General features: G+C 72.3%; 52 protein-coding genes and 1 pseudogene (2 of these 53 only partly in view). 31 read left to right on the top strand and 22 right to left on the bottom strand.

Annotated elements, in window-relative coordinates:
* The 9 genes from rapZ to C1701_RS20575 form a co-directional block, all read left to right on the top strand.
* Positions 1-148 carry the 3' portion of an RNase adapter RapZ gene (gene rapZ / locus C1701_RS20535; RefSeq protein ID WP_245588914.1) on the top strand. Its footprint begins 755 nt before the window's first position, so only the last 148 of its 903 coding nucleotides appear in the window; its start codon lies beyond the left edge, outside the window; it ends in the stop codon at positions 146-148.
* A 98-nt stretch (positions 149-246) separates the two neighbouring features.
* Complete coding sequence (locus tag C1701_RS20540) at positions 247-1389, top strand: gluconeogenesis factor YvcK family protein (RefSeq protein WP_081715632.1); 1143 nt, start codon at positions 247-249, stop codon at positions 1387-1389.
* Positions 1380-2366: a DNA-binding protein WhiA gene (gene whiA, locus C1701_RS20545; protein ID WP_026420093.1), complete on the top strand. Its 987-nt coding sequence runs from the start codon at positions 1380-1382 to the stop codon at positions 2364-2366. Before C1701_RS20540 ends, whiA begins: the two co-directional genes overlap by 10 nt.
* A 382-nt stretch (positions 2367-2748) precedes the next feature.
* Positions 2749-3756 (top strand): type I glyceraldehyde-3-phosphate dehydrogenase, encoded by a 1008-nt coding sequence (gene gap / locus C1701_RS20550; RefSeq protein WP_026420094.1) that lies wholly within the window; start codon positions 2749-2751, stop codon positions 3754-3756.
* Between the two features lie 37 nt (positions 3757-3793).
* Positions 3794-5071 (top strand): phosphoglycerate kinase, encoded by a 1278-nt coding sequence (locus C1701_RS20555; RefSeq protein WP_103056457.1) that lies wholly within the window; start codon positions 3794-3796, stop codon positions 5069-5071.
* Between the two features lie 6 nt (positions 5072-5077).
* Positions 5078-5866, top strand: coding sequence for a triose-phosphate isomerase (gene tpiA, locus C1701_RS20560; RefSeq protein ID WP_026420096.1), 789 nt, complete (start codon positions 5078-5080; stop codon positions 5864-5866).
* A gap of 91 nt (positions 5867-5957) precedes the next feature.
* The gene (secG, locus tag C1701_RS20565; RefSeq protein ID WP_016701243.1) at positions 5958-6191 is read left to right on the top strand and encodes a preprotein translocase subunit SecG; all 234 of its coding nucleotides are present in this window, start codon (positions 5958-5960) and stop codon (positions 6189-6191) included.
* Positions 6192-6314: 123 nt separating this feature from the next.
* The gene (locus C1701_RS20570; RefSeq protein ID WP_026420097.1) at positions 6315-6656 is read left to right on the top strand and encodes an RNA polymerase-binding protein RbpA; all 342 of its coding nucleotides are present in this window, start codon (positions 6315-6317) and stop codon (positions 6654-6656) included.
* A 664-nt stretch (positions 6657-7320) separates the two neighbouring features.
* The gene (locus C1701_RS20575; protein WP_051712752.1) at positions 7321-8205 is read left to right on the top strand and encodes an alpha/beta fold hydrolase; all 885 of its coding nucleotides are present in this window, start codon (positions 7321-7323) and stop codon (positions 8203-8205) included.
* Positions 8206-8472: 267 nt separating this feature from the next.
* Here C1701_RS20575 and C1701_RS20580 read toward each other — a convergent pair whose 3' ends face one another.
* The 7 genes from C1701_RS20580 to tkt all read right to left on the bottom strand — a co-directional run bounded on the left by C1701_RS20580 (position 8473) and on the right by tkt (position 19292).
* Positions 8473-10056, bottom strand: a complete 1584-nt coding sequence (locus C1701_RS20580; protein ID WP_030105942.1) for a Na+/H+ antiporter — start codon at positions 10054-10056, stop codon at positions 8473-8475.
* Between the two features lie 754 nt (positions 10057-10810).
* Positions 10811-11599, bottom strand: coding sequence for a 6-phosphogluconolactonase (pgl, locus tag C1701_RS20585; protein WP_030105943.1), 789 nt, complete (start codon positions 11597-11599; stop codon positions 10811-10813).
* Positions 11596-12897: a glucose-6-phosphate dehydrogenase assembly protein OpcA gene (opcA, locus tag C1701_RS20590; protein ID WP_026420100.1), complete on the bottom strand. Its 1302-nt coding sequence runs from the start codon at positions 12895-12897 to the stop codon at positions 11596-11598. The genes pgl and opcA overlap by 4 nt, the downstream gene beginning before the upstream one ends.
* Positions 12894-14426 carry a glucose-6-phosphate dehydrogenase gene (gene zwf / locus C1701_RS20595; RefSeq protein WP_026420101.1) on the bottom strand — a complete coding sequence of 511 codons (1533 nt, stop codon included), beginning with the start codon at positions 14424-14426 and terminating at the stop codon, positions 12894-12896. The genes opcA and zwf overlap by 4 nt, the downstream gene beginning before the upstream one ends.
* Positions 14423-16069 carry a glucose-6-phosphate isomerase gene (locus C1701_RS20600; protein ID WP_103056458.1) on the bottom strand — a complete coding sequence of 549 codons (1647 nt, stop codon included), beginning with the start codon at positions 16067-16069 and terminating at the stop codon, positions 14423-14425. Before C1701_RS20600 ends, zwf begins: the two co-directional genes overlap by 4 nt.
* A complete protein-coding gene (gene tal / locus C1701_RS20605; RefSeq protein ID WP_030105946.1) occupies positions 16066-17196 on the bottom strand; it encodes a transaldolase in 1131 nt (376 codons plus the stop codon). The genes C1701_RS20600 and tal overlap by 4 nt, the downstream gene beginning before the upstream one ends.
* Positions 17193-19292, bottom strand: a complete 2100-nt coding sequence (tkt, locus tag C1701_RS20610; RefSeq protein ID WP_081715634.1) for a transketolase — start codon at positions 19290-19292, stop codon at positions 17193-17195. Before tkt ends, tal begins: the two co-directional genes overlap by 4 nt.
* A gap of 358 nt (positions 19293-19650) precedes the next feature.
* Here tkt and C1701_RS20615 point away from each other — a divergent pair, with 358 nt between their 5' ends.
* Entirely contained in the window at positions 19651-20583 is a 933-nt protein-coding gene (locus C1701_RS20615; protein ID WP_051314236.1) for a heme o synthase, read from the top strand.
* A gap of 225 nt (positions 20584-20808) precedes the next feature.
* Here C1701_RS20615 and C1701_RS28210 read toward each other — a convergent pair.
* Positions 20809-20922: pseudogene (locus C1701_RS28210) on the bottom strand (hypothetical protein); the annotation flags it as partial.
* A 313-nt stretch (positions 20923-21235) separates the two neighbouring features.
* Here C1701_RS28210 and C1701_RS20625 point away from each other — a divergent pair.
* The 4 genes from C1701_RS20625 to dhbC all read left to right on the top strand — a co-directional run bounded on the left by C1701_RS20625 (position 21236) and on the right by dhbC (position 25183).
* Positions 21236-21739, top strand: a complete 504-nt coding sequence (locus C1701_RS20625) for a hypothetical protein (RefSeq protein WP_030105950.1) — start codon at positions 21236-21238, stop codon at positions 21737-21739.
* A 228-nt stretch (positions 21740-21967) separates the two neighbouring features.
* Positions 21968-22531, top strand: coding sequence for a GNAT family N-acetyltransferase (locus C1701_RS20630; RefSeq protein WP_051314237.1), 564 nt, complete (start codon positions 21968-21970; stop codon positions 22529-22531).
* A 66-nt stretch (positions 22532-22597) separates the two neighbouring features.
* Positions 22598-23356 carry a 4'-phosphopantetheinyl transferase family protein gene (locus C1701_RS20635; RefSeq protein ID WP_051314238.1) on the top strand — a complete coding sequence of 253 codons (759 nt, stop codon included), beginning with the start codon at positions 22598-22600 and terminating at the stop codon, positions 23354-23356.
* Between the two features lie 612 nt (positions 23357-23968).
* The gene (dhbC, locus tag C1701_RS20640) at positions 23969-25183 is read left to right on the top strand and encodes an isochorismate synthase DhbC (RefSeq protein ID WP_035292761.1); all 1215 of its coding nucleotides are present in this window, start codon (positions 23969-23971) and stop codon (positions 25181-25183) included.
* 34 nt (positions 25184-25217) lie between these two features.
* On the opposite strand, the gene C1701_RS20645 is transcribed toward dhbC, so the two are convergent.
* From C1701_RS20645 to rpmB, 6 genes are all read right to left on the bottom strand, one after another.
* A complete protein-coding gene (locus C1701_RS20645) occupies positions 25218-26462 on the bottom strand; it encodes a styrene monooxygenase/indole monooxygenase family protein (protein WP_337661849.1) in 1245 nt (414 codons plus the stop codon).
* A gap of 177 nt (positions 26463-26639) precedes the next feature.
* The gene (locus tag C1701_RS20650) at positions 26640-27119 is read right to left on the bottom strand and encodes a roadblock/LC7 domain-containing protein (protein ID WP_372493002.1); all 480 of its coding nucleotides are present in this window, start codon (positions 27117-27119) and stop codon (positions 26640-26642) included.
* Positions 27120-27691: 572 nt separating this feature from the next.
* Positions 27692-27880, bottom strand: coding sequence for a 30S ribosomal protein S18 (gene rpsR / locus C1701_RS20655; protein ID WP_103057125.1), 189 nt, complete (start codon positions 27878-27880; stop codon positions 27692-27694).
* Between the two features lie 63 nt (positions 27881-27943).
* Positions 27944-28249 (bottom strand): 30S ribosomal protein S14, encoded by a 306-nt coding sequence (gene rpsN, locus C1701_RS20660; protein ID WP_026420111.1) that lies wholly within the window; start codon positions 28247-28249, stop codon positions 27944-27946.
* Positions 28249-28413 carry a 50S ribosomal protein L33 gene (rpmG, locus tag C1701_RS20665; RefSeq protein ID WP_026420112.1) on the bottom strand — a complete coding sequence of 55 codons (165 nt, stop codon included), beginning with the start codon at positions 28411-28413 and terminating at the stop codon, positions 28249-28251. Before rpmG ends, rpsN begins: the two co-directional genes overlap by 1 nt.
* Positions 28413-28649, bottom strand: a complete 237-nt coding sequence (gene rpmB / locus C1701_RS20670; protein ID WP_026420113.1) for a 50S ribosomal protein L28 — start codon at positions 28647-28649, stop codon at positions 28413-28415. Before rpmB ends, rpmG begins: the two co-directional genes overlap by 1 nt.
* Before the next feature lie 188 nt (positions 28650-28837).
* On the opposite strand from rpmB, the gene mrf reads away from it, so the two are divergent.
* The 3 genes from mrf to rpmF are packed head-to-tail and all read left to right on the top strand — an operon-like array spanning position 28838 to position 30509.
* Positions 28838-30076 (top strand): ribosome hibernation factor-recruiting GTPase MRF, encoded by a 1239-nt coding sequence (mrf, locus tag C1701_RS20675; RefSeq protein WP_103056459.1) that lies wholly within the window; start codon positions 28838-28840, stop codon positions 30074-30076.
* The gene (locus C1701_RS20680) at positions 30073-30354 is read left to right on the top strand and encodes a type B 50S ribosomal protein L31 (protein ID WP_026420115.1); all 282 of its coding nucleotides are present in this window, start codon (positions 30073-30075) and stop codon (positions 30352-30354) included. Before mrf ends, C1701_RS20680 begins: the two co-directional genes overlap by 4 nt.
* Positions 30354-30509, top strand: coding sequence for a 50S ribosomal protein L32 (gene rpmF, locus C1701_RS20685; protein ID WP_026420116.1), 156 nt, complete (start codon positions 30354-30356; stop codon positions 30507-30509). The genes C1701_RS20680 and rpmF overlap by 1 nt, the downstream gene beginning before the upstream one ends.
* 91 nt (positions 30510-30600) lie before the next feature.
* Here rpmF and C1701_RS20690 read toward each other — a convergent pair whose 3' ends face one another.
* On the bottom strand, positions 30601-30897 hold the full coding sequence (locus C1701_RS20690) for a hypothetical protein (RefSeq protein ID WP_026420117.1): 297 nt from the start codon (positions 30895-30897) through the stop codon (positions 30601-30603).
* A gap of 377 nt (positions 30898-31274) precedes the next feature.
* Here C1701_RS20690 and C1701_RS20695 point away from each other — a divergent pair, with 377 nt between their 5' ends.
* Positions 31275-31997: a DedA family protein gene (locus tag C1701_RS20695; protein ID WP_051314239.1), complete on the top strand. Its 723-nt coding sequence runs from the start codon at positions 31275-31277 to the stop codon at positions 31995-31997.
* A gap of 76 nt (positions 31998-32073) precedes the next feature.
* Here the strand turns inward: C1701_RS20695 and C1701_RS20700 are convergent, their stop codons facing one another.
* On the bottom strand, positions 32074-32739 hold the full coding sequence (locus C1701_RS20700) for a MerR family transcriptional regulator (RefSeq protein WP_051314240.1): 666 nt from the start codon (positions 32737-32739) through the stop codon (positions 32074-32076).
* 472 nt (positions 32740-33211) lie between these two features.
* Between C1701_RS20700 and C1701_RS20705 the strand changes: the two genes are divergently transcribed.
* From C1701_RS20705 to C1701_RS20715, 3 genes are all read left to right on the top strand, one after another.
* Positions 33212-33418 (top strand): heavy-metal-associated domain-containing protein, encoded by a 207-nt coding sequence (locus C1701_RS20705; protein WP_103056460.1) that lies wholly within the window; start codon positions 33212-33214, stop codon positions 33416-33418.
* An 80-nt stretch (positions 33419-33498) separates the two neighbouring features.
* Positions 33499-35028, top strand: a complete 1530-nt coding sequence (locus C1701_RS20710) for an SDR family oxidoreductase (protein ID WP_035292767.1) — start codon at positions 33499-33501, stop codon at positions 35026-35028.
* A 9-nt stretch (positions 35029-35037) separates the two neighbouring features.
* Positions 35038-35502 (top strand): PPOX class F420-dependent oxidoreductase, encoded by a 465-nt coding sequence (locus C1701_RS20715; RefSeq protein WP_026420119.1) that lies wholly within the window; start codon positions 35038-35040, stop codon positions 35500-35502.
* A gap of 72 nt (positions 35503-35574) precedes the next feature.
* Here C1701_RS20715 and C1701_RS20720 read toward each other — a convergent pair whose 3' ends face one another.
* Positions 35575-36855 carry an ABC transporter substrate-binding protein gene (locus C1701_RS20720; protein ID WP_162147329.1) on the bottom strand — a complete coding sequence of 427 codons (1281 nt, stop codon included), beginning with the start codon at positions 36853-36855 and terminating at the stop codon, positions 35575-35577.
* 988 nt (positions 36856-37843) lie between these two features.
* Complete coding sequence (locus C1701_RS20725; RefSeq protein ID WP_030105961.1) at positions 37844-40417, bottom strand: M14 family zinc carboxypeptidase; 2574 nt, start codon at positions 40415-40417, stop codon at positions 37844-37846.
* Between the two features lie 561 nt (positions 40418-40978).
* Between C1701_RS20725 and C1701_RS20730 the strand changes: the two genes are divergently transcribed.
* From C1701_RS20730 to C1701_RS20760, 7 genes are all read left to right on the top strand, one after another.
* Positions 40979-42310 (top strand): extracellular solute-binding protein, encoded by a 1332-nt coding sequence (locus C1701_RS20730; protein ID WP_030105963.1) that lies wholly within the window; start codon positions 40979-40981, stop codon positions 42308-42310.
* 14 nt (positions 42311-42324) lie between these two features.
* Positions 42325-43263: a carbohydrate ABC transporter permease gene (locus tag C1701_RS20735; RefSeq protein WP_026420122.1), complete on the top strand. Its 939-nt coding sequence runs from the start codon at positions 42325-42327 to the stop codon at positions 43261-43263.
* Positions 43260-44177, top strand: coding sequence for a carbohydrate ABC transporter permease (locus tag C1701_RS20740; protein WP_026420123.1), 918 nt, complete (start codon positions 43260-43262; stop codon positions 44175-44177). Before C1701_RS20735 ends, C1701_RS20740 begins: the two co-directional genes overlap by 4 nt.
* Before the next feature lie 49 nt (positions 44178-44226).
* Positions 44227-45249 carry an arabinan endo-1,5-alpha-L-arabinosidase gene (locus tag C1701_RS20745; protein WP_026420124.1) on the top strand — a complete coding sequence of 341 codons (1023 nt, stop codon included), beginning with the start codon at positions 44227-44229 and terminating at the stop codon, positions 45247-45249.
* A 247-nt stretch (positions 45250-45496) separates the two neighbouring features.
* Positions 45497-46477 carry an arabinan endo-1,5-alpha-L-arabinosidase gene (locus tag C1701_RS20750; RefSeq protein ID WP_026420125.1) on the top strand — a complete coding sequence of 327 codons (981 nt, stop codon included), beginning with the start codon at positions 45497-45499 and terminating at the stop codon, positions 46475-46477.
* A gap of 100 nt (positions 46478-46577) precedes the next feature.
* On the top strand, positions 46578-48098 hold the full coding sequence (gene arfA / locus C1701_RS20755; protein ID WP_026420126.1) for an arabinosylfuranosidase ArfA: 1521 nt from the start codon (positions 46578-46580) through the stop codon (positions 48096-48098).
* Between the two features lie 249 nt (positions 48099-48347).
* Positions 48348-48977 (top strand): LysE family translocator, encoded by a 630-nt coding sequence (locus C1701_RS20760; protein ID WP_026420127.1) that lies wholly within the window; start codon positions 48348-48350, stop codon positions 48975-48977.
* Positions 48978-49097: 120 nt separating this feature from the next.
* Here the strand turns inward: C1701_RS20760 and C1701_RS20765 are convergent, their stop codons facing one another.
* Positions 49098-49931: an SDR family NAD(P)-dependent oxidoreductase gene (locus C1701_RS20765; RefSeq protein WP_026420128.1), complete on the bottom strand. Its 834-nt coding sequence runs from the start codon at positions 49929-49931 to the stop codon at positions 49098-49100.
* 207 nt (positions 49932-50138) lie between these two features.
* Here C1701_RS20765 and selD point away from each other — a divergent pair, with 207 nt between their 5' ends.
* Complete coding sequence (gene selD, locus C1701_RS20770) at positions 50139-51179, top strand: selenide, water dikinase SelD (RefSeq protein ID WP_081895296.1); 1041 nt, start codon at positions 50139-50141, stop codon at positions 51177-51179.
* A gap of 226 nt (positions 51180-51405) precedes the next feature.
* On the top strand, positions 51406-51891 hold the full coding sequence (locus C1701_RS20775) for a hypothetical protein (RefSeq protein WP_051314241.1): 486 nt from the start codon (positions 51406-51408) through the stop codon (positions 51889-51891).
* A 233-nt stretch (positions 51892-52124) separates the two neighbouring features.
* Here C1701_RS20775 and C1701_RS20780 read toward each other — a convergent pair whose 3' ends face one another.
* On the bottom strand, positions 52125-52361 hold the full coding sequence (locus tag C1701_RS20780) for a DUF6480 family protein (RefSeq protein WP_026420130.1): 237 nt from the start codon (positions 52359-52361) through the stop codon (positions 52125-52127).
* Positions 52362-52509: 148 nt separating this feature from the next.
* On the opposite strand from C1701_RS20780, the gene C1701_RS20785 reads away from it, so the two are divergent.
* Positions 52510-54657 carry a catalase gene (locus tag C1701_RS20785; protein WP_051712757.1) on the top strand — a complete coding sequence of 716 codons (2148 nt, stop codon included), beginning with the start codon at positions 52510-52512 and terminating at the stop codon, positions 54655-54657.
* Between the two features lie 60 nt (positions 54658-54717).
* On the opposite strand, the gene mihF is transcribed toward C1701_RS20785, so the two are convergent.
* Positions 54718-55032, bottom strand: a complete 315-nt coding sequence (gene mihF / locus C1701_RS20790; protein ID WP_016698609.1) for an integration host factor, actinobacterial type — start codon at positions 55030-55032, stop codon at positions 54718-54720.
* Between the two features lie 373 nt (positions 55033-55405).
* A protein-coding gene (locus C1701_RS20795; protein WP_026420132.1) for an ATP-dependent Clp protease ATP-binding subunit crosses the window boundary here: on the bottom strand, positions 55406-57671 show its 3' portion. Its footprint extends 305 nt past the window's final position; the window shows 2266 of its 2571 coding nt (coding positions 306-2571); its start codon lies beyond the right edge, outside the window; its stop codon occupies positions 55406-55408.

Consider the following 57671-nt stretch of genomic DNA (forward strand, 5'->3'; position numbering starts at 1 on the left):
GGAGGGCAAGCGGTATCTCACACTGGCGGTCGGGTGCACGGGGGGGAAGCACCGCAGCGTGGCCCTGTCCGAGGAACTGGCCGGCCGGTTGGCCACCGAGGACGGGATGGCGGTGACCGTGGTACACCGGGACCTCGGCCGCGAGTAGGCCCCACGACGACGGGGGGTGCTCGCGGCATCGCCACCCGGTAGGGCCGGGCCCGGTCGCGGCCGGCTCGGCCCATGTCAGCGAGGACCTTCGAGAGTATGACGACAGTGCCCGAGGCACGGACGAACGACGCCGGAGCCGGTTGGTCCCGGCCACCGCGAGTGGTCGCGCTCGGCGGGGGCCACGGCCTCCAGGCCACGCTGGCCGCGCTGCGCGGGGTGACCCCGCGGGTGACGGCGGTGGTCACCGTCGCCGACGACGGTGGCTCGTCCGGTCGGCTCCGCAGGGAACTGGGCCTGCTGCCCCCGGGGGACCTGCGGAAGGCTCTGGAGGCGCTGGCACCCGACGGACCGGACGGGCAGCTGTGGTCCCGCGTCTTCGGCCACCGGTTCGGCGGGAGTGGCGCCCTGGCTGGGCATGCCGTGGGCAACCTGCTCATCGCCGGACTGCTGGAGGTCCTCGGCGACCCGGTGGCCGTGCTGGACCACGTTCGACGGCTGCTCGGCGTGCGGGCCCGGGTCCTGCCGATGTCCACCGAACCGCTCGACATCGAGGCCGAGGTGTCCGGACTGTCGGACAACCCGCACCGGCTCCGGCGGATCCGGGGTCAGGTCGCCGTGGCGACTACCCCCGGTCGGGTGAAAAGGGTGTGGTTGCGCAACGTGGCCGATCCTGACGGACGGCTCACGGCCTGCCCGGAAGCGGTACACGCGGTGCACTCCGCGGATGTCGTCATCCTCGGCCCGGGATCGTGGTTTACCAGCGTACTGCCGCATCTGCTGCTCCCCGAGCTGCACGACGCCCTGCTGACGACCACCGCCCGTAAGGTCCTCGTCCTGAACCTTGTCCCCCAACCGGGTGAGACGGCCGGTTTCTCGCCCGAGCAGCACCTGCACGTACTCTCCGAACATGCTCCGCGTCTGCGGGTGGACGACGTCATCGCCGACATCGACTCGGTGCCGACGCCCGACCGACTGCGTCGCGCCACCGGCGAACTGGGCGGCACCACGCACCTGAGACGGGTCGCCGACGACGACGCTCCGGACCGGCACGACCCGGCCGCGCTGGGTGCCGCGCTCGCCGCGGCGATCGGCGTGGCGGACCGGACCGTGGAGCACTCCGGTGGCGCCGAGGGCGTCGCCGACCTGGACCGGTTTGGGCTTGCCGGGCCGGCTGACCTGTGCGGTCAGCCCAGCGGACCGGCGGCGCGCGCAGACGAGGAGGACGAGCGGTGGCGATGACCGCGGCGGTCAAGGACGAACTCAGTCGCCTGGTGGTGACGAAGACCTGCTGTCGTCGTGCCGAGGTGTCCGCGCTGCTGAGATTCTCCGGCGGCCTGCACATCGTGGCCGGCCGGGTGGTCGTCGAGGCGGAGGTCGACACCGGCTCGGTGGCCCGCAGGCTCCGGAAGGAGATCCACGAGCTCTACGGCTACACGGCCGAACTCCAGGTGATGACGTCCGGAGGGCTGCGCAAGGGCACCCGGTACGTCGCGCGGGTGGTCAAGGACGGTGAGGGGCTGGCACGGCAGACCGGCCTGCTGGACTCCCGGGGCCGGCCGGTGCGGGGCCTCCCCGTGCACGTCGTCTCCGGCGGTGCCTGCGACGCCGAGGCCGCGTTGCGCGGGGCCTTCCTCGCCCACGGGTCCCTCACCGAGCCCGGTCGGTCCTCCGCGATGGAGGTCACCTGCCCGGGGCCGGAGGCGGCACTGGCCCTGGTGGGCGCCGCCCGGCGGCTGAACGTGCAGGCCCGCTCGCGCGAGGTCAGGGGGGCGGACCGGGTCGTGGTCCGGGACGGCGACGCGATCGGCGCCCTGCTCACCAGGCTGGGAGCCCACGCCAGCGTGCTCGCGTGGGAGGAACGGCGGATGCGCCGCGAGGTGCGGGCCACCGCCAACCGGCTGGCGAACTTCGACGACGCCAACCTCCGGCGGTCCGCCCGGGCCGCGGTGGCGGCGGCCGCCAAGGTGGAGCGGGCGATCGAGCTGCTGGGCGACGACGCCCCCGACCACCTGGTGGTGGCCGGGCAGCTCCGGCTGAGCCACCGGCAGGCCTCGCTGGAGGAGCTCGGCCAGCTGGCCGAACCCCCGATGACCAAGGACGCCGTCGCCGGCCGCATCCGCCGCCTGTTGGCGATGGCCGACAAGCGCGCCAGGGATCTGGGCGTGCCCGGAACGGACTCCGCCGTCACCCAGGAGATGTTGGAGGTCGACGCCTGAGGCGCCGGGCCCCCTCGGCGCGGCCGCGAACCGCCGGTGGGACCGCCAGTGGGCGTAGCCTCGATGGCGGCGCCGGGGCGTCGAGTACGCGGTGCCCCTCGGGGGCGAGCCCACCGGGCCCTCCCGCCCGACTCCGGCGGTCGACCCCGCCCACGAGCGGTCGCCTTCCCGGGACGCACCGGACGCCGCTGGGACCGGGTCGGCCGGCGGCGAACTCCGCCGGTTACGGTGGACTGGTTCGATCAAGTCGAACGCCGGTCCGTGTGACCTTGGTCGGCTGTTGGGCGCTAGGGTGGCGCTCGGCAACGTGGCCAACCTTCATCATGCCCACCGGCCAGTGCGGCGAAGGGCTGCGCCGGTCCGAGTAGCGAGGAGACGTACCGTGACGGTTCGCGTAGGTGTCAACGGTTTCGGGCGCATCGGGCGCAACTTCTGGCGCGCCGCCCAGGCCAGCGGCCAGGACATCGAGATCGTCGCCTTCAACGACCTCGGCGACGTGGCGACGATGGCCCACCTCCTCAAGTACGACAGCGTCCTCGGCAGGCTGAGCGAGGAGGTCAGCGTCACCGACGAGGGCATCAAGGTGGGTGACACCACCATCAAGGCGCTCGCCGAGCGCGACCCGGGCAAGCTGCCCTGGAAGGACCTGGGCGTCGACGTGGTCGTCGAGTCGACCGGCTTCTTCACCAAGGCCGACGACGCCAGGAAGCACATCGACGAGGGTGGCGCGAAGAAGGTCATCATCTCGGCCCCGGCCAAGGGCGAGGACCTGACCGTCGTCCTCGGCGCGAACGACGACAAGTACGACGGGTCGCAGAGCGTCATCTCCAACGCCTCCTGCACCACCAACTGCCTCGCGCCGCTGGCGAAGGTCCTGCACGACACCTTCACCGTGGAGCAGGGTCTGATGACCACCATCCACGCCTACACCCAGGACCAGAACCTCCAGGACGCGCCGCACAAGGACCTGCGTCGCGCCCGCGCGGCCGCCGTCAACCTGGTGCCGACCAGCACCGGCGCCGCCAAGGCCATCGGCCTGGTGCTGCCGGAGCTCAACGGCAAGCTCGACGGCTACGCCGTGCGCGTCCCGGTGCCGACCGGCTCCGCCACCGACCTGACGGTGACGGTGGGCCGGGAGACCTCGGTCGACGAGGTCAACGCCGCGTTCAAGGCCGCGGCCGACGGCCCGCTGGCCGGCATCCTCCGCTACAGCGAGGACCCGATCGTCTCCACCGACATCGTCACCGACCCGGCCTCCTGCATCTACGACGCGCCGCTGACCAAGGTCATCGGCAACCAGGTCAAGGTCGTCGGCTGGTACGACAACGAGTGGGGCTACTCCAACCGCCTGGTGGACCTGACCGCCCTGGTCGGCTCGAAGCTGGCCTGACCGGCGCGCGCGAGCGAGGGGTGGGAAGGACAACCTCATGGTGACGAACACTGGGTCGGCGACCGGTGAGGACGGCCGGCCGGCCGTCGCGACGCTGGACGACCTGCTCGCGACCGGGGTCGCCGGACGGCGGGTCCTGGTGCGGGCCGACCTCAACGTGCCGCTGGACGGAACTCCCACCCCGGACCTCCCGGGCGGGAGGATCACCGACGACGGTCGGGTGCGGGCCTCCCTGCCCACGATTCGGGCGCTGGCCGAGGCCGGCGCCCGGGTGGTGGTGGCCGCGCACCTCGGCCGGCCCAAGGGGGCGCCGGAGGACAGGTTCTCGCTGGCCCCGGTGGCCAGCCGCCTCGGTGAGCTGCTGGGCACGCCCGTCGCGCTCGCCGACGACGTCACCGGGCCCTCGGCCCGGGAGACGGTCGGGGGCCTGGCCGACGGCCAGGTCGCCCTGCTGCAGAACGTGCGGTTCGACAGCCGGGAGACCAGCAAGGACGAGTCGGAGCGCGGCGCGCTGGCCGAGGAACTCGCCGGGCTCGTCGGCGAGGACGGCGCCTTCGTCTCGGACGGCTTCGGGGTGGTGCACCGCAAGCAGGCCTCGGTCTACGACGTGGCCAGGCGGCTCCCGCACTACGCCGGCGGCCTGGTGCTCTCCGAGCTGTCGGTGCTCCGCCGCCTGACGACCGACACCGCCAGGCCCTACGTGGTGGTGCTCGGTGGCGCCAAGGTCTCCGACAAGCTCGGGGTCATCGCCAACCTGCTCACCAAGGTCGACCGGCTGCTCATCGGCGGCGGCATGGCCTACACCTTCCTCCGCGCCAAGGGCTACGAGGTCGGGCAGTCGCTGCTCCAGGAGGACCAGCTCGACCGCGTCCGCGGTTTCCTCGCCGAGGCGGAGGAGCGTGGCGTGGAGCTGGTGCTGCCGGTCGACGTGCTGGCGGCCAAGGAGTTCGGGGCGGACGCCGAGTACCAGGTGGTGGACGCGGACGCGATCCCCGCCGACCGGCAGGGACTGGACATCGGCCCGAGGACGCGGGAGCTGTTCGCCGGCAAGCTCGCCGACGCGGCGACGGTCTTCTGGAACGGTCCGACCGGTGTCTTCGAGTTCGAGGCGTTCTCGGGCGGCACCAGGGCGGTCGCGGAGGCGTTGGTCGGCAGCTCGGCCTTCACCGTGGTGGGCGGGGGCGACTCCGCCGCGGCGGTGCGCGCGCTCGGCCTGCCCGAGGACGGGTTCTCCCACATCTCCACGGGTGGCGGCGCCTCCCTGGAGTTCCTGGAGGGCAAGGCCCTTCCCGGCGTCGAGGTTCTGGAGGACTGACACCAGATGGCAGCCAGGCAACCGCTGATCGCGGGCAACTGGAAGATGAACCGCAACCACCTGGAGGCCATCGGTCTCACCCAGAAGGTGGCCTTCGCCCTGCCGGAGAAGTACTTCGAGAAGGTCGAGGTGGCGGTGCTGCCACCGTTCACCGACCTCCGCAGCGTGCAGACCCTGGTGGACGGGGACAAGCTGCGGCTGAAGTACGGTGCCCAGGACCTGTCGCCGCACGACTCGGGCGCCTACACCGGCGATGTCTCCGGGGCGATGCTGGCGAAGTTGGGTTGCACCTACGTCGTGGTCGGGCACTCCGAGCGCCGCGAGTACCACGCCGAGGACGACGACCTGGTCAACCGGAAGGTGCGGGCGGCGCTCAAGCACGGTCTGCGGCCGATCCTCTGCGTCGGGGAGCCGCTGGAGGTGCGGGAGGCCAGCGGTCACGTCGAGCACACCACCGCCCAACTGCTGGCGGGGCTCAAGGGGCTCCGCGCGGAGCAGGTCGCCGACGTCGTGGTGGCCTACGAGCCGGTGTGGGCGATCGGCACCGGCCGCGTCGCCACCCCGGCCGACGCGCAGGAGGTGTGTGCCGCCATCAGGTCCGCGCTGGCCACGAAGTACGGTGACGAGGTCGCCGGACAGGTGCGCGTGCTCTACGGCGGCTCGGTGAAGTCGGGCAACATCGGCGAACTGATCGAACAGCGGGACGTGGACGGCGCCCTCGTCGGCGGTGCCAGCCTCGACGGGGACGAGTTCGCCAAGCTGTCCGCCCTCGCCGCGGGGGGCCCGCTGCCCTGATCACGCCAACGGTGTGGCCTTCCGGTCGACTCCGTTGCGTGATTGACTGCCGGGTACCCTGTGATGCCTACCGCCGTACTGCGAGGATGAGATGAAGTTCTTCCTGCAAATCACACTGGTGATCTCCAGCCTGGCGCTGGTGATGTTGGTTCTGCTGCACAAGGGTCGCGGCGGAGGGCTGTCCTCGCTCTTCGGAGGCGGGATGCAGTCCAGCCTGTCCGGTTCGAGCGTCGCGGAGAAGAACCTGACCAGGATCACCCTGTTCGTTACGGCTATCTGGGTGATTTGCATCGTCGCGGTGGGATTGCTGCTCAAGGTGGAGTAATTGGTATGACGTGGCGTTCGCGCGCCACGTCGTGACGGCGGGACGTCGCGACCGGCGGGGCCAGCGGGTCCCGCCGGGGTCGTGAGTGGCGACGATCGAGGATCGCAGGGGTGTTGAGGGCCGATGGCAGGTGGTAACGCGATCCGCGGCACGCGGGTCGGTGCTGGGCCGATGGGGGAGTCCGAGCGTGGCGAGTCCGCCCCGCGACGGCGCATCTCCTACTGGTGCGCGAACGGGCACGAGTCGCGTCCCTCCTTCGCGGTGGAGGCGGAGATTCCGGAGATGTGGGACTGCCCACGCTGCGGTTTCCCGGCCGGCCGCAACGAGGAGAGGCCGCCGGACCCGCCGCGGACCGAGCCGTACAAGACCCACCTGGCCTACGTGAAGGAACGGCGTAGCGAGGCCGATGGCAGGGCCATTCTCGACGAGGCCCTGTCCCGGCTGCGGCAACAGCGGGGACGCTGATCACGTCCGCTGTCGCTGGCGGCGACCACGGGTGGCCGGGCCCGGCGTGAGCCGGGGAACGGGATTTCGGGACCAGTCGACGGCCCGGCACGTGACGACGTGCCGGGCCGTCGGTGCGCGTGGGGGTGGTCGGGCCTGCCGGGGGCGCGCGTCTCGACCGCCGACCGGCGTGCGGGGTAGTGAACCCCTCGTGCCGTCGAGACGCCGTCGAGACCCCTGTGGGAGCTGGTCGTCCGCGCCGGCGCGGACGTGCGGTGCGTGCCGCGACGTCACGGCGAGGCCGGCGGCGGTCGCCGTGGCCCGCCCGCGTTCCGGGCCCGGTGGGGTGGCGTGGTGGGCCGCCCGCCTGGGTTCCTGCCGGGCTCTCACGGCGGTGGTAACCCGGGGGAGTGGGTGACCACTGCGGAAGGAATCCGAAATTCCCGGCATATCACGCGTCCTGTTGATCTTTGCGCTCACACGTTCGGGTCAAACGCTCCAGCGTGGATTCGGCGTGGCGCCGCGACGTCCGATGACTACCCTGCCGGTTTGTTCCCGGCGCTGTCCGTGGTCCGCGACGACGCGTCCCCGTGTCCCGCCAACCCGTGTGCCGAGGTGACGTCCGCTGGGACGGGCAGGGAACGGCCGGCGATCCCGAATCCGTGCGAGCCAGAGGATCACCGTCGTGCCAGAGCACAGCCAAGCCTTCGACTTCCGGGGTTTCACCTGCGAGATCCGCATCGTCGACGCGGAGGACCCGACTCTCGCCCCCCTCGTGCTGCTCGGTGGGGCGTTCCAGGACAAGCACTCGTGGGCTCGGCACGAGCGGGAGTTCCTGCGTCGCACCTCGGTGGTCACCGTCGACCTGCCCGGCTGGGGGTCGGCGGACCCGCTGCCCCGGCAGTACGGGGTGGACTTCCTGTGCGAGGCGCTCCACCACCTGCTGGTGAGCTCGGGCCTGTCCCGGGTCAACGTCGGCGCGGGCTCCTACGGCAGTGGGATCGCCTATCGACTCGCCCAACGGTTCCCCGGCCTCGTGGACAGGTTGGTGCTGGTGGGCACGATGACCGAGCTGCCGGAGCTGGCGCGGGCGGACGTGGAGAACACCGTCCGGCTGCTCAGGTCGGGCGACCGGGACACCTTCGCCGAGCGGGTGATCGAGCTCCTGCTGTGCCAGGACCCGGGAGTGGTGGTGCGCAAGCGCGACGTTCTGCGCCGCCTGCTCGGACGGCAGCTGCGCCAGCTCGGGGAGGACGCCGCCGAGAAGTACGTGCACAACACCGAGCGGTTGCTGGCCTACCGCTGGGACCGCTCCACCAGCCCGCCGACGCTGCCGATCCTGGTGATGACCGGGGAGCACGACCCCTTCACCACCCCCGAACTCTGCCGGGAGGTCGCCAAGGACTGCCCGGACGCCAGGTTCACCACCGTGCGGGACTCGGACCACCTCGTCTACCTCGAACGTCCCGTCGAGTTCGTCGAGGTGGTGCTGACCTTCCTGTCGGGGGAACCGGTGGACGTCCTGCCCTGCTGCACCCCCGTGGAGTACTTCGGCGCCGCCCGGCCCTGACCGGGGCCACGCCGCCGAGCAGGCGCTGACCCCGGGTGGCTCGGCGTGCGGCGCGGCCGTGTTCCCGGGGGCCGGGTGGACCGGTGCACCGTGGCGGCCGGTGCGGCGCGTTGGCCCCAGTGAGGTGGTGGAGCCGCCGAGCCCCGTCCTCCCGCCGGTCGGGAGGACCAGGGGCGGGACCACCCGTCCGACCGGCGGCTGAGGGCTCGCCCCGGTGGTCGTGGCGCGCCTCCCACCAACGCGGGTACCGGCGGGGTCGCGCGTCGCCTAGTCGAGCAGCAGGGTCTTCAGGTCCAACCGGCGCAGCACCCGGTCCGCCGCCGCCGGGTCGACTCCGGGTTCCTGCCGGGCAGCCAACACCTCCGCACGCGCCGCCGCCAGCACCGTCGACTCGATGTCGCGGAGCGCGTCCCGTTTCCGGCGCAACGCCTCCATGCGTTCCCGCTGCTCCTCGTCCTCCGGGTCACCGCACAGCTTCGCCTCCAGCCGGCTGGCCCGTTTCCGGAGCAACGCGCTGACCTGTTCGGACAGCTCGGCCCGCTCCTCCCACTCCGTGATCTGGCGCAACGCCGCCCGGTGCGCGCGGCGCGCCACCGCCCGCTCCTCGGCCTCCTCCACACCGGCGTCCGAGGACACCCCGAGCAGCCGCACCACCAACGGCAGCGTCAGACCCGCGAACAGCAGGGTGACCACCAGCACCGTGCAGGCGATCACCGTGAGCTCCGCGCCCGCGGGGAAGGGGGAACCGTCCTCGGTGGTGGAGGGCACGGACAGCGCCAACGCGAGCGTCGCCAACCCCCGCATACCGCACCAGGTCATCACCACCGCCTCCGCCCTCGTCCTCGGTGCGGACGAGGCGTCCCGCGACCGTCGTAGGGCCAGCCACGCGCCCAGGAACCACAGGAGGCGCACCGTGACGACCACCGCGCACACCACGGCCGCGTGCAGCAGCATCGTGCCCAGTTCGCTGCCGGCCTCGGTCACCACCTGGCGCATGTCCAGCCCGATCAGGCCGAAGGCCAGGCCGGTGACCAGCAGTTCCACCACGTTCCAGAACGAGCGCTGGGTGAGGCGCTCGTCCGCCTCGTCGACCTCGCTGTGACCGCGCAGCTGGAGGGCGAGGACGACCACCGCGATCACCCCGGAGGCTCCCAGCTCCTCCGCGCCGAGGTACACGGCGAAGGGCAGCACCAGGGTGAGCGCGGTACTGCCCGTGCTGTCGGTGATCCGGGTCAGGAAACTGCGGGCGACCCAGGCCACCCCGAGTCCGATCGCCACCGCGGCCACCGCGCCCAGGAGGAACCGCAGCGCCAGCTCACCCACGTTGACGTCCTGCTCCCGGACGGTCGCCGCGATCGCCGTCTGGAAGATCACCAGCGCTGCCGCGTCGTTGAACAAGCCTTCGCTCTGGAGCACCGCGAGCAACCTGCGGGGGATGCTCACCCGGCCGGCGACCGACTCCACCGCCACCGGGTCCGGGGGCGCGACCATCGCGCCGAGCGCGATCGCGCCCGCGATGGCGACCCCCGGCACCAACAGCGCCAGCGTGGTGGCGACGGCGACCGTCGTCGCCACCACGAGGCCGATGGCCAGCGTGACGATGCTGCGCCACCGGGTGCGGAACACCGCCCACGAGGTGCGCTGGGCGGCGGCGAACAGCAGCGGAGGCAGGAAGAGTGGCAGGATGAGGTCTGGATCGAGGTCGAACCGGTCCGGGAGGCCCGGGATCACCGCGACCGTGAGCCCGAGGAGCAGCATCAGCGCCGGCCAGGGCAGCCGGAGGCGGTCACCAACGCCGACGAGCAGCACCGCGCCGAGCATCAGGGCGATGACCAGCAGCAACACACCCATCGGCCCAGCATCGCAGCCTGGCGGCCCTCGCACCCGGCGAAGCGACCCAGCCTCGCCCGCCACCCGGCTCGCACCACGGTGGAGCCGGGCGGCGCGGGTGCCCCGAGGGCCGCGCTGGACCACCCCCGACGCGGGGGCGGCCAAGGCCCGCCCGGTGGGTTCGGTGACGCGGCGCGGCGCGCCGCCGGGCGGTGCCGGCGAGCGTGGCCCTGTTCGCCGGCGAGCTCGTGATCCCCTGCCGGGAGCCATCGCGAGCCGACGTCCGCCGGTGTGGCCACGGGCGGTGGTGAAGGGAACGACGACCCCGTGAACCGCGTCGGGCAGGACCAGACGCGGAGGAGTTGGGGGACGGCGCCGGCGCCGGAGTCATCCGACCGGGGCGCGGCGAGACCCTCCCCACGGCGGTCACGGTTCCGAGAACACCCTGTCGAGACGATCCCCGCCCGGGGGAGGGCGCCGAGCCGAGGTCCGTCCGAGCCGGTGCGAGTGTGGAGCCGGGCAACCCTCCACCGGACTGGCACGCCGAGGGCTCCTCGACCGGACTGGACGGCGTCCGGGGCCCGGCCAGCCGCGCCGGTGCGCCCCGAACGGCTCCACCCCACCGGCCTCCCACCAGTCCGCCGAAGGTACTCGGCGCGTCCCACCCACGAGATGGCCGCGACGGCCGGACCCGGGCGGTCAGCTCAGGGGGCCGACATGGTTCGGGGCCCGCCCCAGCCTGGGACGGGCCCCGAAGGGTGCGAACGGACCGCGCTCAGGGCGCGTCCGCCGGAACCCGGGCCGCCGCGCTCTCGTCCAGCAACCAGCGGGTGGCGACCCGGCCGGTCGCGCCCGCCGCCGGGACCAGCACCGGATCGACTCCACGCAGCGCGGCCCCGACCGGCTCCGCCTTCGCGGCCCCCGTCGTCAACAGCCACACCTCGGCCGACTCCCGGATGGCCGGCAGGGTCAGCGAGATCCTGGTCGGCGGCGGCTTCGGGCAGTCCCGGACCGCGACCACGGTTCGCTCCGGCTCCCGCACGGCGGGGGTCTCGGGGAACAGCGAGGCGGTGTGCCCCTCCTCCCCGACCCCCAACAGGCAGACGTCGAAGCGCGGCACCCCGGCCGTCCCGCCCTGCTCGACCGACCGTTGGGCGAGCAGCCGGGCGTACGCGGCGGCCGCCGCCTCCGGGTCGTCCCCGAACTCACCGTCGGAGGCAGCCATCACGTGCACCCGCGCGGGGTCCACCGGGACGTGGTCGAGGAACGCCGTCCTGGCCAGTGTCTCGTTCCGCTCCGGGTCACCCGAGGGCAGGAAGCGCTCGTCGCCCCAGTAGAAGTCGACGAGTGACCAGTCCACGGCGTCCCGGGCCGGGGCGTCGCGCAACCGTTCCAGGACGGCGCCCCCGGTGCGGCCCCCGGTGAGCACCACCGACGCCGAGCCCTTCGCGGCCTGGGCGTCCACCAACGCGGTGAGCAGCCGTGCCGCGACGGCGGGAGCGAGCAGGTCAGGAGTGCGGTGCACCACCACCCGGGGGGTGGTGTTCCCGTCGGTCGAACTCATCCGCTCTCCGTCCCTTCCGTGGTCGGCGGGGTGTCCTCACCTCGGGATAACGAGGACTCCCCCCGGGAGGACCTGCCCACGCTCCCCCGACGGGCGGGCTTGGGGGCAGCCGAACGCCGTGCCCCGGTCCGTTTCGCCGCGCCCGTGGCCGAACCGGTGGTCCTGCGGGTGCCGCGCTTGGCGGTGCCGCCGCGACCGCTCGTGCCCTCCGAGGCCGTCGGTTCCGACCCGGGGGACTTCGCCGCGCCACCCTTCCGGCCGCCGGCCCCGCCGGCCCCGTCGGAGTCGCCGGCCCGCGAGGTGGACCCCGCCGACGTGGCCGTCCGGCGCCCGGCCGACCGCGCCGCCGGGCTGGACTTCGCCGTGGTCACCGAGCCCCTGGCGGCCACGACCTTCGACAGGGCCTCCAGGGTGTCCTCGTACACCTCGTCGGGGTCCAGCCGGCGCAGCTCCTCGATGAGGCAGTCCCGCACCGACCTGCGCGGCAGCGCGATCGTCCGGTCGGGCTGCCCCGGCTGGGTCAAGGTCGCCAGCTGGCCATCCGGCCGGACGAGCTCGATCAGCCCTGACCGGCGCTCCAACACCACCGACACGATGCCCTGCCCGCTGGAGGTGCGGACCCGGCGCACCGGGATGTCCAGGCAGGACGCGAGCCAGCCGGCGAGCAGCTGGGTGGAGGGGGAGTCGGCGGTGCCCGTCACCGTCGCCCGGGTCACGGGCTCGTGCGGCGGCAGGTCGAGGGCGGCGGCCAGGTAGGCGCGCCAGGAGGTCAACCGGGTCCACGCCAGGTCGGTGTCCCCGCCCCGGTAGGAGGCCCGCCGCTGTTCCAGTGAGCGGACGGGGTTGCGCTCCGACTTGGCGTCGGTGATGCGCCGGTGGGCGAGCTTGCCGATCGGGTCCTCGGCCGGCACCTTCGGTGCCTCCAGGGGCCACCACGCCACCACGGGCGCGTCGGGCAGCAACAGGGGCACCAGGCAGCTGGCGCCCTCGTCGGCCAACGGCCCGTACATGCGGAGCACGACGACCTCACTGGCCCCGGCGTCGCCACCGACGCGGATCTGCGCGTCGAGGCGGGCGGCCGCCTTGCGGGCCCCCCTGGCGAGCACGATGACCCGGCAGGGGTGTTCCCGGCTGGCGTCGTTGGCGGCCTCGATGGCCTGTTCGGCCTGGCTGCCGTCGTCGGTGATGATCGCCAGCGTGAGGACCCGGCCGAGCGCGACCGCGCCACCGGTCTCCCGGATCTCCACCAGCTTCTTGTTGACCTGGGAGGTCGTGGTCGAGGGCAGGTCGATGATCACGGGCGCCTCCAGTGACGTCCGGTGCGGGCCATCATCCGGTCGGCCGACTCCGGTCCCCAGCTTCCGGCCCGGTAGGGCTCGGGACTGCCTTCCTTCTCCCAGTACCGCAGGACGGGGTCGAGGATCCGCCAGGACAGCTCGACCTCCTCGTTGACCGGGAACAGCGACGGTTCGCCGAGCAGCACGTCCAGCAGCAGCCGCTCGTAGGCCTCCGGCGAGTCCTCGGTGAAGGCGTGGCCGTAACCGAAGTCCATCGTGACGTCGCGGATCTGCATCGAGGTGCCCGGCACCTTCGACCCGAACCGCATCGTCACCCCCTCGTCCGGCTGCACCCGGATGACCAGCGCGTTCTCCCCGAGCTCGTCGGTGGACGTCGAGTCGAACGGCAGGTGCGGGGCGCGTTTGAACACGATCGCGATCTCGGTGACCCGCCGCCCCAGCCGCTTCCCGGTGCGCAGGTAGAACGGCACCCCGGCCCAGCGGCGGGTGTTGACCTGCATCGTCATCGCCGCGTAGGTCTCGGTGGTGGAGTCCTTGGCGAAACCGCCCTCCTCCAACAGCCCCGGAACGAGCTGGCCCCCCTGCCACCCGCCGGTGTACTGGCCGCGGGCGGTGGTCTCCGAGAACGGTTCCCACGGTTTGGTGGCGGCGAGCACCTTGATCTTCTCGGTGCGCAGCGCCCGGGGGTGGAAGGAGACCGGCTCCTCCATCGCGGTCAACGCGAGCAGCTGGAGCAGGTGGTTCTGGATGACGTCCCGCGCCGCGCCGATGCCGTCGTAGTAGCCGGCCCGACCGCCCAGGCCGATGTCCTCGGCCATGGTGATCTGCACGTGGTCCACGTAGTGCGCGTTCCACAGCGGTTCGAACAGCTGGTTGGCGAAGCGCAGCGCCAGGATGTTCTGCACCGTCTCCTTGCCGAGGTAGTGGTCGATGCGGAACACCGACTCCTCGGGGAAGACCTCGTTGACGATCTTGTTCAGTTCCTGGGCGCTCTCCAGGTCGTGCCCGAACGGCTTCTCGATCACGACCCGACGCCACTGCTCGGGGTTCTGCGCGGAGAGACCCGAGCGGGCCAGCTGCCGGCACACCGTCGGGAAGGCGCTGGGCGGCACCGACAGGTAGAAGGCGTGGTTGCCCCCGGTTCCCCGCACCCGGTCGAGGTCGGCGACCGTCGTGACGAGGTCGTCGAAGGCCTGGTCGTCGTCGAAGCTCCCCGAGACGAACCGCAGCCCCTCGGAGAGCTGCCGCCAGACGTCCTCCCGGAACGGGGTGCGGGAGTGCTCCCGCACCGCCTCGTACACCACCTTGCTGAAGTCCTGGTCCGCCCAGTCCCGTCGGGCGAACCCGGTGAGGGCGAAACCCGGGGGCAGCAGCTTGCGGTTGGCCAGGTCGTAGATGGCGGGCATCAGCTTCTTGCGGGAGAGGTCACCGGTGACCCCGAAGATGACCAGCCCGCTGGGGCCGGCGATCCTCGGCAGGCGCTTGTCCCGGTCGTCCCGCAGCGGATTGCGCCAGTGTCTGCTGGTCACGGGGTCGTCTCCTGGATCGCTGCGACGAGTTGGGCCAGGCCGGCCGCGCGGTCGGTCAGGTGCACCCGGAGCACGGGCCTGCCGTGGTCGGCCAGCACCTGGCCGTCCCCGAGCGCCTGCGCCAGCTGGAGGGTGCCGAGGGTGTACGGCCGGCCGGGAACGTCGAGGTCCTGCTCGTTGTCCCCGGTGAGCTGGAGGAACACCCCGTTCTGGTGGCCGCCCTTGTGGTACTGGCCGGTGGAGTGCAGGAACCGGGGTCCCCACCCGAACGTCGTCTGCGCGCCGGACCGGCGGGCCAGCTCCGGCCGCAGGACCGACGCCGAGGCGTCCTGCTCCCGGTCGAGGTAGGCCTGCACGGCCAGGTAACCCGACGGGGGCGTCTCGTCCAGCAGCGACCGCACCACCGCCGCCAGCGACCCCGTGTCGGTGGGCTGCCACCGCCCGGGGGCGTACACCTCGACCGCTCCGGCCCGGAGCAACGGCTCCGGGCCGGAGGCCGCCCGCTCCGGGGCGTCGAGCAGCGCCCGAGCCGCCTTCTTCGCCGCCTCCACGTCCGGCTGGTCGAAGGGGTTGATCCCCAGCAGCCGGCCGACGAAGGCGGTGGCGAACTCCCACAACAACAGGGAGCCGCCCAGCGTGCCGGACACCGTGAGCGCCGCGGTCTCCACCGGGTTACCCAGCACGACGGTGGTGGCGTCGTCACCGGCGTCGACGAAACCCGGCGCGGAGGTGTTCTCCACCGCCACCGGGAGCAGTCCCGTGCCCTCCTTGCCCGTCGACTCGGCGATGAGCTGCTCCGCCCAGTCGGCGAAGCCGGGGAACCCGGAGTCGTTGTCGGCGAAGACGACCTTCTCGGCGCCCTCCGAGTGCGCGACCCCCAACGCCGCGGCCAGCCGCAGCGCCGGGTTGTCGGGGGAGTCGGCTCCGAGCGCGGGCGCCGCCGCGGCGGCCTCGGCCAGCAGGGAGGCGATGTCCGCTCCGGCCAGGCCCGCCGGGACCAGCCCGAACGCGGTCAGCGCCGAGTAGCGTCCTCCCACGTTCGGGTCGGCGAGGAACACCCGCCGGTAGCCGTTCTCCCTGGCCGTCGACTCCAGCGGGGATCCGGGGTCGGTGACCACCACGATGCGGCTGGCCGGGTCGATGTCGTTCGCCCGGAACGCGGCCTCGAAGATCCGCCGGTGGCTGTCGGTCTCCACCGTCGACCCCGACTTGGAGGACACCACCAGGACCGTCCTGGACAGGTCACCGGACAGTGCCTCGGCGACCTGGGCCGGATCGGTGGTGTCCAACACCACCAGCGGCACCCCGGCGGCGGCGGTGATGACCTCGGGGGCGAGGGAGGAACCGCCCATCCCGGCCAGCACCACCCGGTCGACGCCCTCGGCGTGGAACTCGCCCCGGACCGCCTCGATCTCCCCGACCAGGGGACGGGAGCCGCGGTGCAGCCCCGTCCAGGCCAGCCTGATCGACGCCTCCGGTTCGGCCTCCGGACCCCACAGCGTCGCGTCCTGGTCGGCGAGACGGGACGCCACCCGCTCGCCGACCAGCCGTTCCGCGACCGCGGCGGCCTCGGCCGCCGCGGTCGCCTCGGTGAACTCGACCGTCACTCCCGGCCCGTCACCGGATGCCGTCGCTCCCGTCATGCGCTCCCCCCGGACTCGGTGGCTGCCCTCAGCTGTTCGGTGACACTGTCCAGCAGTTCGGTCCAGGATTTCTCGAACTTGTCGACACCCTCGGTCTCCAGCACGACGTAGACGTCGTCCACGTCCACCCCGACCTCGGAGAGCCGCTCGAAGACGCGCTTGGCCTCCTCACCGGTGCCCCGGACCCTGTCGCCCTCCACCCTGCCGTGGTCGGCGACGGCCAGCAGGGTCTTCTCCGGCATCGTGTTGACCACGTTGGCGGTGACGAGCTCGTCGACGTACAGGGTGTCCGAGTAGTCGGGGTTCTTGACCCCGGTCGACGCCCAGAGCGGGCGCTGCGGCCGCGCGCCGGCCTCGGCGAGCGCCTTCCACCGTGGTGAGGAGAACACCTCCTCGAAGGCGGCGTAGGCGAGCCGGGCGTTGGCCACGGCGGCCTTGCCACGCAGGGCGGAGGCCTCCCCGGTGCCCAGGGCCTCCAACCGCTTGTCCACCTCGCTGTCGACCCGGGACACGAAGAACGAGGCCACCGACTCGATGGTGGCCAGCTCGTGGCCGGCCCGCTTCGCCTGCTCAAGCCCGGTGAGGAAGGCCTCCATCACGTCCCGGTAGCGCTCCACGGAGAAGATCAGCGTCACGTTCACGCTGATCCCCTCGGACAGAGCCCTGGTGATGGCGGGCAGGCCCTCCAGGGTGGCCGGGATCTTGACGAACAGGTTCGGCCGGTCGACGGTCTTCCACAGCTCCCTGGCCTCCGCGGCGGTGGCCTCGGTGTCGTGGGCGAGTCGGGGGTCCACCTCGATCGAGACCCGACCGTCCACGGTCCCGGTGGCCTCGTAGGTCTCCCGGAACACGTCGCAGGCGTTGCGGACGTCGGTGGTGGTGATCTCCCTGACGGCCTGCTCCACACTGGCGCCCCGCGCCGCCAGCTCCCGGACCTGCGGGTCGTAGGAGCTGCTGTCGGCGAGGGCACCCGCGAAGATCGTCGGGTTCGTGGTGACGCCGACCAGGCTGTAGTCGCGGATGTAGTCGGCGAGCTGGCCGGAGCTGATGCGGTCCCTGGACAGGTCGTCCAACCACACCGACACGCCGGCCTCGGACAGTGCCGCGAGGCGCTCGTTGCTGCTCACTTGGTTCCCTCCACTCGCGCGATGCTGGTCCGGGCGGCGTCCACGACGGCCTCCGGGGTGAAACCGAACTCCCGGAAGAGGGTCTGGTAGTCGGCGGACGCGCCGAAGTGTTCGATGGAGACGATCTGGCCGGCGTCGCCGACGAAGCGGTGCCAGGGCTGCGCGATACCGGCCTCCACGGCGACCCGGGCCCGGACCGACGGCGGCAGGACCTGGTCGCGGTAGCTCTGGTCCTGGGCGTCGAACCACTCGACGCACGGCATGGACACCACCCGGGTTCCCACGCCCTCGGCTTCCAGGGCCTGCCGTGCCTCCAGGGCCAGGGTGACCTCGGAACCGGTCGCGATGAGGACGACCTCCGGGTTCCCGTCGCCGGCGTCGGCGAGCACGTAACCACCCCGGGCCACGCCCTCGGCGGAGGTGCCCTCGTGCACGGGCAGGTTCTGCCGGGTCAGCGCCAGCCCGACGGGGCCCTCGTCCCACTCCAGCGTGGCCCGCCACGCCGCGGCGGTCTCGTTGGCGTCGGCGGGGCGCACCACGGACAACCCGGGGATCGCCCGCAGCGAGGCGAGCTGCTCGATGGGCTGGTGGGTGGGGCCGTCCTCACCGAGCCCGATCGAGTCGTGGGTCCACACGAAGGTGGACCGGGCCCTCATCAGCGCGGCGAGCCGGACCGCCGGCCGCTGGTAGTCGCTGAAGATGAGGAACGTGCCGCCATAGGGCCTGGTCGGCCCGTGCAGCGCGATGCCGTTGAGGATCGAGGCCATCGCGTGCTCGCGGACACCGAAGTGCAACGTGCGGCCGTAGGGCTGGGCGTTGAACTCGCGGGTGGAGATGCTGGTGGGACCGAAGGAGTCCACCCCGCTCATGGTGGTGTTGTTGCTCTCGGCGAGGTCGGCTGAGCCGCCCCACACCTCCGGGAGCACGTCGGCGAGGGCGTTGAGCACCTCACCCGAGGCCTTCCTGGTGGCCAGTCCCTTGGCGTCCGGCTCCCAGGTGGGGAGCTTGTCCGTCCAGCCGTCGGGGAGCCTGCCGGCGGTCAGCCGGTCGAACAGCTCCGCGCGGTCGGGGTTGGCCTTGGCCCAGGCGTCGAAGGACTTCCGCCACTCGGCGTGGGCGGCGGCACCCCGCTCCACCGCGAGTCGGCCGTGGGCGAGCACCTCGTCCTCGACCTGGAAGTTCTTCGCCGGGTCGAAGCCGAGGATCTCCTTGGTCCTGGCGACCTCCTCCTCGCCCAGCGCCGCGCCGTGGGCTTTCCCGGTGTTGCGCTTGGTCGGCGCGGGGTGACCGATGACGGTGCGCAGGACGATCAGCGTCGGCCGCTCCGTCTCCGCCTTCGCCTCGGCCAGCGCCGCCTCGATCGCCACCACGTCCTCACCGCCGTCGACCCGCAGGACGTGCCAGCCGTAGGCCTCGTAGCGCTTGGCCGTGTCCTCGGACAACGCGATGTTCGTGTCGTCCTCGATCGAGATCTCGTTGGCGTCGTAGATCACCGTCAGGTTGCCCAGCTGCTGGTGACCGGCCAGCGAGGAGGCCTCGGCGGTCACGCCCTCCTCGATGTCGCCGTCGGAGGCGATCACGTAGATGTGGTGGTCGAACGGGCTCTCACCGAGCGGGGTGTCCGGGTCGAACAGGCCGCGCTCCCGGCGGGCGGCCATCGCCATCCCGACCGCGGAGGCCAGCCCCTGCCCGAGCGGGCCCGTGGTGATCTCCACCCCGGGGGAGTGCTTGTACTCCGGGTGACCGGGGGTCCTGGAACCCCACTGGCGCAGCTGCCGGATGTCCTCCAGTTCCAGGCCGTACCCGGCCAGGAACAGCTGGAGGTAGAGGGTGAGGCTGCTGTGGCCGGCGGACAGGACGAAGCGGTCGCGTCCCGCCCAGTCCGCGTCACTCGGGTCGTGGCGCATGACGCGCTGGAACAGCGTGTAGGCGACGGGCGCGAGGCTCATCGCCGTGCCGGGGTGGCCGTTGCCCTTGTGCTGGACCGCGTCGGCGGCGAGCACCCGCAGGGTGTCCACGGCGCGGGTGTCCAGCGCCGTCCAGTCGGCGGGCAGGTTCGGTGTGATCAGCTGGTTGAGGTCCTCAGTGACGGACACGGACAGTGCTCCCCATTTCCTTCGGTGCGGCCTGCCGGACGGCGCTCCGTTGCACCCTCGGGCCGGACACGCTGTCGTCCCTGGTCCGGCCGCCAGCCTAATAGCGGCTTTTGATCTCGGTGATCTCGCAGCCCGTCGCGTCACGGGTGCCCGGCGGGCGCTCCACTCACACGTAGTGCGGCGGTCACCCTCGTCGCGGCATCCGCTACCGGCTGTCACCGGAACGCTCCAGTCTACGCCCCACCTGCTGGTCCGGTTCCGTAGCGCGGCTACCATTCCGGTGGCCCTGCTGTCCAGGGGTCTGACCCGAACTGACGAGGAGTCCCATGTCGCCGGGGAGCGCCGCACGGAGCGCGTCATGAGCACCGTTGCCACTCCTGTCGCACCCCGATCCCGATCGCTGCGTCAGGTCCTACGCGCCTATCTGTCCCTGATCAAGCCGCGGGTGGTCGAGCAGCTGCTCATCACCACGATCCCGGCGATGCTGCTCGCCCAACGGGGGGTGCCGTCGCTCTGGCTGGTCCTGTGCACCCTGGTGGGGGGCACGATGGCCGCCGGCAGCGCCAACGCGCTGAACTGCGTCATCGACGCCGACATCGACTCCGTGATGAAGCGGACCAGCAAACGTCCGCTCGTGCGGGACCAGATCTCCCGGACGCACGCGCTGGTGTTCGCCGTGTCCCTCGGCGTGGCCTCGTTCGTCGTGCTCTGGACGACCACCAACCTGCTCGCGGCGGTCTTCGCCGTGGCCACCATCCTGTTCTACGTCCTCGTCTACACGATGGTGCTGAAGCGTCGGACGGCCCAGAACATCATCTGGGGCGGGGCCGCCGGATGCATGCCCGTGGTGATCGGCTGGTCGGCGGTGACGGGGACGATCCACTGGCCCGCCCTGGTGATGTTCGGCGTGATCTTCTTCTGGACCCCGCCGCACACGTGGGCGCTGGCGATGAAGTACCGCGAGGACTACGAGCGGGCTGGCGTCCCGATGCTGCCGGTGGTGGCGGAGGCCAGCCACGTCTCCCGGCAGATCGTCATCTTCAGCTGGGTGATGGTGCTCTGGTCGCTGCTGCTGGTGCCCGCCGCCAGCTGGATCTACCTGCTGCTCGCCGTCCTGGGCGGTGGCTGGTTCCTGGTCGGCGCCCACCGACTGCACTCCGGTGTGCTCCGGGGGGAGGAGGTGCGGCCGATGCGGCTGTTCCACCTGTCCAACAGCTACCTGATGGCGGTGTTCGTGGGCCTGGCCGTCGACTCCGTCATCGGCTGGCCGGTCTTCGGCTGGCCGTTCTGACCGAGGCTCGTCGACCTGACCGGTGGCCCGCCGGCGCCGCCTCCGCCCGGGCGGCGCCGGTCGGGTCGCGTCGCCAGTGCCGGTTCGGGGCCCCGAGCACCCCACAGGCCTCCTGGCGGAGGCGCACCACCTCGGTGCGCACCTGGGCACGCGCCGGTGGTGACGTCCGAAGTCCAGCCCGGTGTCGTCGAGTGCCACCAGCACGGCCCGGGTGGCGTCCGGTGCGCCGCCCAGCGCCCGGCGGATCACCAACGAGTCCTCCGCGTGGTCCTCGTTCCTGTGCCGCACCACCGCCGCGACCACGTCGGCGGTGAAGGGGGTGTCCGCCGGTGTCGTCATCGTGTCCTCCGTGTCGTGCCTACCGGGGCGGGTCGGTGGTGGGCGGGTCGGCAGACCCGACCCGCCCGGCAGCCCAGCCCCGCCACGGCCCGGTGTGACGGGTTCACCGATCGACACCTACCGTGTTCGGCGGATGGCTCGTTGGGCAGAATGGTGCAACGCGACATCGGGCGAGCGGCGGCCCACACGGGCGACGCGGTGTCAGCGGCCCGGCGTTGACGCTCCCCGGTGGGAGGACCCGGCCGCCCGGTGGGTGTGACACCGTCCGCGAGTCACCACGGCCACGTCTCCGCCACGCTCACAAGGAGAAGAGTTGCGCAACTCGTCACGGCACATCACCGGCGCGGTGCTCGGCGTCCTGCTGACACCGGCGATCGGCTGGGGGCTCGGGTGGGCCTCGGGCGAACTGGTGCGGGCGTTCCGGGTCTTCGACGTCGGCGTCGACCTGCTGCTGCCCAGCCTCGTCATCGTCGCGATCGGCCTCGCGATCGCGGTGCTCACGAGCGAGCGGGTCTCACCGGTCGCCGCTCTCGTCCCCGGCGTCGCGTTCCTCGCGGCCGGGCTCCTGTTCATGGTCAGCACCGGCACGGCGACCCGCGTCATGGGGTGGCTGGGTTCGGTGTCACCGGCGTTGATCTCACTGGCGTCCTTCGGGTTGCTGTTGCTGTTGGGCACGGTCCTCGTCGCCTCGGCGCTCATGCCGGGGCGGTGGCGTGAGCCCGGCACGACCGGCCCCGCGGTGGGCGACGGCATCGGCGGCCACCCCGGGGCACCCTTCCCCCGCCCGGAGGACCGCTCGCCCTGGGGGACGACCTGAAGGCCGGCCGACGGCGGGCCGGCGGGCGCGGGCGGACCGCTCCCCACCGGGGATGACGGCGCGGCGCGCGCGGTCCACAGCACCAGGACCGTCGAAACGGGTGGACGGGGGACGCCGAGCTGACGATGATCGGACGGGTCCCGGGCGGTGCCCGCCGTGGCACCGACATGCTTGCCGGAGCCGGCGTCGACCGCGACGCGGTGGCAGCCCGCCGACGAAGGAGAGCCCATGAGCGTCGAGGAGCCGCACTGGTTCCACCGCTGGGAGGGGGAACTGGCGCCGCTCGACCACCTGCGGATCGCGGAGCTGCTGTCAGCCGCCTTCGCCAGCACCTCCCACCACTTCCGCGACGCCCGGAGCTGGGCCGGTGCCCGGCCCGAGCTGCGCCTGGGCGCACGGGTGGGGGAGGCGGTGGTGGCGCACGCGGCCGTGCTGCGCCGGTTCGTGCGCGTGGGGGAGACCGACCAGCTCGTGGCTGAGGTCGGCCTGGTGGCCGTCCACCCCGACGCCCAGGGGAACGGTCTGGGCGCCCAGCTGTTGGCGAGGGTGGAGGACCGCCTGCGCCTCCTGGGGGTGCCCTTCGGCCTGCTCAACACCGACCGGACGACGGCCACCTTCTACGCCCGTTCCGGCTGGTCGGTGTTGACCGGGGTCGCGAGCAGGTGGGCCGACCCGGACTACCCGTGGCGGCACGCGGACCTCCGCGACCCGCTGCTGGTGCTGCCCGTCGCCGCCCCGCTGACCCGGTGGCCGGGTGGGGACGTCGTGGACCGCAACGGCGGCGTGCTCTGAGCGGACGACAGCACGACCCGAGTCCCGTGCCCGCGTGGCCGGGCCAACCGAACAGGAGGTGGGCGGGTGGGCGCACCCGAGATCGCACCGCTGGACAGCGGTGAGTGCCAGGTGTGGTGGGCGGCCAGGGACGCGGCGGACCCCGGGCTGATCTCCCTGCTCGACGACGCCGAACGCACCCGGCACGACCGCTTCCGCCGCGAGGAGGACCGGCAACGTCACCTCGTCGCCCGAGCGCTCTCCCGGATCGTGCTGGGAGCGCACCTCGGCCTGGACCCCCGCGATGTCCGGTTCCGCTACGAGTGCGCGCACTGCGGTGAGGAGGCGCACGGCAAGCCCGTGCTGACCCCGGACAGCGGGCTGCGGTTCTCGTTGTCCCACTCGGGCGAGTCCGTCGTGCTGGCGGTGTGCCGGGGCGGTGAGGTCGGCGTCGACGTGGAGGAGGTGCGGGAGAACCTCGACGTCGACCGGCTGGGCGACACCGTGCTGTGCGAGGAGGAGCAGCGCACGGTGGCCGCGCTTCCCGCCGAGCGGCGGCAGGACGCGTTCTTCACCTACTGGACCCGCAAGGAGGCGGTGCTCAAGGCGGTGGGCCTCGGGCTGGCGTTGCCGATGCGGTCCGTGCTGCTCTCCGGCCCCGACGAGGCGCCCGCGATGGTGGACTGGCGCTCGGAGCGGCCGCCTCCCGAGGCGCTGCGGCTCTACGAGCTCGCTGCCCCGGCCGGCCACCTGGCCAGCCTCGCCGTGCTGGACGCCCGCCCGCTGCGGATCCGGGAGCTGCCCGGCGACCCGCTGTTGGCGGGCGCGCCGGAACCACTGCGCTGACCCCACCCAGCGGCGCGACCGCCGGCCGCCTCCTCAGGGCGGCCGGCGGCCGGGCGGGACACGGTGTGCCGAGCGCCACAACCGGAGGCCCCGATCCGGACGAGCTCCGCCGGGAGGCGCCCTGACCTGGCACAACGCCCCAGTCCACTCGGAGTGGACCCGCCGGTCCGGCACGCGCGTCCCCGATCACGGCGGCGCGCCCGACGTCACCGAGGGTGACTGATGGCGTCGAGTCGCCTACGTTCTCGCACGGAACGAGGACGAGGCGGATGAGTCATGGACGGGGCCGGGCGGCGGTGGTCCCCAACCGTCGGGCTCGCGCCCGCTGCCCTGCCCGTCCACATCGTCCCTGGTCGGCGTGCTGTGCAGTGGGTGGTTCCTGGCGGCGCCGCCGGTCGGCGGCGGTGGTGGACGTCACCGGGTCGGTACGCCGCCGGGGCCGGCGGTGGCCGGCACGCGGTCACGATGATGGGGTGGCCGCGTCGGGCGGAGACCGCGTGCACGCTCGCGAAGTGGGAGCAATAACGTGACCAGTGGACACGACGCGTCCCCGGAATGGGGAAGCGCAGGGCACACGAGTGGGGCAAGGACCCGGCGGACTCGGGGGCGGCAATGGTGATGGCGGACCACGCGACAACCGATCAGGGCAGTGAACCTGACCTGCTCGGGGAGTACCGAGAGGGTTCCTCGTTCTTTCTCACCGCACCCAGGCACAGCATGCTCGCCAGTGGGGCGGGCGACGTCCTGCCGGTGGAGAGCACCGCGGCCACTCCGGCCGCGTTGGCCGGTGAGGTCGACGACGCGCTCGGTCGGTGGGGCGGTACCCAACGGGTCACCGCGGGCGGCCCGGCGGTCGTGGTCGGCGCCGTCCCGTTCTCCCCCACCAGCCCCCCGCACCTGGTGCTCCCCGCCCAGGTCCGGTGGAGCGGACCGGCGCGCTCGGGCTGGCGCTCGGTACCGCCGGTGTCCTCCCACGGCTGGAGCGTCCGGCCGGATCCTCCCGCCGACCGGTACCTGGCGGGCGTCAGCAAGGCCCTGGAGGCCTTCGACGCCGGTGAGTTGGAGAAGGTCGTCCTCGCGAGGACCTTGCGGTTGACAGCCGGGGAACCGGTCGCCGTCGCCCGGCTGCTCGCGCACCTGGCCCACCGTGACCCCACCGGGTACACCTTCGCCGTCGACCTCCCACCCGAGGGGAGCCGGACGCGCACCCTGCTCGGCACCAGCCCGGAGCTGCTGGTCCGGCGGTCCGGGACCCGGGTGCTGTCCAACCCGTTGGCCGGGTCAGCCGCCCGCAGCCCGGACCCGGTCGAGGACCGGCGCCGGGCCGCCGCCCTGTTGGCCTCGGAGAAGGACCGGCACGAGCACGCGCTCGTCGTGGACGCGGTGGCGGAGCGCCTCCGCCCCCACTGCCGCGAGCTGGAGGTGCCGTCCGAACCCTCGCTCGTGACCACGGCGACGATGTGGCACCTCTCCACCCGGGTGGCGGGTGTCCTGGACGATCCCGCTCCCTCCGCGCTGGAACTCGCTGCGGCCCTCCACCCCACGCCAGCCGTCTGCGGCACGCCGACGGAGACCGCCAGGAGGGCGATCGAGGACATCGAGCCGTTCGACCGGGGGTTCTACACCGGGACACTGGGGTGGTGCGACGCCAACGGCGACGGCGAGTGGGTGGTCGCGATCCGCTGCGCCGAGGTCGCGGGCGAGTCGATCCGGCTCTATGCCGGCGGCGGCATCGTCCCGGGATCTGACCCGCACGGCGAACTCGCGGAGAGCTCGGCGAAGTTCCGCACCCTGCTGCTGGCGATGGGGCTGGACCAGGAGCTCTGACGCGCCCCGCCGGGGGCGGCCGCACTCGAGGAGCTCACGCCCGGCCGGCCGCGACCTCCGCCAGGTAGCCACGGGCCAGGTCCTCGTGGAAGAGCCACTCGTCGAAGCTCGACGCGTCGTTGATGCCCAGCGCGAAGCGGTCCGCGATGCGCGGGTACGCCCCGATGGCGCCGAACACCTCCATCAGGTGCGCTGGCGGCGGTTGGCGGAGCATCATGTTCGTCAGCGTGGTCGCGTGGCGCGCGTAGTCCCAGTAGGCCTCGAACGTGTCGCGCATGAACTCGGCGTCGTAGGGCCGGTCGCCGTGGTCCAGGATCGCGCGCAGGTAGACCGCGGCGCACCGCGCGGCGTTGTTCGACCCCTGGCCGGAGATCGGGTCGTTGACCACCACCGCGTCGGCCATCCCCAGCACCAGGCCGCCGCCCGGCAGCCGGCCGACCGGGTGCCGGACCTCCGGGCTCACCGCGCCGGTCAGGACGCCCCTGTCGTCGGTGAGCTCGACGTCGCCGCAGCGTTCGTACTCCCACGGGAAGTGCTCCCGCATGAGCTCCAACGCCCTGTCCAGGTGCGCCTGGGGCCCCCGCACATCGGAGAAGGCGTCGAGCGGCCCACCCGGCACCGCCTCGTACAGGATGATCTCGCAGGGCCCGCTCGTGGTCAGGGACGGCATGGTGAGCATCTCGCCGGCGCCCGGCGCGATGTTGAAGCGGAGCGCGTCGACGTCCGGGTGCTCGGGTCGCCGGGTCATGCCGTGGACGTAGGTGACCGACAGGGCCCGTTGCGGAGCCGAGTACACCGACCGGGTCGGGTCCCGGTCGAAGAGCCGCACCAGGTCACCCTTGCCGGCCGCCACGATCACCAGGTCGTAGAGCCGCGCGAAACCGTCGAGGTCGGAGAGGGTCACCGAGTGGATGACGACCCTGCCGCCGGCGTTCTCGAACTCCTCCAACCAGCGGGGCATCTTCAACCGCTGGTCCACCGAGTGGGCGTGCCCGGGCAGGGAGCCGAACCAGTTGACCGCGCGGGAGCCGTCGGGCCCGGCCACGGACATCCCGAAGCCGCCCGTGTCGGGAGTCTCCTCCTCCCACAGGTGCAGCCCGTAAGCACGTTCGTGCTCCAGGGACGGGTGGAACATGAGCTGCGTCGACATGACCCGCCCGCCCTGGATCTCCTCCGCCGTGCGGGCGGACATGATCGTGACCTCGTAGTCGTGGCGCAACAGGCTCAGGCCCAGCTGTAACCCGGACTGCCCGCTGCCCACGATCAGAATCCTGCGCATCCGTTCTCCTCCTCCTGCCCGACCGGGTTGGCGCGGCCACCCTCACCGGCACCGCGCGCGAAGCGGGGTCGCCGTCGGCGTTCCCGCATTCCTCGTCCCGATGGGCGGCCAGCTCGGTGGCGGGGCCACGGTCACCTCGCACTGGCTGTCACGTCCTGGGAACGCGGCCCCGGAGAATCAGGCGACCACGGCCTCGCGGAGTTCCTTCCGCAATTGGGGAGTCAGAACGTGTCCGGCGTTCTCGACGAGGAGGGTCATCTGGTAGGCGACGACCTTCATGTCGCAGTCGGCGGTCGTGAGAACGGTGAGGCAGGAATTCTCGGCGACCGTCATGATGAGCACGAACCCGTGTTCGTTCCGGATGACGGTCTGGTCGTAGGAACCGAGGTCGAACAGTCGGGAACTGCCGTGCGCCAGGCTCACCAGGCCACTGGAGAGCGCCGCGAGCTGTTCGGCGTGTTCGTTCGGGACCCCGTCCGAACAGGTCAGGGGTAGGCCGTCCACGGACACCACCGCCGCGTGCACGACGCTCGGTGTCAGGGAGACGAAGTTGTTCACCAACCAGGCCAGTTTCTGGGCCTCGGCGCTCCTGGGACGACTCATCTTGCTGGTGGCCTGCTTCCTCGCCGCACGCGGGCGGATGTCGTCGCCGCCCACGTGGGGGAGCCGGGACGACGGGCCGGCGGACGGCGTCGACGTGGACGGTGTGAGCCCGGGGGACGGCCGGCCGGGGAAAGGGAACGGCCAGCGAACTCGTCGGCGTGCGGATATCCCGGGAACGGTGTTCTTCCCCGCGACGGGGTTATCCGGGGTGTCGAGGTGGGGCCGGTCCGTCGGCCGGAATGGGATGCCCTCGGAAGGAGGGGGGTCGGCCGGGTTCGGTGGTCCGGGCGAGTGTGCGGGAACGACTCGACCATCTCCCCAAACGCGTGACGAGTACCCTGGGCCGGCGCAGCCTAACACGATCGAGTAGCTCGGGTAAGGGTGTCACGCTCTGAACAGGAATTTTAGTGTGAACGGGGAGAACAATCCCGCATTCGAGTGATAGTGCTCACCGTCGGTGATTGATGGGATCGGTATTCCCCGTCCGCCGTCGGCCGTGCTCCACCGCCATTGGAGTGGAGCGAGACGCGGTCGGAGAGCCGCGCGGGTGGGCGACCGCGGCCCGGGTGGTCCGGAGGGCCGTGGCCCGGTGCCGGGCCGGTGCGGCACCGGCCCGGCGTCGGTGCTCAGCGGTGTGATGAGGGGTAGGGGAGCAGCGCCATCTCCCTGGCGTTCTTGATCGCGGCGGCGACCTGGCGCTGTTGCGGTGCGGTCAGGCCGGTCACCCGGCGGGAGCGGATCTTGCCCCGATCCGACAGGAACCTGCGGAGCAGGGCGACGTCCTTCCAGTCCACCCGCGTGACCCCGGCGGCCATCAGCAGGTTGCTGCGTCGGCCCACCGGGCGGTGCCGTCCTTTGTTACCTCGGGTCGCCACGGCTCACCAGCTCGACTTGCGCACGCCGGGCAGTTCACCGCGGTGGGCCATCTCGCGCAGCCTCAGCCGGGACAGGCCGAAGGCCCGGTGGAAGCCGCGGGGCCGCCCGTCCACGCTGTCCCGGTTGCGCAGCCTGGTGGCGCTGGAGTCGCGAGGCAGCCGCTGGAGGGCGAGTTGGGCGGTCTCCCTCTCCTGGTCGGTGGAGTGGGGAGACCGGATGGTCTCCTTCAGCTCCGCCCGCCGCTCCCGGTGCCGGGCGACGAGTACCCGACGCCGCTCGTTGCGCGCGATCTTGGACTTCTTGGCCATCAGCGTTCCTCCCGGAACTCCACGTGGCGACGCGCCACCGGGTCGTACTTCCTGATGCGCATCCGGTCGGGATCGTTGCGCCGGCTCTTCCTGGTCACGTAGGTGTAGCCCGTGCCAGCGGTGGACCGGAGCTTGATGATCGGACGCAGTTCGGACCTGGCCATCAGATCTTCACCCCCTGTGCTCGCAGTTCGGCGACCACCGCCTCGATGCCTCGCCGGTCGATGGTCCGCAGACCCTTGGTGGATACCCGCAAACGGACCCACCGTCGCTCGCTCGGCAGCCAGAACCTCCTGTCCTGGAGATTCGGGTTCCATCGCCGGCTGGTGCGCCGGTGCGAGTGCGACACCTGCTTGCCGAAGCCCGGGCGACGCCCGGTCACCTGGCAGACGGCTGACATTCGACACCTCCCCACTAGTGAAAATGACAATCGTTTCTTATTCTAGGCGGCAGTCGGCGCCGTGGGTCGGGGTGGGGGCGCGGCCCGGGGCATGCGCAACCTCTTATTGGTGTTGAACACCATTTTCAACTAGCCTCGCGCCGAGGCCGGGAGGTACCCGGCCCGTGCTGTCGTGAGGAGGAGTTGACGTGCCCGGCGCCCCCCGTCCGACCCTGCTTGTCCTGGCTGGCTACGCCGCCGAGGAGGTGGAGCGGCAGGCCGCCGAACTCGTCGACGGGACCACCGCCGTGGTCCACCACGACCTCGCCCTCATCACGGAGGGAGTGGTGCGACGGCGCCTCCGGGTGGGAGCCGACGACGAGACCCGCGTGCTGGAGCTCGCCCACGGCTGTGTCTCCTGCACCCTGCGCGAGGACCTGCTCCCCCTCGTCCGGCGGCTCGCGCTCGACGACACCGTCACCCGGGTCGTGCTGCACCTCGACCCGACCCTGGAACCCGAGGCGGTGTGCTGGGCCCTGCGCCACGTCGTCGTCGAGGACGGCCCCGTCCTCGACCTCGTCGACCTGCTCGGGGTCGTCGCCGTCGTCGACGAGGGCAGCTGGCTCTCCGACGCCACCGGCGACCGCGAGCTGGTCGAGGACGGCAGGGCCGGCAGCGCCGACGACGAACGCACCGTCGCCCAGGTCGTCACCGCGCAGGTCGAGTTCGCGGACCTCGTGCTGCTCACCGGGCAGGCCACCGATGCCTGGACCGCTTACCGGACCGGGGCCGTGCTCGACCGCCTGGCACCACGAGCCCGGCGGACCTCCCACCGGGCCGACCTCTGGGCCGAACTGGCCGAGCTGCCACCGACGGCCCGACGAGGTGAGGTGGACGACGCGCACGCCCCGCTGCTCCGGGGTGAACCCCCCGTGGAGCCCGACGCGGGCGTCGAACTGGTGCTCTTCTCCGCGCGGCGCCCCTTCCACCCCGAACGGCTGCACGACGCGTTGGACGTGCTGCTGGACGGGGTAGTCCGCTCACGTGGACGTGTCTGGGTCGCCACCCAACCCGACGTGGCCCTGTGGCTGGAGTCCGCCGGGGGCGGGCTCCGGGTGGGGCACGCCGGGCCCTGGCTGGCCTCGGCCGACGGGGAGGTCTGGGGGTCCGTGGAGGCGGAACGAGCCGCCATCGCCGCGGCCCGGTGGCACCACCGCTACGGCGACCGCCACCAGGAACTGGTCGTGCTCACCCACCGCGCCTCCGCGGGCGAGATCACCACCGCGTTGCGGGAGGCGCTGCTCACCGAGGACGAACTCGCCCTGGGCCCGGCCGGCTGGCGGCGGTTCGACGACCCCTTCGGCAGCTGGCACACCGAGCCCTGCGAGGACGGCGCCCCGGAGCGGGACGCCGGCGTCGAGACGACGAAAGGACTGGACGAACAGTGAAGAAGGACATCCATCCCGACTACCACCCGGTCGTGTTCCAGGATTCCTCGACGGGGGAGTCGTTCCTGACCAGGTCCACCATCACCTCGGAACGACGCGTCGAGTGGAGTGACGGCAACACCTATCCGCTGGTGGTGGTGGACGTCAGCTCGTCCTCGCACCCGTTCTGGACCGGGACGCAGCGGTTGGTCGACACGGCGGGCCGGGTGGAGAAGTTCCGCCGCCGGTACGGAGAACGGGCGCCGGGAGGCCGGCGCGGGAACGAAGGAGGCCGTTGATGGCAGTACCCAAACGCAGGATGTCCCGCAGCAACACCCGCACCAGGCGTGCGCGGTGGAAGGCCACGGCGCCGGATCTGGTGCCGGTGGTGATCCGGGGCGAGCGCCGGCTCGTGCCCAGGAACCTCCTGCGCCACGTGCACCGCGAGGTCTGACGCTGGCCGTGGACCGGCCCGCCTGACCGGTCGGGGCGGACGGGCGACCAGACCCGGCGCACGCGCGGGTCTGGTCGTGGGCCGCGCGCCGTCAGTGGTCGTCGTAGTGGTCGCCGTGTTCGGCGTGCCGGTGGCCGTCGTGGACGTAGTCCACGTGGTCGCCGTGGGGCACGGCGACGTGGCCGCAGTCCACCCCGTGCCGGTGCGGGTGACCCTCGTGCGCTTGGTGGGACGTCGGCTCGCACTCGTCGTAGTGGTCCTCGTGGGGCCGGTGGAGGTGGCCGTCGTGGACGTAGTCGACGTGGTCCTGGTGTGGCAACGCCACGTGCCCGCAGCCCTCACCGTGCCGGTGCGGGTGTTGGGTGTGCTCGCTGTGCGCGGTGGTCATTCCGACTCCTCCTGACACCTTTCGCCGTCGTGACGAGGCTAGGCAGCCCAGGTCCCGCCCGCAGGGGGAGAAGGGCGCGCCGGGTGGGGAGCCGCCCCGTGGAGTGGACCTCCCGTGGAGCCCTCGGCGTCCTCGGGGTCGTGCTGGAGCCGGTGCGTGCCTGGACCGGGTGAACCCGCACCCGTCGTCGGGCGTTGTCCACCCCACCCCGCGTCGCCCGAGCGGGGCGCGGCGGTGCAGGATGGCGGTCCGGATCGGACACCCATCGCGACCGCCTCCTGGGGCCGGCCCGACCGGAGGACCCGAGGAGGACGACACATGCGGTACCCGCGGCGGTTCGTGGCCCGGTCCGCTCCCCGGCCGGGCGGGCGGTCGGGATGAATCCGGCCGACCTGCTGCTCGACCTGCGGGCCCCCTTCGTGCTGCTCCTCGCGGGTGCCGTGCTCGTGTTGGAGTCCGGCGTCCTGATCGGGCTGTTCCTGCCCGGCGCGTCCACGGTGCTGGTCCTCGGTCTTGTCGCCGACCTCGGGGTCATCCCCCTGCCCGCCGCCCTGGCGCTCGCGTTCGCCGCGACCGCGCTGGGCGCCCAGTTGGGGTACCAGCTGGGCCGCCGTCGAGGGCTCGGCGTCGCGGGTGGCGTGGCGCGTCGCGGGTTGGCCCGCGCGGGCGTGGGCGGGGCGCGGGAGCGCCTGACGCGGCTCCTCGACCGGGGCGGTGCCCCCACGATCATCGGCGCGCACTGCGTGGCGCTGGCGCGCACGCTCGCGCCGCGCCTGGCCGGGACCTCGGGAGTGGCGTGGCGGCGGTTCTCGGGTGCGAACCTCGTCGGCTGCGCGCTCTGGTCCTGGACTCTCGTGCTGGTCGGGCACTCCGCGGGTGCGGCGTTCGACCAGGTGCGCGCCGCCGTCGGTCTGCTGGGAGCCCCCCTGCTGGTGGTGGGCGCGCTGGTCGTCGCCGTGGTCCTCCTGCTGCGGCGGCGGGCGCGCCGGATGGGCGGAGCCGGAGGAGCGGGCGAGTGGGTGGAGCTCGTCGAGGGACCGGGCGCGCCGGCTCCTCGGAGCGGCGCCCCGGGCCCGTCGCCGTTGTCGGGGCCCGACTGACGGCGAGCGGAGGCGGAAGCGGTCCGCGTGGGCACGGGGCGTTCCGTCCGTCGTGGCGGCGGGCGCCGGTTCGCCGTCAGCCCGTCTCCGAGGCGGGCTCCCGAGCAGCGCGGGCGCTCTCGGCGCCGAAGCGTCCGACCGAGACGTGTTCCTGCGCCAGCCGGCGCAGGGTCGAGCTGATGACGTCCCCCAGCACCATGTTCAGCACCGCCTCCTCCAGGACGCTGCTGGCGTCGCTTTCGGCCGGCACCGTGCGCATCTCCGCCGCGGCGAGGTGCTCGGCGGCCGCCGCGTACTCGTCGAGCAGTCCCAGGAGGTTCGCCTGGCCCAGCTGCCGGAGCTGGACGACCAGTCCGACGAGTTGTTGCCGGGCCGGGTGGTTCTCCCTGATCCGCCACCCCCGGCGGTGGAACAGGGCGTCGGCCTCGGCGCTGGCCTCCCGCCACAGCCCGGTCTCCCGGTGGTCCCGGTGATCGCGAGCGGTGGCCCTCCCGGTCACGTCCCGGGGCGGGGTGGACCGCCTGGAGTCGAGGTCGGCGACCAGGTCGCGCACGGTGGCCATCGGGAGACCCCCGACGTCCACCAGTGCCCGGACCAGGTTGAGGCGCCGGACGTGCGCCGGGCCGTACCGGGGCGCGACCCCGGTGGCCTCCCTTCCCGGTGGGAGTATGCGTTCACGCAGGTAGTACTTGATCGTGGGCACCGGTACACCGGTGCGGCGGCTGAGTTCCGCGATCCGCACTGTTCCTCCTGAGGTCGACACGGCGAGTGCTGCCGCCGGATTAACCCGGAGTGACAGTTTAGGCGCAGAACGTGTCGGCTTACGCCATCCATCCGAAGTATGCTTCGTCCCGTTTCTGCCAAAACGTGGTGAGTGTCCGACTCATGCCGCCCGAACGGGTGCCGCCCGGTCGCGAGTAGTGCGAAGCGGACCAGCCGGGCTCGGGCGTCGAGTCATCCCGTCTCGACCTCCGCTTCGTCCATGACCACGGCGGGTGCGGCAGGCCCTCCCCTCGGCCGGGCCCCGGGATCCGGCGCCCCGGGGTGCTCGGGAGGCCCCCGGTCGGTCGAGCGGCGCGTCGTTGTCCGGAACCGGACGGGACACCCGGGGCTCACCTGTTCGTGGGGCATACCCGTGGGGGGTATCCTTGGTCGCGTTCCCCGGTCGCCGAGCGGGCGGTCGGGGGAGGGGACAACCGCGTGGGAGGGTGACGATGGCGAGTACGACCTACACCGTGGAAGGCATGACCTGCCAGCACTGCGTGCGGTCCGTCGAGGAGGAGGTGGGGGAGATCGAGGCGGTGACCGGGGTGACCGTCGACCTCGCCACCGGCCGGTTGGTGGTCGACAGCAGCGCGGAGATCGCGCCGGACCTCGTCCGAGCGGCGGTGGTCGAGGCCGGCTACACGCTCGCGAACTGACCCACGTCCCACGGGACGGCTTCGCGGGGACGCGCCGCCTCCGAGGTGCGGTTCCGCCGGCCCGGTAGGACCATCGACCGGTGCGCATCCTGGTCACCGGAGCAACCGGGTACATCGGAGGTCGGCTGGTCCCCTTGCTGCTCGAGCGGGGCCACCAGGTCCGCTGCCTGGCCCGGGACCCGAGGAAGTTGCGGGACGTCCCGTGGGCCCACCGGGTGGAAATCGCCAGGGGGGACGTGCTCGACCAGGAGAGCCTCCGGTCGGCGATGGACGGGCGCGACCTGCTCTACTACCTCGTCCACTCCCTGAGCGGCCCGGAGTTCGCCACCACGGACCGGCGGGCAGCGCTGCTCACCGCCGAGGCGGCCCGCGCGGCCGGGGTGCGGCGGGTCGTCTACCTGGGCGGGCTCCGCCCTCCCGACGCGCGCACCTCCGAGCACCTGGCGTCGCGGACCGAGGTCGGGGAAATCTTCCTGCACTCCGGGGTGCCCACGGCGGTGCTCCAGGCCGCCGTCATCCTCGGGTCCGGCTCGGTCAGCTTCGAGATGCTCCGCTACCTCACCGAACGCCTACCGGTGATGGTCGCCCCCAGGTGGGTCCGCAACCGCATCCAACCCATCGCCATCCGCGACGTCCTGCACTACCTGGTCGGCGCCGCCGACCTGCCAGCGGAGGTCAACCGCACCTTCGACCTCGGGGGACCGGACGTCCTGACCTACCAGCGGATGATGATCCGCTACGCGGAGGTCGCGGGACTCCCGGCCCGGCACGTCATCCCCGTTCCCGTCCTCACCCCCAGGTTGTCCTCCTACTGGATCAACCTCGTGACGCCGGTTCCCAGGCGCATCGCCGGGCCACTCATCGACTCCCTCGCCTACGAGGTCGTGCGCACCGAGGACGACATCAGCCAGTACGTCCCGGACCCGCCGGGCGGCCTCCAGGACTACGAACAGGCCATCCGGCTCGCGATGGCCAGGATCAGGGACGCCGAGGTGGAGACGCGGTGGGCGAACGCCTCGGTACCCGGTGCCCCGTCGGAGCCCTTGCCCACCGACCCCAGCTGGTCGGGCGGCTCGCGGTACCAGGACGTGCGGGAACGACGGGTGCCCGTACCCCCCGCCGAGGTCTGGCGGGTCGTCGAGAGCATCGGCGGCGAGAACGGCTGGTACTCGTTCCCCCTCGCCTGGTCGGTGCGCGGCTGGCTCGACCGCCTGCTGGGCGGCGTCGGACTGCGCCGTGGCCGCCGGGACCCGCGCCGCCTCCACGTCGGGGACGCCCTGGACTGGTGGCGGGTGGAGGAGGTCGAGCTGGGGGCGCTGCTGCGGTTGCGCGCCGAGATGAAGATGCCGGGGAGGGCCTGGCTGGAGATGGCGGTACGGCCGGAGGACGGGGGGAGCGTCTACCGGCAGCGCGCCGTGTTCCTCCCCCGGGGGCTCGCCGGCCAGCTCTACTGGTGGGCGGTCTGGCCCTTCCACGACCTCGTCTTCGGGGGCATGGCGCGCAACATCGCCCGCGCGGCCGAACGTGACGCCAGGGCGCGGGTGGGAGCCAGGCACGAACCGCCGGCGTCGACCTCGTGGCCGGCCGGCTCGACGCACCCCACCGACTAGCCTGGACGGATGGCTCCCAAGATCGCGACCAACCAGACCGTCGACCGCGTCGGCCTGCTGGACTTCCTCCGCGACCGCCACCGCGCCGTGCTCATCACCCGGCGCTCCGACGGCGGTCCCCAGGCCTCGCCGGTCACCGCGGGTGTCGACCAGGAGGGCCGGATCGTGGTGTCCACCTACCCGGAGCGGGCCAAGGCGCGCAACGCACGCCGCGCGCCGGAGGTCAGCGTGCTGTTCCTCTCCGAGGACTTCGACGGGCCCTGGGTCCAGGTGGACGGCACCGCCGAGGTGGTGGACCTGCCAGACTCGGTCGAACCGCTCGTCGACTACTACCGCGCCATCGCCGGCGAACACCCCGACTGGGACGAGTACCGGGAGGCGATGCGCCGACAGGGCAAGTCGTTGGTCAGGATCACCCCGACCCGCTGGGGACCGGTCGCCACCGGTGGCTTCCCCGCCCGGCTGGCCGACTGACCGAGGTCGACCACGCCGGGGCGTGGACGTCGGGGCCCGGACGCGGTGGCCGGACCCCGACGGTCACGGGGGTCAGGGGTTGGACAGCGTCTGCTCCGCCTCGCGGAAGAAGCGCTCCACGCCCTCCTCGATGGAGATCCTTCCGTGGCTGATCTCCTCATCGATCCGCGACATCAGCCGTTCGACGCCCGCGCCACCCGGCGGGGGCGCGATTCCCGGCTCACCGAGCATGTCCTCCACGCTGGCCTCGTACTCGTCGATCACCACGTCGACGCCCTCCAGCTCGGCCTGCTCCCGCTGGGTGTTGGTCGCCGGCAGACCCCGGTTGGCGCCGAAGATCGAGCCGACCTCCGGGTCGTTGATCATGAAGTCGATGAACTCGGCCGCCACCTCGGGGTGCTCCGACCGGGCCGAGACGCTCATCAGCATCGACGGCTTGAAGTACAGCCCGAGCTCGTCGGTGTCCGAGGGGTAGGGCGCCAACGAGAGCTCACTGCCGTAGGTGTTCTGGGCGCTCGCCATGAAGTTGTCCCAGCCGAACTCGGCGATGACCTGGCCCTTGCCCAGCGCGGTCGCGGTGTCGCCCTTCACGAGGACTTCCGGCGGGATCGTCGTCCCGTCCTCCCGCATGCGCTCGCTGATCTCCCAGAACTCGGTGAGGTCGGCCTCGTCGAAGCCCAGCTCGCCCTCGTCGGTGAAGATCGTCTTGCCCTCCTGGCGCAGCAGCACGTCGAGCATGTGCAGGTGCTCACCCAGCGCGCCCGTGGCCCACTGCCGCTCGGGCAGGTGATCCCGGACGACCGCGATCGCCTCGTGGAACTCCTCCCAGGTCCAGCCCGCCTCGGGCAGCTGGGCCCCGGACTCCTCCCACACCGCCGCGTCGTACTGGAAGGCCATCATGTTCCGGCCCACCGGCACCGCGAAGTACTCGTCGCCGATCATGCCGGCCTCGTCGAGGCCGGGCAGCAGGTCGTCGACGTTGAGCTCCTCGCCGATGTGCGGGGTCAGGTCCAGCAACTGGCCCCGCTCGCTGTACTCCCGCAGGTAGGTGTAGTCCATCTGGATGATGTCGGGAGCGTTGCCGCCCGCGGCCTCGGTGGCGAGCTTCTGCCAGTACCCGCCGAACTCGGAGTACGTCGTGGTGATCTTCACGCCGGGGTTGCGCTCCTCGAACAGCGCCACCGCCTCGTCGGTCCGTTCGCCGCGATCCGGGTTGCCCCAGAACGTGTAGCGCAGCTCGATGGTCCCGTCACCGCTGTCCGCTCCGCACCCAGCCACTAATGCTGTCACCGCGAACGCGGCCGACGTGGCCGCCACCCTGGTCCGCCAGGACCGCCTGGTTCTCAACGACACTGTTGTCTTCCTCTCCCGGATTGCCCCCCGCCCTGGAGGCGGGGTCAGCACGTTCCGACGGGCGCGGGGCGCGACGTCGGAACGGCAGTCTGCGGCGGAACGCGGTGAAGGGTCACCTCGCTCCGGCGATGTGCTGGTGGGCGTGGGCCCCACCCCGCCCGGAGGCGCCGGCGAGCCGGTGGCGGTGGGGCGGGTCGCCCGGTGTCCCGCCCCCGTCACCCGCTGGCCGGGATCGCTGGCGGTGGTACGACCACGACGGCGGTCCGGCCCATACCGGCACCCGGAGGTCAGCGGTGGGCGTGCCTGGCGTCGCGTGGCGAGGCCGAGAGGATGCCCGCATCGGCGTCTCCTTCGACGTTGCGGTGCCGCGACACGTGGCGCGGCGGCCTGGACCTGACCCGCCCCGCGACTCCACTCGCGGTCGCGCTCACCGGTGGGGGCCGGACAGGCCCCGGGGGCGGTGGGTGGCGTCACCGTAGGCCGGGAACCGGACATTCTCAAAGTCGCTGGCCAATATCGGCCTGCCAGCCGCCCTCGGGGGCCGTCACCGGCCGCGACACGGTGATGACGCAGGTCAGCGGGCTGTCACCTCGGGTGAGGCCGGGACCACGCAACGATCACGGAATCGGATGAAACGGACGTGCGGCCGGGGTCCCGTCCCCTCGGCCCCGCCGGGCCGGGCGCGCACCGGGACGGCTGGGCCGGCGGGACGTCGGCCGCCGAACCCGGGAGGGATCCCGCGCCCGTGGCCCCTGGCTCGTCCGGTGGTGGCGCACGCCGGGTCGAGGGGAGCGACGTGCTCGCGGGCTGACGGCCCGGGAGGTCGCGGCCGGGGTGTCGCGGGCGCTGCCTGAGGCGGGGCGTGGTCGCTCGCGCGGGACATCGCGTTCCCGTGTTCGAGGCCCCGTCGTCGCCCGGCGGGGGAGCCCCGATGGCACTCCGCCCCGCCACCCGGTGGGCGGCGGGGCGGGCGGACCGGCATGTCCGGTCAGGCCGAGACGGCCCAGAACACCGCGTTGCCCACCTGGGCGTGGAGCCCCTTGGGATGCGCCCGGAACAGCGGCTCCGTGCCGAAGAGCACGGTCCGCGCGCCGCGCTCAGCGACACCGCTCACCACGGAGGCGGCGCCGGCGGCCGCTCCCGGGCCCCGATCCCCCGCGCTCCAGTGGCCGGCGACGAGGGGGCCGTCCTCCTCGTAGCGCTGTTCGACCCGCACCTCCGGGCCCAGCTCCGTGAACCACAACGGCGAGTACACGAAGGAGTGGTCGGGGGCGTGGGTCCCGACGGGACCCGAACCGCCGGAGACGGCGACGACGCCGTTGGCGTTCGACGGCCCGGCGACGGCGGAGACCGTGAGCAGGTCCGCCTCGGCGTTGAACGTCGCACCGGTGCCGCCCCGGGTCACGACGCCGCCGACCTCGAGGAAGTCGTCCAGCGCCGAGCGCGCCGCCACGGACAGGGCGGAGTAGCGCAGTCCGGAGGAGACGTAGAGGACATCGACGTCCGACCAGTCGAACCCGTCGTCGAGCACGGCCGTCGACACGGACCGGACCTCGAAGCCCAGGTCCCGCAGCACCAACGACTCGTCGGCGGACGCCGCCGCCGCGACCACCGGCCGGTGCAGGGGGACGCCCCGCTCCCCGTGCGCCGAAGCGGTGAAACGGACCCCGTACCGGTCGGCCACGGTCCGCGCCTCCGACCTGGCCGACGCGGGCAGCACCACGGAACCGTCGTCCAGCCGGTGGACCGCCTGACCGCCGGCCAGCAGGGCGTTCACCGCCCGCACGTCCCCGCCGTCCACCACGTCGAGGGCCAGGTCGGATCCTGGCGGGGCGTCCACCGCACCCGTCGGCCCAGCGGCCGCCACCGGGCTGGTCGCCACGGCGGGTGCCTCGTCGGGCACCACGTCCACGGACGCGCCCCACAGCAGGCCGTGGCTCCACCCCGAGATGTCGTACATCGTGGGAACGTCGGTCGAGATGTCCCGCCCCGCCTCCAACATCACGTTCGCCAGTCCCCGTTTCGGCTGGTGCATGTCCACCAGGTACGAACCGGCGGGGTAGGACGCACCACCGAGCCGGAAACCGGCCTCCGCGCGTTCCACCCGCACGTCGTGGGCCACCAGGTGGTCCACCAGGCGGGCCGCGGCGGCCTCGGAGCGTTGTCCCGGGCCGGCGGGGATCACGTAGGCGCGGGGGAAGGTGGTGTGGTAGCGGTCCTCGTCACCGAACCCCGGGACGTAGTCGTCCTCCACGTCCCGCTGAGCCTCACCGGCCCAGCCCCGCCGGAACAGTTCGATCTGGTCGGCCACCAGCGACTCGCGGTGCTCCACCACGTAGTCGAGCGCGGCGTCGATCGTGGCCTCGGCGACGTCGGTGTTGATCCCGGCCCGGCGCCGCAGTTCCTCCACCGGCAGCGTGTCGTACTGGGTGCGGTTGACGCGCATCGGCACCTCGACGGTGTGACCGACCGCTCCGTGGTAGATCGCGTACATCGGCGTGAAGATCGGTGGCCAGGCGTCCCACGCCCCCGGCTGGTAGTCGCGGAAGGGGATGTCCACCTGGCGGGTCTCCGGGTGCCCCAGGTCCTGGACCGCCCGCTCCATGCCGAGCGCGTTGGCGTAGGCGTGCCTGATGTACAGGTCGAACTCGTAGTTCTGCCCGTGCGGTGGCGTCCCGGGTTCGATCAGGGTGTCGCCGGTGTACCCGTGCTGGTCGAGCATCAGCACCGGTTGGGTCGCGATGAGCACGTCGCGGGCCGCTCGGGACTCCGGCTGCGACGAGGTGATGTGGTCCCGGTTGACGTCGAAGCCGGCCGCGTTGGACCGGGTGCCGGCCACCCGGCCGTCGGGGTTGTTGCTGATCGTGACGTGGACCCGCGTCTCCTCGAGCAGGGTGCGGACGTCCTCGTCGTTCGAGGTCGCGAGCCGCTCGATGACCCGCATGGCCCCGTCGGTGCCCTCCCACTCGTCACCGTGGATGTTGGCGTTGATCCACACCGGCGCCTTGTACTGGGCCCGCAGCGCGCCGCGCCGGGCGGCCAGGTCCGGGTTGTCCTGGATGAGGTCCCGCCAGGCGTCCTGTCGGCGGGTCTCGGCCGGGCGTTCGGGCGCCGTCACCGTGACGAGGTAGAGGTCGCGGCCCTGGGTGGACTCGCCGACGACCTCGACCGAGACCCGGTCGCTCTCCCGCTGGAGGTCGTTCAGGCGCGGGGCGATCTCGTGGTAGGGCAGCAGGCCCAGTTTGACGGCGCGGTCCCCGGGGTCCTCGGGGTACTCGCGAAGGCGTGTCTGGCGCGGGTACCCCTGCTGGACACCGGGGTCGCCCAGGGTGGGGGCGGGTCCCGACAACGATCGGCCGCCCGGTGTCCCGGGCTGGTTCTCCCCGGCGACCGGGACCGTGCGGCTGGTGGGCCCGGGCGCGGCGACCTCGTGCCGGTCGGGGCCGTTCCCGGGGTCGCGGTGGGTGGCGGGCGCGGCCTGCGCCGTGCCGGGCCCGAGCGCGGCGCCGACGGCGAGGGCCGCGCTGAGCAGGACAGAGGTGAGACGACGCGGCAACGACAAGCGACCTCCTCGGACGTGGTTCTCGTGATCCTTAGCCACGCTCACTACCGCGTCAAGTCGCGGTGAAGCGTGGTCATGCCACGGGGGTTGGTGTCGCGCCGGGGAGCGTCAGTCCAGTGTGGACCCCCGGTGCGTCGAGCGGACGAGGGGGCGGCGCGGTCCGCTCGTCCCCCGTCCGGTCGTGGGGTGCCCCGCCCGGGTGGCTCCCCGCTGGTCCGATCGGCGGGGGCGTGGGTGGGGCGCTCGGGCGCCGTCGGAGGTCCGGGCGGCGAACACCTGATCCCACCGGCCCGCACTGGTGATGTGGATCACTACCGATTCGTGGGGCGTGAGCTCGTGACCATCCGACCCGACGGCTTTGGTTCGATATTTCGTACATTTCCTGGTCGTTGTGTGGGCACGGAATTGAGGGAACGTCCCGAGTCGGCCCCAGATTCACCAGCGGTTCTCGTCCGAAAGCGGTCACGTCTCGCTCTTGTTCCGTTGACTCCGCTGTAATCCGCGTCATAGCTTGCGTTCGAGGAACCGGATCAATGTCGATATACGGGACAGGGTGCTGCCGTGACACCACGCGATCGCTCCCGTCGCCTCAGCCGCCGCGCGGTGCTGGGGGGCGCACTCGGACTGGGTTCGCTCGGCGCGCTCGGAGCTCTGGGCGCCTGCGCGCCGCCGCGCTTCTCCGACGGGACACCACTCCGCTTCTGGCACCTCTTCGCCGGCGGCGACGGCATCAACATGAACCAGATGCTGGACGCCTACCGCGCCGCCCACCCCGAGGTGGACCTGGAGGCGGTGACGCTGGCCTGGGGCGAGCGGTACTACACCAAGCTCTCGATGTCCGGGGCCGGCGGGCGGGCCCCCGACGTCAGCGCGCTCCACCTGGCGCGGCTGCCCGGCTACGCGCCGAGCGGGCTCATCGACCCGTTGCGGCCGGACCTGCTCGCCGAGGCGGGGATCCGGGAGGAGGACTTCCCCCCGGAACTGTGGCGGCGCTCGCACCACGACGGACGGCTCTTCGCCGTGCCGTTGGACGTGCACCCCTACGTCCTGTACTACAACGTGGACGTCTGCGAGCGGGCCGGCCTCCTCGCTCCGGACGGCTCACTGGCCCCGATCACCGGGCAGGACGAGCTCCGGGCCGCCTTCGCCGCGGCCAAGGAGGTCACCGGGCACCACGGACTGGTCACCGAGACGGTCGGCAGCGACACCGTCGGTCCCTGGCGGGTCTTCTGGACCCTCTACCGCCAGCTGGACGGGCACCTCCTCACCCCGGAGGGCACCGGCCTCGCCGTCGACGACGACAAGGTGCTGCGGGTCCTCGAGTACATGCGAGGGCTGACCGACGACGGCCTCGCCCCGAGGGAGGTCGACGTCAACGGTGCGGTGTCGCTGTTCGCCAGCGGGCACGCCGGCTTCTTCATCTTCGGCGACTGGGAAGTCAGCACCTTCCTCGAGACCGGGACGCCGTTCTCCATGACCCGCATACCCCAGGTCTTCGACAACGCCAACGCCCAGGCCGACGCGCACGTCTTCGTGCTGCCCCACCGGTCCGACCGCACTGACGAGGACCACCGCCGGATCTACGAGTTCGTGGCCTTCCTCCTGCGCCAGAGCATCACCTGGGCGCGGGGCGGACACGTCCCCGTGTACCGACCGGTCCAGGAGGACCCGGAGTACCTCGACCTCCGGCCGCAGTCCAACTACCGGTCCGTCGCCGACGACGCCCAGCTGGACCCGGAGGTGTGGTTCGCGGGGTCCGCGTCGGTGATGTGGCTCGAACTGGGCGCGGTGATCTCGGCGGTCTTCTCCGGCCGCACCAGTCCGGAGCAGGGCGTCCTCGGCATCCGCCGGGTGATGGAGGACCTGCTCGACCGTCCGAATCCGATCGACTGAGGGGAGGGGCCGCCATGACCGTCGACACGGGACCCACCGGCACGACCCGGCGCGCGCCCGCCACCGCGAGTCCACCCCGACGACGGCGCCGCAACCTGACCGGGCTGCTGTTCGTGCTCCCCTTCCTGCTGGCCTACGCGCTGTTCCTCGGCTGGCCCCTGGTGGGCGGTCTGATCAGCAGTCTCACCGATGCCAGCCTCGCCAGCGACGAGGCCCGGTTCGTCGGCCTCGACAACTACGCGGAGGCGGTAGGCGACCCCGCCGTCTGGCAGGCACTGTGGGTCACCGTCAAGTTCACCCTGCTCAGCACCCCGCTGCTGGTGGCCGTCGGACTGGTGATGGCCCTGCTCACCAACCACCTCAGCCCCGGGCGCTGGCTGTGGCGCCTCGCCTTCTTCGCCCCGTACGTCCTGCCGTCCACCGTCGTCACGATGATTTTCGTCTGGATCTTCCAGCCGGACTTCGGACTGGCAGACGGCCTGCTGGCGAGCCTGGGGATCGACGCCGACATCGGGTGGCTGACCGAGCCGAACACCGCGATGATGTCGGTGGTCCTGACCACCGTGTGGTGGACGGTCGGGTTTAACTTCCTGTTGTACCTGGCCGGGCTCCAGGCGATCCCCCACCACCTGTACGAGGCGGCCGAGCTGGACGGGGCCACCTGGTGGGACAAGCTCTGGCGGATCACGCTGCCGATGCTGCGTCGCACGACCGGACTGGTCGTGGTGCTCCAGCTGCTGGCCTCGCTGAAGATCTTCGACCAGTTCTACCTGATGACTGGTGGCGGACCGGAGCACACCACCCGACCGGTGATCCAGTACATGTACCAGACCGGGTTCACCAACTTCCGCATCGGCTACGCCTCCGCCATCTCCTACATCCTGTTCGCCCTGATCCTGGTCGTCGCCGTCGCCCAGATCCGGCTCTTCCGACCGCGCGAGGAGGCATCGTGACCGTGCCCGAGACGGACCGGAGGGCCGACTCCCACTCCTCCGTCGGCCGGAGCGACGACGTCCCGCCCCCGGCGCCGCCCCGCCGCCGCCGACGGTTCCGCCCCGGCGCGCTGCTGCTGCTGGTGATCACCGCGTTGCTGGCGGCGCTCTGGCTGCTGCCGCTCGCCTGGGCGGTCCTGACCTCGGTGAAACCGGAGGCGGAGACGACCGGCATCCCGTTGCGCTGGTTCCCGACCGAGTTCACCCTGGACGCCTACCGCGCCGTCCTCGACGGCGGGCACTTCTGGCTGTGGCTGTTCAACAGCCTGTTCACCGCCACCGTCGTGACGGTCCTCGTGGTGATCCTCTGCACGATGGCCGCCTACGGGTTCTCCAGGACCGACTTCCCCGGGAAACGGGCGTTGTTCGCGATCACCCTGGTCGGCATCATGGTGCCCCCGCAGGTGCTGATCGTCCCGCTGTTCGACCAGATGGTGCTGCTCAACATGGTCGACACCTACTGGGGCATCATCCTCCCGCAGATCGTCACACCCGCGATGGTCTTCATCCTCAAGAAGTTCTTCGACGCCATCCCCCGGGAACTGGAGGAGGCCGCGTTGATGGACGGAGCCCGCCGCTGGCGGATCTACTGGCAGATCATCCTGCCCCTCTCCCGCCCGGTGATCGCGGCGGTCGCGATCTTCACGTTCATCACCACCTGGAACAACTTCCTCTGGCCCTTCATCGTCAGCACCGACCCCCACTTCATGACCCTGCCCGTGGGACTCGCGGCCATCGAGAACGGCTACGGCCTGCGGTTCGCCAGGGTCATGGCCTCCGCCGTCCTCGCCGGACTGCCACTGCTGGTCCTCTTCGTCCTCTTCCAGCGCCAGGTGGTCCGGGGCGTCGCCCACACCGGGCTCTCCGGTCAGTGACCGAGCACCACCCGTGTCCCGACCCCCTCCAGTGACAAGGAGCACGAAGATGGTTGTCAGAGCCGCCGGCCGCCTCCGATCCACCGTCGCTCTCCTCGCGGTGACCGCGCTCGTCACGACGGGAGCGCCCGCCGCCGCGCACGCCGCCGAGGCTGGCGCCCCCGCGTCGTCCTCGGAGCAGGGCTACCCGCTGCCCGGCCTGGTGCGGGGCGACGTCCTGGTCCACGACCCGTCGATGGTCCGCACCCCCGAGGGATACCTGCTCTACTCCACCCACAACGGCATCGAGGTCCGGAGCTCGTCGAACCGGATCGATTTCGACCGGGTCGGCCCCGCCCTGGCCGAGGTGCCGGCCTGGGTGGACGACTACAACGACGTCCGAGGTGTCTGGGCGCCGGACGTCTCCCACCACCGGGGGACCTACTGGATGTACTACACGGCCTCCAGCTTCGGTTCCAACCACTCCGCGATCGGTCTCGCCACCAGCCCCACCGGGCGGCCCGGCACGTTCACCGACCAGGGCATCGTCATCTCCAGCACCGACGGGGACGACTTCAACGCCATCGACCCCTCGTTGTTGGTGACCTCCGACGGGTCGTGGTGGCTCTCCCTCGGCTCCTTCTGGACCGGCATCCGGATGATCCGCCTCGACCCCGAGACCGGGCATCGGCACCCCACCGACCGCACCCTGCACCACCTGGCCACCCGCCCCGACGCGCCCCACGCGGTCGAGGCGCCCCACATCCTGGAGCGGAACGGCTACTACTACCTGTTCGTCTCCCACGACCACTGCTGCAGCGGGGTCGACAGCACCTACCGCGTCATGGTCGGCCGGTCCACCAGCCCCACCGGCCCCTACGTCGACCGCGACGGCGTTCGGATGCTCGACGGCGGCGGCACCGAGGTGCTCTCCACCCACGGCACCATCATCGGGCCGGGCGGGCAGAGCGTGCTCTCCGACGTCGACGGTGACCTGCTCGTGTACCACTACTACGACGGCGCCGACCACGGTCGGCACAAGCTCGGGGTCAACCTGCTCGACTGGAGCGGCGGGTGGCCCAGTGTCCACTGAGTCCATCCCGTTCCCGGGGCGCGGCCGGACGCGGAGCCCGGCCGCCGCCCCCTGCCCTCGGGGCAGGCCGGCGGCACGTCCCGTCACTCGGGCAGGACCGGCCGGCTCGCGCCGTGCCCGCGTACTCCGCCGATCGAGCGACACCGCCACCCTGCCGGCTGACCGCGCCCTGCCTCTGCGGCAGGGCCCCCCGACGCTGGGGGGACGAGCCGCCGATCCCGGCGGCGGGCAGGGTGGAGGAACGAGTATGCGGTGGACGAAGGGACGCGGGCCCCTGCGGGCGGCGGTCGCGGCGGGCACGGTGCTGGTGTGGATGGCGGCGGCGCCCCCCGCGTTCGCCGCCTACCCCGGCCCCGACCCGGTCAGCGGGGACACCCGCATCCACGACCCCTCGATGGTCCGCACCGGTGACGGCTACCTCCTGCTGGAGAGCCACGGCAACCTGGGCGCGCGCACCTCCCCGGACCGGTCACGGTTCACCCGCACGGACCCGGTGTTCCCGACCGTGCCCGCCTGGGTCCACGAGTACAGCGACGGTGACGTGTGGGCGCCCGACATCTCCTACCAGCGCGGCAGGTACTGGTTGTACTACGCCGCCTCGACCTCCGGCTCCCGGAACTCGGCGATCGGACTGGCGACCAGCCCCACCGGGCGACCCGGCACGTTCAGAGACCACGGCATCGTCGTGTCCACCGACCTCGACGACGACCACAACGCCATCGACCCGGCGCTGCTGGTGGACCGGCAGGGCCGGTGGTGGCTCGTGTTCGGCTCCTTCTGGAGCGGTATCAGGATGATCCGCCTCGACCCGTTCACCGGGATGCCGCACCCCACCGACCGCACCCTCCACCACCTGGCCCGCCGACCCGTGGAACAGGCCGTCGAGGCGCCCTACGTCATCGAACGCGGCGGCCACTACTACCTGTTCGTCTCCTTCGACCACTGCTGCCGGGGAGTGGACAGCGACTACCGGATCATGGTGGGTCGCTCGACCAGCCCGACCGGACCGTACCTCGACCGCGACGGCGTGCCGATGCTCGACGGCGGCGGGACCCAGCTGCTCGCCAGCCACGGCGACGTGCGCGGACCCGGCGGGCAGAGCGTCCTGCGGGACGGCGATGTCGACCTGCTCGTCTACCACTACTACGACCGGGCCGACGGCGGCCTGTCCAAGGTCGGCCTGAACCGGCTCTCCTGGGATGACGAGGGCTGGCCCCTCGTGACCTGACCGAGGACGGCCGACCGGCCGTGACGTGTGGCGGCCCGGGCCGCCAGGGGGTGGCCGCCGCCCGGCGACCACCCCCGCAGTGAACCGATGGAAGGAAGCAATGCAGGACTCCGCCACCCCAGAACAGCCCACCGCCTCCCTCACCCTGGACCCGGCGTTCAGCGTCGGTGAGGTGAACCCCCGACTGTTCGGCTCCTTCGTCGAACACATGGGCCGGTGCGTCTACACCGGCATCTACGAGCCGGACCACCCCACCGCCGACGCGGACGGCCTGCGCACCGACGTGCTGGCCCTCATCCGGGAGCTGGGCGTGACGATGGTCCGGTACCCCGGCGGGAACTTCGTCTCCGGGTACAACTGGGAGGACGGGGTCGGGCCGGTCGAGGAACGCCCCCGCCGCCTGGAACCGGCCTGGAAGTCGACCGAGACCAACCAGTTCGGCCTCAGCGAGTTCATGAACTTCACCCGCAAGACGGGCATCGAGCCGATGATGGCCCTCAACCTGGGGACGAGGGGCGTCGACGACGCCCGTCGACTGCTGGAGTACACCAACCACCCCGGTGGCACGGAACTGTCCGACCTGCGGCGGCGGCACGGCGACGAGGAACCCTTCGACATCCGGCTGTGGTGCCTGGGCAACGAGCTCGACGGCCCGTGGCAGATGGGCCACAAGTCGGCCGAGGAGTACGGCCGGCTGGCGAACGAGACCGCCAACGTCATGCGCCTGATCGACCCGGACCTGCGCCTGGTCGCCTGCGGCAGCTCTTCGTCGGCGATGTCGACATTCGCCTCCTGGGAGGCGACGATGCTCGAACACTGCTACGACCGCGTCGACTACGTCTCCTGCCACGCCTACTACCACGAGCGTGACGGCGACGTCGGCAGCTTCCTGGCCTCCGCCGTCGACATGGAGCACTTCATCGAGAGCGTGGTGGCGACGGCCGACCACGTGCGGGCCAGGGTCCGCAGCTCCAAGCGGTTGGAGATCTCCTTCGACGAGTGGAACGTCTGGTACCAGTCCCGCGAGGGCGAGGACCCCGGCTGGCGGGTCGCGCCCCGGGTCATCGAGGACGTCTACTCGGTCACCGACGCCGTGGTGGTCGGCAGCCTCCTGATCACCCTGCTGAGGCACTGCGACCGGGTCACCGCCGCCTGCCTGGCCCAGCTCGTCAACGTCATCGCGCCGATCATGACCGAGCCGGGTGGCCCGGCGTGGCGCCAGGCGAGCTTCTTCCCCTTCGCGGACGCGGCGCGGCACGGTCGAGGTCGAGTCCTGCGACTGGCCGGCACGAGCACCACCTATGAGACGGCGAAGTTCGGCGAGGTCGACCACCTGCACGCGACCGCGGTGGAGGCGGAGGACGGCGGCCTCACCGTCTTCGCGGTGAACCGGGACACCGAGAAGCCCCTCCGGCTCACCGCGGACCTGCGCGGTCTCGGGAAGGCCAGGGTGCTGGAGCACCGGGTGCTCGCCGACGAGGACCGGCACGCCACCAACACCCTGGAGAACCAGGAGCGGGTCGCTCCTCGCCAGGTGTCCGGTACGAGCTGCCAGGACGGGACCCTCACCGCCGAGCTGCCGCCGTTGTCCTGGAACGTCATCCGCGTCGCCGCGAACTGATCCCGGTTGACATCCCTCACCGGGGACGGCTGACCCGTCCGGCCGGCCACCGCGCCGGCCGGACGAGGTCCCGGCCGGGCACCCACCCGGGTGGTGGCGCCCACAGTGAGGGCTGGTCCCGGGGAGCCCCCACCTCGGGACCACGACCAGTAGCGTGGCCCACTCACACGCGGGTCATCGGGTGGGGCCGGAGCGCCCCCGGCGTCGTCGGGTACGGCGGTCACACCCGCCAGACAGGGGAGGTCCGGGGTGGGAGCGGAGTGGACGGGGTTCCTCACCGCCGCGTTCCTGGTGTCGCTGGTACCGGGGGCGAACCAACTGCTCGGCATGCGCAACGCGATCCACCACGGCATCGCCCCCGCGGTCGTCGCCGCCACCGGACGCCTGGTCGCCTTCGTCCTCATGATCGTCGCGGTCGCGTTCGGCGCGGGCGCCCTGATCACGTCCTCCGACCTGGCCTACACCGTGCTGACCTGGTGCGGCGTGGCCTACCTCGGGTGGCTGGGGCTCTCCACGCTCTGGCGGGCCCGTCGGGAGGGGATGGGCGCGACCCCGGCCCCGGACGCCGAAGCCCGCCCGTCCCGCTGGCGCCTCGCCCGCCGCGAGTTCCTGGTGGCCGCGACCAACCCCAAGGCACTGCTGCTGTTCACGGCCTTCCTGCCCCAGTTCGTCGACCAGAGCAGCGGGTCCGCGACCGCGCGGTTGCTGGCCCTCGGGGCCGGGTACCTGGTCGTCGAGTTCGTCGTCATGCTGCTCTACGCCACCGCCGGCGCCCGCATCGGCGCCATCGCCCGACCCGGTGCCATGCGGCGGGTGGACCAGGGGACCGGGGTCGTCTTCCTCGGCCTGGCGGGTTGGTTGGCCGCGAGCTCCCGCTGAGCGGGCACCCCGGGCTACCCCGGGACGCCGCCGGCCCAGGGCCGGGCGGGCCGGGTGGCCGCGCCGCCCGCCCTCGCTCCGCCGCCCGCCCTCGCCTCGCGGACCGGGACCGGGCACGTCTCACAGCGCGTGGCCGCCCGCGACCTGCACCACCTGCCCGGTGATCCACCGCGCCTGCCGGGAGGCGAGGAAGACGACGCAGTCCGCGATGTCGCTCGGGTCCCCCACCCTGCGCAACGGGATCGACGGGGTCACCCGCTCCACCAGATCGGCGGCGATCCAACCGGTTTGGACCGGCCCCGGGGCGACGGCGTTCACCCGCACCCCCAGCGGCCCGAGATCCAGGGCGGTCGCACGGGTGAGCGCCTCCAACGCCGCCTTGGACGTGCCGTAGGCGAGCTGGCCGGGGAACGCCCGGGCGGCGTCGGTGGAGATGTTGACCACCGCCGGAAGCCACTCCTGGGCCTCGGGCCCGGTCGGACTGCCGGCACCGCCGGTCCCGTGCCGCCGCGCCAACTCCGAGATGAGCAGCGCGGGCGCGTGCACGTTCACCCGGTAGGTCCGGTCCAGCACACCATCGGTGAGCTCGGTGACGAGGTCGGGACTTTCGCAGTGCGCGGCGTTGTTGACCAGGACCTCCACCGGCCCCAGCCTGTCCGCCACGGCGTCGAGGAGCGCTCGCGGGGCTCCGGGAGCTCCGAGGTCGGCCGGGAACGTCGCCGCCGCCCCCGCGCCGGCGTGGACCAACCGGTCGACCAGCTCCTCCGCCGCGTCCGCGCCTCCCGGCGTGTGCTCGAACCGCACACCCGGCGGCGGCGCGCTCGCGGTGCCAGGGTGGTGGTGCACGGCGATCCGAGCCCCCTGCGCCGCGAAGGCGAGCGCGGTCGCCGCGCCGATCCCCCGGTCAGCTCCCGTCACCAGGACGACGGTGTCCGTCAGGCCAGTATCGATCATGGGGTCATCCTCGGACGCCGCCTCCGTTCACGCCACCGCGTTTCCCGGTCGGCCCCGCCTCCGGTCCGACGCCCCGCGAACCCGGGGGCCGGTGCCCAGGACCCGCCAGCGGTCGCGCCGGACCCGTGACTGGCGGGCGGGCCGATCGGGCGGCCGACGTGCCCTCCACCGCCCCGCCGGAGGTCCGGCTTCGGGCACCATGATCGGATGTCCCATTCCCCACAGCCAGCGCACCCCGCCGACCCGGTCCGACCGGCCCCCGGCGACCAGCGCCTCACCCGGTTCCTCCCCGAGGACGAGGACCCGGCGTTACTCCCGCCCGAACTGGAACGGCTCGTCCACGGGCTCGCGGGCGCCGCGCCCGGGAGCGGAGCGGTCGGCGAGCTCCTCTCCGGGCGCGACGACACCGACAGCGCCAGCGTCCTGCGGTGGGCCACCAACCACACCCTGGCCAGTTCCACCCGGGTCCTACCGCCCGTCCTGGACGACCCCTACGACTGGGGCTGCGTCGCGGCCGCCCACGCGTTCTCCCCGGTGTACGCGACCGGCGGCCGCCCGGTGCTCGCCGTGAACCTGCTGGGCTGGCCGAAAGCCCTGCCCGCCGACCAGGCGGCGCAACTCCTCCAGGGGGGTCTGGACGTGGCACGCGACGCCGGCTGCCAGCTCGGTGGCACCCACCCCCTCGGCGACGACCGCCCCGCCTACGGCCTGTCCGTGACCGGCGCGGGGCGCCCCGACGCCGTCCTCGGCACCGACGCGGGCGTGGCAGGGATGCCGCTCACCCTGACCAAACCCCTGGGCAGCGGGGTGCTGACCCGACGGCACCGGGCGACCGGCGAGTACTTCCCGCAGGCCGTGGCGAGCATGACCGCCCTCAACCACCGGGCAGCTGAGGAAGCCCTCGCGAACGGCGCCAGGGGAGCCGTCGAGGTGGGTGACTACGGCCTGCTCGGCCATGCCTACCTGCTGGCGCGGGCGAGCGGCGTGACCGTGGTCCTCGACTCGGCTGCCCTCCCGTTCCTGGACGGCGCGCGGACCAGCCCGGCGCACGCGGACTGCCCCCGCGCGCGACGCGTCCTGGGGTGGCTGGGACAGCACCTGGTGGCCGACGGCCTGCCGGAGGAGGACGCCCTGCTCCTCGCCGACCCGCAGATCTCGGGTGGGCTGCTGGTGGCGGGGGAGGTCCCCGGCTTCCCGGTGGTGGGCGAACTCCTGCCGCGCGGGGAGGAGGCGGTGGCGATCCGCTGACGTCGACCGCCGCCACCCCGCCCACCAGGGACCGGCGAGCACCCGGGTGCGACGCCGCCCCCCACCGGGGCGGGACCGGCTCCCCCGGCGCGGGGTGGCGGCACCGCCCACCGCTCCGCCGTGTGCCCACCTCCCCCGGTGGGTACACCCCGAGCACGGGGCCGCCCACGACCGGGCCAGGCCCCGCACCGGAAGGACGCGACGAGGCGGCCAGTGGAGGACGAGCATGACGATCAGCGAGCGCAGGTTCTCCCCGGAGAGCGGTCCGGGAGTGGTGACCGCCGGACCGCCGGAGTCGCCCACCGTGATGGTGCTGGACCCGGCGGGGGAGGCGGTCCACGGCGAGCTGCCCGCGACCTGGCGGTCGTTGTCCGCCCGCTACCGCGTCGAATGGGTCCGGTGGCCCGCCCTGCCGAACCCCGCGCACCTGGCCGCCAGCCTGCTCGGGGAGGCCCCCGTCGTCCTGCTGACCACGCGGGACCTGGTCGACACGGCGGAGTGGCTGGCCACCCGCCCACGGTCCGGGGTCGACGCCGTCTACCTGCTCGCCGGCCCCGCGCTGCCCGAACCCCCCGAGGTCCCCGACCACTTCGGCTCGGTGCCGGTCCGGGAACTCGACCCGGCGGGCACCCGCAACGAGCGCCGTCGGCCGCTGCCGCTCGGCCACCCGATCGTGGTGGCGGCGATGGGAGCGGTGCTGGACCACGAGTGACCCGAGGCGGGGACGCGCACCCGCGCCGGTCCGCGTCACGCGGAGCGGACCGGGGGGCGTCGAGCGGGGCGGACCAGCTCCCGGGCCAGGAGAGGACCACTCGGCACATCGTGACGAGGAGACGACCCGGCCACGCATCGGGCGGGTCCGGGCGCGTCCCGGCGTCCGGACACCCGACCCCCGGGCCGAGGTCCGGCCCAGGATCCCCACCAGTGGCCGGCCGCGGAGAACGCTCAGAGGAACAGGCCAGCGAGGTAGCCGGCGAAGAAGCCGGCCACCAGCGCGGCCAGCAGGACGATCGCCAGCACGGTCAACCGGACGCTCCACCGCGACGGGGGCTTCGGCTCCCGGTAGGCGAGCCCCTCGGTGGCGCTGCTCTCCGCCGGAGGGGTCTCGGTGGGAGGAACCCGCTCGGGATCGTGAGCAGGCGTGCCGTCCCCACCATGGCCGGATTCGAAGTGCCTCGTCATGCCCTCCGGGTACCCCGTCGTCCGGTGGCCCACTCCCGCCCGGTGCCGGCCCCGCGACGGGCTGGCGGGGTTTCGGCTGCCACCCGTCGGGTAGGAGCGGAGGAACCCCTACGGAGGGAAGCCAGACCACGACGGAGAGGTTTGTCAGATGAGCGGTCCAGATCCTGTCTCGGGCAACCCGCCGCCCACCGGTCGCGGCGCTGACGACAAGCAACGGCAACTCGACGCCGAGCGCGTCAGCGCCGACGGCGCCTACCTCACGACGCAGCAGGGCGTGCGCGTCGACCACACCGACGACTCGCTGACCGTCGGGGAACGTGGCCCCACCCTGCTGGAGGACTTCCACGCACGGGAGAAGATCACCCACTTCGACCACGAACGCATCCCCGAACGGGTGGTCCACGCGCGGGGAGCGGGGGCCTACGGGTACTTCCAGCCCTACGACGGCTCCCTCGGGGAGTACACCGCCGCCGAGTTCCTCACCGATCCCAGCCTGCGCACCCCGGTGTTCGTGCGCTTCTCCACCGTGGCCGGCTCCCGGGGCTCCGCCGACACGGTTCGCGACGTGCGGGGCTTCGCGACGAAGTTCTACACCCGGCAGGGCAACTACGACCTCGTCGGGAACAACATGCCCGTCTTCTTCATCCACGACGGCATCAAGTTCCCCGACTTCGTGCACGCGGTGAAACCGGAGCCGCACAACGAGATCCCGCAGGCCCAGTCGGCCCACGACACGTTGTGGGACTTCGTCTCGCTCCAACCCGAGTCGATGCACATGATGATGTGGCTGATGTCCGACCGGGCGCTCCCTCGCAGCTACCGCATGATGCAGGGCTTCGGCGTGCACACCTTCCGCCTCGTCGACGGTGACGGCCGGGGCACCTTCGTGAAGTTCCACTGGAAGCCGGTGCTGGGCACGCACTCCCTGGTGTGGGACGAGTGCCAGAAGGTCGCGGGCAAGGACCCCGACTACAACCGCCGCGACCTCTGGGACGCCATCGAGGCCGGGCAGTTCCCCGAATGGGAGCTGGGCGTGCAGCTGGTCCCGGAGTCGGCCGAGTTCGACTTCGACTTCGACCTGCTGGACGCCACGAAGATCATCCCGGAGGAGGAGGTCCCCGTCCGCCCGGTGGGCAAACTCGTGCTCAACCAGAACCCGGACAACTTCTTCGCCGAGACCGAACAGGTCGCCTTCCACACCGCCAACGTCGTGCCCGGCATCGACTTCACCAACGATCCGCTGCTCCAGGCCCGCAACTTCTCCTACCTCGACACCCAGCTCATCCGGCTCGGCGGACCGAACTTCGCGCAGATCCCGGTCAACCGCCCGGTGGCACCCGTCACCAACGACCAGCGAGACGGCTACCACCAGTCCCGGATCCACCGGGGGCGGACCAGCTACACCAAGAACAGCCTCGGCGGTGGCTGCCCGATGACCGCGGGGGCCGACCAGGGTGCCTTCCGCCACTACCAGGAGAAGGTCGAGGGTCACAAGATCCGGGCCAGGAGCGAGAGCTTCAAGGACTACTACTCGCAGGCCACCCTGTTCTGGAACAGCATGTCGCCCTGGGAACGGCAGCACATCATCGCCGCGTTCCGCTTCGAGCTGGGCAAGGTCGAGACCGTCGAGGTCCGCGAACGTGCCGTCGCCCAGATCAACCACGTCGACCACGACCTCGCCGTGCAGGTGGCCGAGGGCATCGGAGTCCCGCCCCCGAGTTCGGAGGTCCGGCCCAACCACGGCCGCAGCTCGCCAGCGCTGAGCCAGGCCAACGCCGTCACCGGCCGCCTGGAGACCCGGCGGGTCGCGTTCCTCGTGTCCGACGGGGTCGACGAGAGCGCGGTCCGGCTGATCAGCGAGGAACTCCGTTCGCGCGGAGCCATCCCCGAGCTGCTGGCGCCCACCGACGGCTCGGTGCGCACCTCCGACGGGGGAAGCATCGCGGTCGACCGGGCGCTGTCCACGATGGCCTCCGTGCTCTACGACGCCGTCTACGTGCCCTCGGGGGAGGAGAACCTCCAGAACCTCTCCTCGGACGGTCTGGCCCTGCACTTCGTCGCCGAGTCCTTCAAACACGGCAAGCCGCTCGCGGCGACCGGGCACGGCGTCGCGCTGCTCGGCAGGGCCGGCCTGGTCAACGTGCGGTTGGCCAACGAGGGGGACGGCGCGGTGACCGACCAGGGAGTGGTGACCGACGTGGACAACCCGAGCAGTCCGGGGGTCAGCGGGCACTTCGTCCACGCACTGGGCGCGCACCGGCACTGGGAGCGGGACTCCGACCAGGTGCCCGCCTGAGGGGCGGTCCGGGACGCGGACGAGGCCGGGCCCGGGCCCGGCCTCGTCCGCTGTGATCGCTCAGCCGGCCAGCGCGTCGATCAGCGCCTGCCGCTGCCGGTCGCCGAGCCCGGCGGCGCGGCGGGACGTGTCGATGCCGGCCTGCTCCAGCACGGCCGCGGCCCGCTTGTCACCGATGCCGGGAAGCGCCTTGACCAGGGCCGTCACCTTCGTCTTGCCGACGATGGTGTCGGTCTTGGCCTTGTCGAGCACCGCGGGCAGCGTGTGCTGGCCCGACTTGAGACCCGCGAGCAGTTCGGAACGGGCCTTGCGAGCCTCGGCGGCCTTCGCCAGCGCGGCTTGCCGCTGTTCTGGCGTCAACTCGGGCAGAGCCATGTGTGGATCGTCCTTCCTGATGGTGCGTCGATGTTCCCGCTGGTCGCAGGGACGTCAGAAGGCATCCTGAAGGACGCCGCCGACAACCCGCTGCTTTGCGGCCCGGCGTGTCCCCGATCCCCGGTGACGTCGGTCGCGTGGGAGTCCGCGATGACTCCCCTCCGGCGGGCGACGAGCACTCTCCGTAGTCTCCCGTGGTGGTCCCGGTGGACGGCGGGCTGGTCGGAGTTGGGCACCGTGACGGACGGTGTGCTGTTCCGCCCGGCACGTGACCGAGCGGGCCGCACACCTCCTCCGGTGCGACCCCGCTCCCACCACCCCTCCCGGGATGCACCCCCGGCCACACCGTACGCCGGCCCCCGACCCGGCCGGCTCAGGCGGGTTGCGGCTGCTCCCGGACACCCCCCTCGCCGCCGTCCACGGCGAAGTACAGGTGATCGTCCCTGGCGTCCACGGTGACCTCGTGCCCCGGCGTCAGCTGGCCGTCGAGCAACATGGCGGACAGCTGGTTGTCGATCTCCCGCTGGATGGTGCGCCGCATCGGCCGCGCGCCGAACTCGGGCTGGTGGCCGTGCTCGGCGACCCACTGCACCGCCGCCGGCTCGAACCGGATGGAGACGTCCTGGGCCCGCAGTCGCCGGCGGGTGTCCTCCAACATCAGGTCCGTCACCTCCCGCAACTGCGCGAAGTCCAACTGGCGGAAGACGATGACCTCGTCGATGCGGTTCAGGAACTCCGGGCGGAAGGTCTCCCGCAGCCGGCTCATCAGCCGCGCCTCCACCCGTTCGCTCTCCCGGTCCGCCCCGGCTGCCGATCCTGGGTTGAAGCCCAGCCGCCCGGCGCCCCTGGTGACGAGGTCGGATCCGACGTTGCTGGTCATGATGACCACCGTGTTGCGGAAGTCCACGGTCCGACCCTGGCCGTCGGTCAGCCGCCCGTCGTCCAACACCTGGAGCAGCATGTTGAACACGTCGGAGTGCGCCTTCTCGATCTCGTCGAAGAGCAGCACGGAGTAGGGGTGCCGCCGCACGGTCTCGGTGAGCTGGCCGGCCTCCTCGTACCCCACGTAACCGGGGGGAGCGCCGGTGAGCCGGCTCACCGTGTGCCGTTCCTGGAACTCGCTCATGTCCATCCGCACCATCCGGTCCTCGTCGCCGAACAGCGCCTCCGCCAGCGCCTTCGCCAGTTCGGTCTTGCCGACCCCGGTGGGCCCCAGGAACAGGAAGCTGCCCATCGGGCGGTTCGGGTCACCCAGCCCGGCGCGGGACCGCCGGACGGCCTCGGCCACCGCCCGCACCGCCTCGTCCTGCCCGATCACCCGATGGTGCAGGTGGTCCTCCAACCGGAGCAACCGGCTGCGCTCCTCCTCGGTGAGCTGGCTGACCGGGATGCCGGTGGAGCGGGAGACGACCTCCGCGATGTCGTTCGTCGTGACCTCCGGGGAACGCGGGGTGCCGTCCTCCCGCATCGACTCGATCCGGTCCCGCAGCTCCTCGGACCGGTCCCGCAGCCGGGAGGCGTGCTCGTACTGCTCGTCGGCCACCGCCTGCGCCTTGTCCCGCCGCACCTGTTCCAGCTGCTGCTCCAGCTCCCGCAACTGCGCGTTCGGGGTCCGCAACCGGAGCCGGACCCGGGCCCCCGCCTGGTCGACGAGGTCGATCGCCTTGTCCGGCAGGAAGCGGTCGGTGACGTAGCGGTCCGACAGCTCGGCGGCCGCCACCAGCGCCTCGTCGCGGAACCGCACCTGGTGGTGCGCCTCGTAGCGGTCCCGGAGACCACGCAGGATGGCGATGGTGTCCTCCAGCGTCGGTTCGGGGACCAGGATGGGTTGGAACCGCCGTTCGAGCGCGGCGTCCTTCTCGATGTTCCGCCGGTACTCGTCGAGTGTCGTCGCGCCGACCACCCGCATCTCGCCCCTGGCCAGCGAGGGCTTGAGCATGTTGCCCGCGTCCATGGTGCCCTCGGCGCCGGCGCCAGCCCCCACGACCGTGTGCAGCTCGTCGATGAAGATGATCAGGTCGTCCCCGTGCTCCCTGATCTCGTCGATCAGCTTCTTCATCCGCTCCTCGAAGTCACCCCGGTAGCGGGTCCCCGCGACCACCCCGGTGATGTCGAGCTGGATGACCCGCTTGTCCAACAGCAGGTCGGGGACGTCGGCGTCGACGATGCGCTGCGCCAGCCCCTCGACGATTGCGGTCTTGCCCACACCGGCGTCCCCGATGAGGACCGGGTTGTTCTTGGTGCGCCGGGAGAGCACCTCGATGGTCTGCTCGATCTCCCCGTCGCGTCCGATCACCGGGTCCAGCTTGGCCTCCCGCGCCGCGGCGGTCAGGTCCCGGCCGTACTGGTCGACGGTGGGCGTGCTGGTCTGCTGCGCCCGCTCCGGCGGAGCGCCGCGCCCCGAGAACGCCGACCTCAACGCGTTGGGGGTCACGTGGGCGGCGGTCAACAGCCGCCCCGCGTTCGACTCCGGGTTCGCCGCCAGCGCCAGCAACAGGTGTTCGGGGCCGATGTAGCTGGCGCCCGTCGCCCGGGACAGCTGGTGGGCGTCCAGCAGGGCGCGTTTCGCCGCCGGCGCCAGCGTCGGGGGCGCCTCCCGGGGTTCGCCGGAGGCCGGCCCGTGTTCCTCCACGGCCGAG

It is taken from the genome of Actinoalloteichus sp. AHMU CJ021 (genome assembly GCF_002895405.1).
GTDB classification, from domain to species: domain Bacteria; phylum Actinomycetota; class Actinomycetes; order Mycobacteriales; family Pseudonocardiaceae; genus Actinoalloteichus_B; species Actinoalloteichus_B caeruleus.

Excerpts from the sequence above, each read along its gene's own strand:
- rpsR (WP_103057125.1), bottom strand. The coding sequence starts at position 27,880 with ATGGCCGCCGGGGTCACGCGGGTGGACTGGAAGGACGTCGCCCTGCTC.
- C1701_RS20540 (WP_081715632.1), top strand. The coding sequence starts at position 247 with ATGACGACAGTGCCCGAGGCACGGACGAACGACGCCGGAGCCGGTTGG.
- mihF (WP_016698609.1), bottom strand. The coding sequence starts at position 55,032 with ATGGCTCTGCCCGAGTTGACGCCAGAACAGCGGCAAGCCGCGCTGGCG.
- C1701_RS20780 (WP_026420130.1), bottom strand. The coding sequence starts at position 52,361 with ATGACGAGGCACTTCGAATCCGGCCATGGTGGGGACGGCACGCCTGCT.
- rpsN (WP_026420111.1), bottom strand. The coding sequence starts at position 28,249 with ATGGCCAAGAAGTCCAAGATCGCGCGCAACGAGCGGCGTCGGGTACTC.
- rpmG (WP_026420112.1), bottom strand. The coding sequence starts at position 28,413 with ATGGCCAGGTCCGAACTGCGTCCGATCATCAAGCTCCGGTCCACCGCT.
- C1701_RS20750 (WP_026420125.1), top strand. The coding sequence starts at position 45,497 with ATGCGGTGGACGAAGGGACGCGGGCCCCTGCGGGCGGCGGTCGCGGCG.
- tpiA (WP_026420096.1), top strand. The coding sequence starts at position 5,078 with ATGGCAGCCAGGCAACCGCTGATCGCGGGCAACTGGAAGATGAACCGC.
- C1701_RS20705 (WP_103056460.1), top strand. The coding sequence starts at position 33,212 with ATGGCGAGTACGACCTACACCGTGGAAGGCATGACCTGCCAGCACTGC.
- C1701_RS20775 (WP_051314241.1), top strand. The coding sequence starts at position 51,406 with ATGACGATCAGCGAGCGCAGGTTCTCCCCGGAGAGCGGTCCGGGAGTG.
- C1701_RS20580 (WP_030105942.1), bottom strand. The coding sequence starts at position 10,056 with ATGGGTGTGTTGCTGCTGGTCATCGCCCTGATGCTCGGCGCGGTGCTG.
- secG (WP_016701243.1), top strand. The coding sequence starts at position 5,958 with ATGAAGTTCTTCCTGCAAATCACACTGGTGATCTCCAGCCTGGCGCTG.
- C1701_RS20630 (WP_051314237.1), top strand. The coding sequence starts at position 21,968 with ATGAGCGTCGAGGAGCCGCACTGGTTCCACCGCTGGGAGGGGGAACTG.
- C1701_RS20600 (WP_103056458.1), bottom strand. The coding sequence starts at position 16,069 with ATGACGGGAGCGACGGCATCCGGTGACGGGCCGGGAGTGACGGTCGAG.
- C1701_RS20555 (WP_103056457.1), top strand. The coding sequence starts at position 3,794 with ATGGTGACGAACACTGGGTCGGCGACCGGTGAGGACGGCCGGCCGGCC.
- C1701_RS20615 (WP_051314236.1), top strand. The coding sequence starts at position 19,651 with ATGAGCACCGTTGCCACTCCTGTCGCACCCCGATCCCGATCGCTGCGT.
- C1701_RS20785 (WP_051712757.1), top strand. The coding sequence starts at position 52,510 with ATGAGCGGTCCAGATCCTGTCTCGGGCAACCCGCCGCCCACCGGTCGC.
- C1701_RS20715 (WP_026420119.1), top strand. The coding sequence starts at position 35,038 with ATGGCTCCCAAGATCGCGACCAACCAGACCGTCGACCGCGTCGGCCTG.
- C1701_RS20765 (WP_026420128.1), bottom strand. The coding sequence starts at position 49,931 with ATGATCGATACTGGCCTGACGGACACCGTCGTCCTGGTGACGGGAGCT.
- dhbC (WP_035292761.1), top strand. The coding sequence starts at position 23,969 with ATGGTGATGGCGGACCACGCGACAACCGATCAGGGCAGTGAACCTGAC.
- selD (WP_081895296.1), top strand. The coding sequence starts at position 50,139 with ATGTCCCATTCCCCACAGCCAGCGCACCCCGCCGACCCGGTCCGACCG.
- C1701_RS20570 (WP_026420097.1), top strand. The coding sequence starts at position 6,315 with ATGGCAGGTGGTAACGCGATCCGCGGCACGCGGGTCGGTGCTGGGCCG.
- C1701_RS20690 (WP_026420117.1), bottom strand. The coding sequence starts at position 30,897 with ATGACCACCGCGCACAGCGAGCACACCCAACACCCGCACCGGCACGGT.
- C1701_RS20745 (WP_026420124.1), top strand. The coding sequence starts at position 44,227 with ATGGTTGTCAGAGCCGCCGGCCGCCTCCGATCCACCGTCGCTCTCCTC.
- pgl (WP_030105943.1), bottom strand. The coding sequence starts at position 11,599 with ATGAGTTCGACCGACGGGAACACCACCCCCCGGGTGGTGGTGCACCGC.
- rpmF (WP_026420116.1), top strand. The coding sequence starts at position 30,354 with ATGGCAGTACCCAAACGCAGGATGTCCCGCAGCAACACCCGCACCAGG.
- rpmB (WP_026420113.1), bottom strand. The coding sequence starts at position 28,649 with ATGTCAGCCGTCTGCCAGGTGACCGGGCGTCGCCCGGGCTTCGGCAAG.
- arfA (WP_026420126.1), top strand. The coding sequence starts at position 46,578 with ATGCAGGACTCCGCCACCCCAGAACAGCCCACCGCCTCCCTCACCCTG.
- C1701_RS20645 (WP_337661849.1), bottom strand. The coding sequence starts at position 26,462 with ATGCGCAGGATTCTGATCGTGGGCAGCGGGCAGTCCGGGTTACAGCTG.
- C1701_RS20735 (WP_026420122.1), top strand. The coding sequence starts at position 42,325 with ATGACCGTCGACACGGGACCCACCGGCACGACCCGGCGCGCGCCCGCC.
- C1701_RS20695 (WP_051314239.1), top strand. The coding sequence starts at position 31,275 with ATGAATCCGGCCGACCTGCTGCTCGACCTGCGGGCCCCCTTCGTGCTG.